This window comes from Noviherbaspirillum humi (assembly GCF_900188095.1).
Lineage (GTDB): Bacteria > Pseudomonadota > Gammaproteobacteria > Burkholderiales > Burkholderiaceae_D > Noviherbaspirillum > Noviherbaspirillum humi.
In genome coordinates, this window is sequence record NZ_FZOT01000001.1 from 336,330 (window position 1) to 391,985 (window position 55,656).

Consider the following 55,656-nt stretch of genomic DNA (forward strand, 5'->3'; position numbering starts at 1 on the left):
CCGCGGCGGTCGGCCTCGCCGCCCTGCGCCTGCTGCGGGACGAAGGCCTGGCCGAACGTGCCGAGGCGCAGGGCCGCCGGCTGATGGACGGTCTGCGCCGGATTCGCCATCCGGCCATCCGCGACATTCGCGGCCGAGGCTTGCTGATCGGCCTGGAGCTCGACCCCGCCATCGTTTCGGCGCGCGAATTCTGCGAGCGCCTGATGCGGCAAGGCGTGCTGTCGAAGGACACTCACCACACCGTGGTGCGCTTCGCGCCGCCGCTGATCATCAGCGCCCAGCAGGTCGATGAAGCCCTGGCCATCATCGAATCGGTGTTCGCCGCCCTGCCGGCGCCCATTCTTCCCGCCGGCGAAGCGAAGCGCCTCGCCGCTTGACCCCGCCCTTCACCACCTCTCACAGGAGAAGCCATCCATGACCGACCGCTACCTGATGTGCGCCCCCGATCATTTCACCGTCGCCTACGCCATCAATCCCTGGATGAAGGGCAATATCGCCAAGGACAACCGCGACATGGCGCTGCGCCAGTGGTCGGCCTTGCATGGCATGCTGACGCGGGCAGCGCAGGTGCAGGTGATGCCGTCGGCGCCCGGCGTGCCGGACATGGTCTTCACCGCCAATGCCGGCCTGGTGCTGGAAAGCCGGGTGGTGCTGTCACGCTTCCGGCATGTGGAGCGGCAGGCGGAGGAAGCGCATTTCGAGCGCTGGTTCCGGCAGCAGGGCATGGAAGTGCTGCGGCTGCCGCCCGAACTGCGCTTCGAGGGCGCCGGCGACGCACTGCTCGACCGCGGCCAGCCGCTGCTGTGGCTGGGCCACGGACATCGATCGGAGTCGGCTTGCGCGCCGCTGCTGCAGCAGATGCTGGATATCGAGGTAGAACCATTGCGCCTGGTCGACCCGCGCTTCTACCACCTCGACACCTGCTTCTGCCCCCTGGAAGGCGGCTATCTGATTTATTACCCGGCCGCCTTCGATGCGGCCTCGCGCGAACGCATCCACGCCCGCATTCCGGCCGAGCGGCGCATTGCGGTGATCTCGGCCGATGCCGCCGCCTTTGCCTGCAATGCCGTCAATACCGGCCATTACGTCTTCCTGAATCGCGCCTCGGCAATCCTGGTCAAGGAATTGCGCTCGCGCGGCTTCATCCCGCGCCAGACGCCGCTGGGCGAATTCATGAAGGCCGGCGGCGCTGCCAAGTGCCTGACGCTGAAGCTCAACGAGGCGCGCCTCGCCCCGGCTCGAAGCGTCGCCTGACGGCAGTCCGGGCGACGCGGACACGTCGCCCGGCGGCTTCGCCAAAGCTGGCTTTTCCAGAGCAAATCCTTGATTTGCCTTATAATTCCATTGCGCCGATTTGATTGAAAGGTCAAACCCAGCTTGCGGGCGCCAGGGTACCCAGTCCCGTTACAAATGCTGCTAAAGCGGACAAGCATCCAGACCCGGTCCGCTGCGCAGGCCGGGTTTTTTGCTTTTCAAGACAATCCCATCATCACCCACCACGAGTAAGCCATGAAGCGCGACGCCCTCTCCGCCACCGAATCGATCCTGCGCGATCTGCTGTCCCAACGCATCCTGATCCTGGATGGCGCCATGGGCACCATGATCCAGCAGTACAAGCTGACGGAGGAGGATTACCGCGGCGGGCCGAACGGCCGCTTCGCCGATTTCGCGGTGCCGGGCAAGGAACTGTTCGTCAAGGGCAACAACGAGCTGCTGTCGCTGACTCAGCCGCAGATCATCAGCCAGATCCATGAGCAGTACCTGGAAGCCGGCGCCGACCTGATCGAGACCAATACCTTCGGCGCCACCAGCGTCGCCCAGGACGACTACCACATGGCGCACCTGGTCTATGAGATGAACCTGCAGTCGGCCCGCCTGGCCCGCGCTGCCTGCGACAAGTACGCCACGCCGGACAAGCCGCGCTTCGTCGCCGGCGCCCTCGGCCCCACGCCGAAGACCGCCTCGATCTCGCCGGACGTCAACGACCCCGCCGCGCGCAACGTCACCTTCGACCAGCTGGTCGCCGCCTACCTGGAGCAGACCCGGGCGCTGGTGGAAGGCGGCGTCGACGTGCTGCTGGTGGAAACCATCTTCGACACGCTGAACTGCAAGGCGGCGCTGTTCGCGATCGATGCCTTCTTCGAAGAGACCGGCAAGCGCCTGCCGATCATGATTTCCGGCACCGTCACCGACGCCTCCGGCCGCATCCTGTCCGGCCAGACGGTCGCCGCCTTCTGGCATTCGGTGCGCCATGCCCGGCCGCTGACCGTGGGCTTGAACTGCGCGCTCGGCGCGGCGCTGATGCGCCCCTACGCCGAAGAGCTGTCCAAGATCGCCGATACCTTCGTCTGCATCTATCCGAACGCCGGCCTGCCCAATCCGATGTCCGACACCGGCTTCGACGAAACGCCGGATGTCACGTCTTCGCTGCTGAAGGATTTCGCCGAAAGCGGCTTCGTCAACATCGCCGGCGGCTGCTGCGGCACCACGCCGGCCCACATCAAGGCGATCGCCGAGACGGTGAAAACCATCGCGCCGCGCGAGGTGCCGACGGTGACGCCGTCGATGAAGTTGTCGGGGCTGGAGCCTTTCGTGATCGACGACCAGTCGCTGTTCGTCAACGTCGGCGAGCGCACCAATGTCACCGGCTCCAAGGCTTTCGCCCGCATGATCCTCAACGAGCAGTATGACGAGGCCTTGTCAGTGGCGCGGCAGCAGGTGGAGAACGGCGCCCAGATCATCGACATCAACATGGACGAGGCCATGCTCGATTCGGTGGCGGCCATGACGCGCTTCCTGAACCTGGTGGCGTCCGAGCCGGACATCGCCCGCGTGCCCATCATGATCGACTCGTCGAAATGGTCGGTGATCGAGGCCGGCCTGAAGTGCGTGCAGGGCAAATCGGTGGTCAACTCCATCTCGATGAAGGAAGGCGAGGAGGAGTTCCTGCGCCAGGCCAAGCTGTGCCGCCGCTACGGCGCGGCGGTGATCGTCATGGCCTTCGACGAGGTCGGCCAGGCCGATACCTTCGAGCGCAAGGTCGAGATCTGCGAGCGGGCCTACAAGCTGCTGACGGAGAAGCTGGGCTTCCCGCCGGAAGACATCATCTTCGACCCCAACATCTTCGCCATCGCCACCGGCATCGAGGAGCACAACAACTACGCGGTGGACTTCATCAACGCGACCCGCTGGATTCGCGAGCACCTGCCGCATGCCAAGATCAGCGGCGGCGTGTCCAACGTCAGCTTCTCCTTCCGCGGCAATGATCCGGCGCGCGAAGCCATCCATACCGTATTCCTGTATCACGCCATCAAGGCCGGGATGACCATGGGCATCGTCAATGCCGGCATGGTCGGCGTCTACGACGAGTTGAACCCGGAACTGCGTGAGCGGGTGGAAGACGTGGTGCTGAACCGCCGTCCCGACGCCACCGAGCGCATGATCGAGTTCGCCGCCACCCTGAAGGCCGGCGGAAAGCGGGAAGAGCAAAGCCTCGAGTGGCGCGGCGAGCCGGTGGAAAAGCGCCTCGCGCATGCACTGGTGCACGGTATCACCCAGTGGATCGTCGAGGATACCGAGGAGGCTCGGGTCAAGGTGGCGGAAGCCGGCGGCCGTCCGATCAACGTCATTGAAGGCCCGCTGATGGATGGGATGAACATCGTCGGCGACCTGTTCGGCCAGGGCAAGATGTTCCTGCCGCAGGTGGTGAAGTCGGCCCGCGTGATGAAGCAGGCGGTGGCGCACCTGATTCCCTTCATCGAGGAAGAGAAGCGGCAGGAGGAGGAAAGGACCGGCGTCGCCGCCAAGCCGAAGGGCAAGATCGTCATTGCCACCGTGAAGGGCGACGTGCACGACATCGGCAAAAACATCGTCTCGGTAGTCCTGCAGTGCAACAACTTCGAAGTGGTGAACATGGGCGTGATGGTGCCCTGCTCCGACATCCTGGCCAAGGCCAAGGCGGAGAACGCCGACATCATCGGCCTGTCCGGCCTGATCACGCCGTCGCTGGAGGAAATGGCTTACGTCGCCAAGGAAATGCAGCGCGACCCGCATTTCCGCATGATGAAGATTCCGCTGCTGATCGGCGGCGCCACCACCAGCCGCGCCCACACCGCCGTCAAGATCGCGCCCAATTACGAAGGTCCGGTGGTCTACGTGCCGGATGCCTCCCGCTCGGTGTCGGTGGCGCAGTCGCTGCTGACCCCGGAGCAGCGGGAGCAGTATGTGCGGGACATCACCGCGGATTACGAGCGCATCCGCGAGCAGCATGCGAACAAGCGGGCCGCGCCGATGGTGAGCATCGAGCAGGCGCGCGCCAACAAGACCAAGCTCGCCTTCGACGGCGCCGCCGCGCCGGTGAAGCCGAAGTTCATCGGCCGCCGCACGTTCAAGAACTACGACCTGGCGGCACTGGCGCAGTACATCGACTGGGGTCCCTTCTTCCAGACCTGGGACCTGGCCGGCCCCTTCCCTGCCATCCTGACCGACGAGGTGGTGGGCGAAGCCGCGAGCAGGGTCTACGCCGAAGGGCAGGCGATGCTGAAGAAGCTGGTGGAAGGCCGCTGGCTCACGGCCAACGGCGTGGTCGCGCTGCTGCCGGCCAACAGCGTCAACGACGACGATATCGAAATCTATACCGACGACACCCGCAGCGAAGTCGCGTTCACCTACTACGGCTTGCGCCAGCAGGGCGTGAAGCCGGTGATCGACGGCGTGGCGCGGCCGAATCGCTGCCTGGCGGATTTCATCGCCCCCAAGTCGTCCGGCGTGGCCGACTATATCGGCCTGTTCGCGGTGACGGCCGGCATCGGCATCGAGAAGCACGAGAAGCGCTTCGAGGATGCGCATGACGATTACAGCAGCATCATGCTCAAGTCGCTGGCGGACCGACTTGCGGAAGCCTTCGCCGAGCACCTGCATGAGCGTGTGCGCAAGGACCTGTGGGGCTACGCGCCGCAGGAGCACCTCTCCAACGAGCAGCTGATCAAGGAGCAGTACCGCGGCATCCGCCCGGCGCCGGGCTATCCGGCCTGTCCGGAGCATACGGTGAAGGCCGACATGTTCAAGCTGCTGCAGGCCGAAGAAATCGGCATGCAGGTGACCGAGTCCTTCGCCATGATTCCGGGCGCATCGGTATCGGGCTTCTACTTCGCCCATCCGGAATCGACGTACTTCGTGGTCGGGAAGATCGGGGAAGATCAGCTGAAGGACATGATGCTGCGGCGCGGCGTCAGCGAAGACGATCTGCGCCGCTGGCTGGCGCCGAATCTCTCCTGAGCCGGCGGCTGATCCGCGGCGGCGCTCAGCAAAGGGTGCGCCGGGACACGCTTTCGCTCCAGCCGAACGCATCCAGCTGGGCGCGATACAAGTCATCGACACGCAGCCGCAGCCGGCCAAGCAGCTCGCTCATGAGCGCGAGATCCGGGTGCGGCTGCTCGGTGCATTCCACCAGGCACAGCATGTCGCCGTACACGCCGTGCCGCTCCAGCAGGGCTTGTCCGACGGCGTCTGAAACCGGGATATTGCACAGCACCTCAACCATCGGCATGCCGAACAGCGCATCCATGAGGGACACCATGCCGATGGTGAAAGCGGTTTCCGCCATGGCGAGATCGCCCGGCTGGTGCTGCTGCGCCAGCAGCTCTAGCATGCGGGCGCGGGTCGTGGCCAATATCAGGAGCGGATCGCGGCGCTGCTTCTGGGGCGTTGCATCGGCATACAGCATGATCTGCAGCCAGCGCCTGAGCTGATCGCGGCCGAGCACGCGCAATGCCTGGGCGATCGAGTCGATGCATCCGCCGGTGCCGACGAAAGGCGTATTGGCCAGCCGAAGCAGGTTGATGCAGAGCGAGATGTCGCGCTTGATGGCCTTTTCGATGGCTGCGTCGTCGGCCTCGGCCACCACCAGCGTGAGCAAGTCCACCACGGCCAGCTGGGAGGGCGAGAGCTTCTTCCCTTTCAGCACGGTGGGATGGGCGAAGTAATAGCCCTGGAAGTAATCGAAGCCCAGTTCCATGCAGGCGTCGAACTGTTCGCGGCTCTCCACTTTTTCCGCCAGCAGCAGCTTGCCCTGCGCCTTGAAGCGGGCGGCCAGCACTTGCAGATCCCCATCCGGAACATCGCACAAGTCCAGCTTCACGATTTGCACCAGAGGCAGCAGCGCCTGCACCTGCGGTCCATCGGCGATGACGTCATCCAGGGCGAAGCGGAAACCCTGGCTGGCCAGTTCGGCAATCCGGTCGATGATGGCCGGCGTCACCGGCATGGTCTCGATGATCTCCAGGACCACTCTTTCCTGCGGCAGGAAGCGGAAGATGTCGCTGCGCAGCACGGCATCATCGACGTTCAGGAAGGCGATGGCGTTGCCGACCACCTGCTCGAGGCCGAGATGAGCGGTATGGGCGATGACTGCGGCGGTCGCTGCGAGGTCATTCTTGACGCAGGCCGGCCCGGTTTCGGTATTGCGAAACAGGGGCTCATAGCCGCACAGCTGCTGCGACCTGTCGAGTATGGATTGGCGCGCGAGGAAGAATTCCGCCACTTGGACGGCATGCATTTGCTTGGCTGCGATCGTGGTAGACATGTTTCCCGTTCTTGTTGTTGGCCATGGGCGATGTCATCACCTGCGGCTGCCGGAGCGGGATCGATGCGAACAGGTCGTATGGGTCGCAGTGGTGCCTGAGCGGACAACCAGCAAGCCTTTGGCAGACTTGCGACGCATACGGCCTGTTGACACCGTAAGGTGCGCAGGTAGGAAAAGTCTTATTCAATGTAAGCGGATTTTTTATTAATGCCGAGCATTTTTTGTTGTGCGATGCAGAGGATGTTGCAGCTTCTCCTCAGTTGCATTCGCGCTATGATGTGCCGCACCATTACCAAAGAATAAAGAGGAGAGAAGAATGCGAATCGCCATTCCGGACGACTATCAGAATGTCATACAAAAATTGGACTGCTTCTCCGTGCTGCAAGGGCATGAAGTGACTGTTTATCACGATACCGTGAGCGATATCGACCAGTTGGCGGCACGTTTCGCCGATGCGGAATGCCTGGTGCTCACGCGCGAGCGCACCCGCATCACGGCCGAACTGCTCGAGCGCCTGCCAAAACTGAAGCTGATCAGCCAGACTGGCAAGGCCGGCGAGCATATCGACTTGAAGGCCTGCACTGCACGGGGCGTGGCGGTGGTGGAAGGCTTCGGCTCGCCGGTCGCGCCGGCCGAACTGACCTGGGCGCTGATCATGGCCTCGCGCCGCCACCTCGTTCAGTCCGCGCAGGACATGAAGCAGGGCAAATGGCAAACCACCATCGGCACTGCCCTGCATGGGCAACGCCTTGGCATCTGGAGCTACGGGAAGATCGGCAAGATGATCGCCGGCTATGGCAAGGCTTTCGGCATGCGTGTCTGGGCCTGGGGCGGCGAGAAATCGCGTCAGGCGGCGATCGCCGACGGCTTCGAGGCGGCGCCTTCGCGCGAAGCCTTCTTTCGCGAGTCGGATGTGATTTCGCTGCATATCCGCCTGCTGGCCGCGACCCGCGGCATCGTGACGCTGCAGGACCTGCAGATGATGAAGCCGGATGCATTGATCACCAATACCAGTCGGGCCGAACTGATTGCCCCCGGCGCGCTGGAAGCCGCGCTCAGCAGCGGACGACCCGGGTTTGCCGCCATCGATGTGTACGAGCAGGAACCGATGCTGGACCCGGACCACCCCCTGCTGCAGATGCCGAACGTGCTGTGCACGCCGCACCTCGGCTACGTCGAGAAGAATGGCTACGAACTGTATTTCGGCACGGCCTTCCGCAACGTGCTGGATTTCGCCGCCGGCACGCCGAAGAACGTGGCCAACCCCGAGGTGCTGGGCAAAGCCTGATTACAACGGCGCGCCGTCGACGAACACCTTCAGCTCGCCCGGGAGGAAGCCGGTCCAGGTTTCGTTGGTGGTCAGCGGCGAAGTGACGATCACGGCCACCCGGTCCTTCGGGGTCGTCACCTCGGCGAAATCCACCAGCATGTCTTCGTCCGACAGCTTGGCGGTGGAGAAGGGATACTGGCGCACGATGTAATGCAGGCTGGTGGAGCAATGGACGAACAGCGCGGTGCCGTCCGACAGCATCATGTTGAAGGTGCCATGCCGGGCGATCTGGGCAGTCAGTTCCCGCAGCGCCTCTGTCAATGCCTCCAGGGCCGGCGGCGTGTCGCCGAAGCGGCGCCGCAGTTCCTGCAGCAGGTAGCAGAACGCCAGCTCGCTGTCGGTGGAGCCGACGCAGCGGAAGGCGCCGTTGAGTTCCGGCGAGAAATCCTTCAGGTCGCCATTGTGCGCGAATACCCAATAGCGTCCCCACAGCTCGCGCACGAACGGGTGGCAGTTTTCCAGCGCGATCTGCCCCTGAGTCGCCTTGCGGATGTGGGCGATGACATTGCGCGACTTGATCGGATAGCGCTTGATCAGGTCGGCGATCGGCGAATCGATCGCCGCCTGATAATCGACGAAGTGCCGCACGCCGGCGCCCTCGAAGAAGGCGATGCCCCAGCCGTCGCTATGATGGTCGGTGCGTCCGCCGCGGGTGGCGAACCCGGTGAAGCTGAAGATGATGTCGGTCGGGACATTGCAATTCATTCCGAGCAGCTGACACATGGACCCCTGTTCCCTTCTCGTTCGGTAGATATGAAGACTGGCTGACTGCCTTCACTTTGCCGAAACCGGCCGCTTCGCGCAACCTCTGTTCAACGCTGCGGCGCCAGCCAGGGATCGCTGTCGGGGTGGGGGAAGCGGGCAACCATGAAGTCGACGAAGCTGCGCACCTTGGCCGACAGCAGGCGGCGGCTGGGGTAGACCATGTCGATCGTCATCTGCCCCAGATTATGCTGAGGCAGGAGACGCACCAGGCGGCCGCTGCTGAGGTCGTCGCCCAGGCTGAAGGAAGACCGGATCATGATGCCCATGCCGGCCAGCGCGCATTGGCGCAGCAGGTCGGCATTGTTCGACACCATGCGCGCATGGATCGGGATGTTGACATGGCCGCCGCCATCTACCGCCAGCGGCCAGTGGTGGCGCAGCTGTTCATAAGAGAAATTCAGGCAGGCGTGGCGCGAGATGTCTTCGGGCTTCACCGGCGTGCCATGGCGCCGAAGGTAGTCTGGAGAGGCGCACAGCAGCACCTCGCAGCGCGCCAGCCGGCGCACGATCAGGCTGCCGTCCACTTTCTGCAGCGCGGTCAGGATGCCGATGTCGTATCCGTCCTCGACGAGGTCCACCGAGCGCTCCGACAGCGTCACGTCCAGCGTGACGTCGGGAAAACGCTGCGCATAATCGGGCAGCAGGGCGGCGAGCTGATACTGGCCGAAGCCGACATGCGAGAACAGGCGCAGCGTGCCGCCAGGCCGCGTTGCCTGGGAAGAGGCGACTGCCTCGGCATCGTCGATTTCCTGCAGGATCTGGGTCACCCGGTCGAGATAAGCCTGGCCGCTCTCGGTCAGAGAAAGCTTGCGCGTGGTGCGGTTGAGCAGCCGGGTGCCGAGATGATTTTCCAGATCCGCCACATGCCGTGTCACGACCGCGTTCGACATGCCCAGGACATGGCCGGCGCGGGAAAATCCGCCCTGTTCAACCACCTTGGCAAACACGCGCATCGATTGCAGACGATCCATGGATGACTGGCTCCGTTCAGGGGAAAGACTGGGTCAGCGGCTGTCCAGATCGGCCTGGCAGCGCCACAGCCCATGTCCCGAGGCAAGATACTTGCGCTCGAAAGGGGTGATGGTGTCTTGCGGCGCATAGGATTCGGTCGTCAGCGCCGTCACGCCCAGCTGCCGCAATGCCGCGGCGAATTCGTCGATGTAGATGCGCCAGTTGCTGCGGCATTCGAGCCTGCCGCCGAGGGCCACCATGGCGGGAAACACCGCATGGCCGTGCCAGCGCCGGCCGAGGTGGCCGATCTTGGGCCACGGGTTGGGATACAGCAGGAAATGCTTCGCCGGACGCACTTTGGCGGTAAGCATCAAGCGCCAGTAATCCACCGCGTCGGCGCGGATCAGAATCAGGTTCTGCGGCACCTCGTCTGGCCACAGGCGCTTTCTTTCCAGCCGGTCAAGGGATTGATCCAGACCGATCACGAAATGCTCCGGATGGCTGGCGGCAAGATGATAGGTCGACAGGCCGACCCCGCATCCGCTATCGAGGATCAGCGGCGCTTCGCCGGCCGCGCGCCACGCGGCCATGCTTTCGTCGAAGGCACGGCGGTTGTAGTCCGTGATGGGCTTCTGGAAAACATTGGCCGCGTGCCTGGCGACGGTGGCTTGCAGTCTTTCATGCACACCTGTCTGGCCGCTGCTGATCTGGCGGGAATTGCCGTACATATTTTGCCGGGGTCGGTAAATCTTGCGGCACCGTGAAAGCGGTGCGCGAATCGATGGCAGGCATGATGCCACATTGCATGGCCTTGCGCCGGATCAGGGGAGAGGGAGGCGCGCTACGCAGAAATTTGCCGAGTACGGCAAGTCACTGGCTAAGCGCTGATGAAGGGAAACCAGGGAAGGAAGCCGACGCCGGCAATTCGGTGCGCCGTTCGCGTCGCTTGGAAGGGCTCGTCAGCCCCTGTGCTGTGACAGGGGCTGCGTTTGCCGGTCAATGGAGGATCATTGGTTGACGCATCAGGGCGTCATACTTGCCAAGGTAGCTGTCGATTTCCTCGACGGTAGGCTCCGTGGCGATTAGGTTTTCCACTTCTTCCCTGAAGGACCGGGCCAACGTTCCGCCGATGAAGATTTCACGCTTGCCCGATTTGTCCATGATTTCATAACCACCGAAACGCAGCGCCTCCCGATCGTCGTCAGCACCGAATTCCACCACGCTGTACTGCTCGCTGTTGTAGATTAAGTTCATGTTGCACTCCTTGTGTTCCGGGTGATTTCTGAGGACCCATGCCCACTAATGCAAAAATGAGGCCACCTTGAACGATTTCAAGCCGGTCATGAACGGCGAACTTCCACCCCTGTTTTCGGCACTCGCCCTGTCGGGCTTTAGGGCGTGCCCTGCAGCATGATGTCTTCGGTCAAATCCAGCAACTGATCATAGGGCGGGGCAGTCAGAAACGCGCGTATCGAGGCCAAGTGCTCAGCGTTCGCAAGGCTGATGAAAAGCCGCCCGGGCTTGCGCCTCAACAGGCGATTAAGCGTGACCCGCATGGTCAGATTGCCGCTGCAGCAGATGCAGCCCGGGGCAATCCGTGCAATATATACATCCTCCCTGTCAGCTTTGCCATCCAATGCGCTGCTGCCATAAGGCAAGCCTTCGATCAGAATGGCGGTGTCGCTCTCCTGCGGAAGATGATCGGCAATCTTCTGCTCGCGCATCGAGGCATTGCCGCCAAGGACGAGCGTGGCCCGGATCACCCCTTGCGGCCGGCCTTGCCCGGCTCCACGCCCAATTGCTTGAGCTTGCGATACAGATGGGTGCGTTCCAGGCCCGTGCGCTCGGCCACGCGCGTCATGCTGCCACCTTCGCGGACCAGATGGTGTTCGAAATATGCCCGCTCGAAGGCATCGCGTGCTTCCCGAAGCGGCATGTCAAAGGAAACGCCGAACAGGCCATTCTCGGGCGGCTGCGGGGCGGCCGCTGCCACGGGCCCGTGACTGACTGGGGCGGGCGCGTGCGGAACATGGGATGCCGGCGCGTGCGGCACGGCCGCATGCTCATGCAGTGGCATGCGGTTCTGGTGGAGCGGCGGGCGCGGGAGATCGCCGGGCTGCGGCCGGGTCAAGCCTTGCTGCACCGCCTTCAGCAGCTTTTGCAGGGCGATCGGTTTTTCCAGGAAGTTGAGCGCACCGATGCGCGTTGCCTCCACCGCCGTGTCGATGGTGGCGTGGCCGGACATCATGATGACCGGCATGGTCAGCAGCCCGTCGCGCTGCCACTCCTTGAGCAGGGTGACGCCGTCCGTGTCCGGCATCCAGATGTCGAGCAGGACCAGGTCGGGGGCGCCCTTCGCGCGCTGCTCGCGAGCCTGCTGTGCATTTTCAGCGGTTGTCACGACATGGCCTTCATCGCCCAGAATTTCCGAGAGCAATTCCCGGATACCCATCTCGTCATCGACCACCAGAATATTTGCCATAGGGTTGCCTTGTTCGCTTCAATTATTGCTGATGTCTTGTGGGGCTATCGTCATCGACCGTCTTCAGGCTGCGGCTTTCCCGATTGAATCCGGCGCTAACTTTAGCAGCAAAATTGACACTTTTGCACCGTTGCCTTCAGGCCGGTTGTGAATGTCGATGCGGCCGCCATGCTCGTCCATGATCTTCTTCACCATCGCCAAACCAAGGCCGGTGCCGCGCGACTTGGAGGTCACATACGGCTCGAAGGCGCGCGCCAGGATCTTCGATGCAAATCCCGGACCATTGTCCGTGATGGAAAGACGGACCGCGGTACGGCGACTGCCATCGGAGGCCTGATAGCGAATCGCTTCAGTGACGACGTCGATGCGCGCGGCTCCTGCATCCTGGGCCTGTTCGGCCACGGCATCCTGCGCATTCTGCAGAAGGTTGTGAATCACCTGCCGCATCTGCGTCTCATCGCCCATTATGAGCGGAAGATCAGGCGCTAGGGAAGCGTGAATAATGTCATGGTCATCGCCGCTCACATAGAGGTGGAGCACTTCCTCGATCAGGGCATTCAGGTCCAGCGGCGAGAGCTGTGCCGGCGGCGTCTTGGCGTAATCGCGGAAGTCGTCGACCATGCGCTTCATCGCGGCGACCTGACTGACGATGGTGTTGGTGCCCTTGGCCAGCATGGCCGCATCGGGCGGCGCCAGCTTGTCTTCCAGCTTCATCTGCAGCCGCTCGGCCGACAGCTGGATCGGCGTGAGCGGATTCTTGATCTCGTGCGCCAGCCGCCGCGCCACTTCTCCCCAGGCAATCGAGCGCTGCGCCGAGATCACGTCGGAGATGTCGTCGAACACCACCACATAACCATCGCCGCTGGCCACGGGGAGATGGGAGCCGCGCGCCAGCAGCGTCAGCGTCTGCTCGCCGGCGCCCGAAGCATGACGCGGAACCTCGATCTGCTGCTGCCAGTGCATGCCGCTGCCGGCGTCGGCGGCCGACTGCGCGCTTTGTTCGGAGAAGGCCCTGACCACCGCATCGGCCAGCGGCTGCAGATCAGGCACCGAATGCAGGGGCTGGCCGATGTACTGGTCGAATTGATGCATCAGGATGCGTTCCACCGATTCGTTGCAGGTCAACAGCCGGAACTGGCTGTCGAACACCATCACGCCGGCCGACATGTTGGCCAGCACCGACTCGAGATAGGCCTTGGCGTTTTCCAGCGCGGTCCGGTTGCGCTCGACCGATGCGCGGGCATCGGACAGCTGCCGGGTCATGGTGTTGAACGACTGCGTCAGCGTGCCGAGTTCATCCGATGTGGCGACAATCGGCCGCGGCGACAAGTTCCCCTCCGCCACCGCCTTGGTGCCTTCCGCCAGCACCAGCAAGGGCTTGGCGAGGTCGCCGGCGATCAGGAAGGCAGCGGCGATGGCGCCGAAGATCGCCAGCAGCAGCGTCAGCGTGAGCGTGACGATATAGATCTTGCGCAGGCCGGAGCGCGCCAGGGAGCGTTCCTGGTATTCGCTGTAGGCGGCGCGCAGCGCTTCGGCATTGGTCGCAAGGTGAGGCGGCACCGGCTGCATCAGCTGCAGGAAGCGGGTCTCGCTCTGCAGCGAAAGATCGTTGCCAGCCGCCGGGATCATCACCACCGCCCGCAGTCGCAGCTCGGTGGGCACGAAGGGCACGCCGGATTTTTTCTGCTCGGCCGCCTCCTGCGAGGCGCTCTCGCTCATGTCCGGCGTTCCTTCGATTGCCGCGAAGCCGCGCGTCAGGCGCGCCTGGCGCAGCATGGCGGCGCTCGGCAGATCGGGCACGAGGCTGCCGATGCGGCCGCCCACGGTGGCGACGACCTGGCCGTTGGCGCCGACGATGGTCGCCTCTTCCATCTGCCCCGAGGCGCGCAGGCGCGTCAGCTGGGTCGCCTGCGCCGGCTCCGGCAGTTCGGACAATTCCAGCGCGATGCTGCGCGCCCGCGCGCTGAGGTCGGCGAGCGAGGAGTCGAGCGCTGTACGACCGAGATTGAGGCCCGCTTCCAGCGCCGATTCCACCCGGACGTCGAACCAGGACTCGATCGAGCGCGACACGAACTGCACCGACACCATGTAGATCACGCTGCCGGGCAGGATGCCGACCAGCGCGAACATCAGCACCAGCCGCGCCATCAGGCGCGAGCCGAACTCGCCGCGCTTGAAGCGCTTGTAGAGACGGGCCAGCAGCAGGACGACCAGGCCCAGCAGCGCGGTCGCCATCATCGCATTCAACGCCAGCAGCGACGGATAATGATTGTCGAACAGCGCCGAGTTCTCTGAGGCCGACGCCAGCAGGAACAACAGGATGCCGACCACGGGGCCAGCCACTACCAGGGAATAACGCAGCACTCGGGTCACGGCTACTCCGCCCGGAACAGGAACAGCTTCCAGTCCGACGAGAAGCGCCAGTCGCTGTTGTTGATGGCATTGACCTGAAATGGCTTGGGCAGCCGCGTGACATCCAGGCCCATGCGCACCGCCACGTTGTAGACATCGCCCGGCTTGAAAGTGCCTTTCTCGGCGATCAGCCAGCGCCCCGGGCGCCGCACCAGGGACAGGGCATCGTCGAGCGTGGAAAAGCTCTGCTGCAGGCGGCCGCCGATGGCGGCGTGATATTGATGAGTCAGCACGTTGTAGGAAATGCGCACGGTCTGCGTGGCGCTCAAGGTCTTTTCATCGAACCAGTACCAGCGCGGACGGGTGACTTCCACGTCGGTAGTGAAATACAGCGGGATGCCGCGGTTGACCGCATCCTCCAGACCGCGGTTGAGGTCGAAGGAAAAGCCGAGCGACAGCTTGTAACCCTCATCCGTGCTTTCCATCAGCGCGCGGGTGATCTCGATGCCGTCCGCCCTGGCAGGCGGGGCCGCGAGCGAGAGCGCGAGCAGGGCCGATGCAAACAGCCAGCAGATCAAGGAATGAAGTTTTTGCAGCGTCACTCGTCTATGGTCCAGAACCGGGGGCTGCCCGGCCGTCTCGCACTATCGGGATGGCTAGTTTATCAGAGGCTACTTTTGGAACAGGGCATAAAACAGGCCGTCGTGATCCTGTTCAAGTGCGGCGGTCGGCAGCATCTGCCCGGGCGCGTCGAGGCGGCGGGCGTCATGCCGGGCGGCGAAGGCGGCGGCCTGACGTTCCGACTCATGAGGCCAGATGGAACAGGTGGCGAACAGCAGCTTGCCGCCTGGCTCCAGCAGCTGCCACAGGTTGTCGAGAATGCGGCCCGACAGCGCGGCCAGCCGGACGGCATCGCTCTTGCGACGCAGCCAGCGGATATCCGGGTGGCGTCGCACGATGCCGGAAGCGGTGCATGGCACGTCGGCCAGGATGCGCTGGAAAGGCTTGCCATCCCACCAGTTGCGAGCCGCGGCATCGCCGCTGGCCAGCTTGGCGGAGAGTTCCAGCCGGCCGAGGTTCTGCCGGACCTTTTCCAGCCGCGCCGGGTCGCTGTCGAGCGCCGTGAGGTCGATGTCCGCCAGTTCCAGCAGGTGGCCGGTCTTGCCGCCCGGGGCGGCGCAGGCGTCGAGCACCCGCATGCCGTCCCGCACATCGAGCAAGGGCGCGGCCTGCTGGGCGGCGGCATCCTGCACCGATACCAGTCCGGCGTCGAAGCCGGGAAGCTGGCTGACCGGAAGCGCCTGCACCATGCGCACCGCGCTGGCGCCGATGCGCTCGCCTTGCAGGCCATGTTCCCGCAGGCGCTGCAGATAGGCGTCGACATCGGTGCGGCGCCGATTCACGCGCAGCGTCAGCGGCGGCATGCGGTTGCCGGCTTCCAGAATCGCCTGCCATCGATCGGGATAGGCCTGACGCGTCTCGGTAATCCACCAGTCCGGATAATTCCAGCGCGCCGACTCCTGCTTCAGCACGGCTTCCAGCAGCGCTTGCCGTTCGCGCAGGAAACGGCGCAGCACCGCATTCACCATGCCCTTGCCATGCGCGGTTTCCAGCGATGATGAGGCCGCCTCGACGGTCTGGTCGACGACGGTGAAGGCTTCGTAGGGAAAGCTGCCGTCCTCGTCTGGCTGGGCCAGCAAGGCAAGGGCGCAGCACAGCAGAACGTGCAAGAGAGGCGGCGAGGGCGCGCGGGTGGTCAGGCGATCCAGCAAAGCCTGCGACAACCCCAGGCGGCGCAGCGCCCGGTACGCAATGTCCTGGATCGCGCCGCGGGAAGGCGGCGGCGCGGCGGTGGCGGCGAACACGCCTGCCAGTGCCTGCGGCAGGGCGGCGCCTTCGCGTACCGAGGCAAGCGCGCGGGCGGCGCCTTGAAGGGCAAAGGCAAGCGAATCGTTCTTTAAGCGGGTTCTGGACAAAACGGGATCCGGTAACAGGCCCGAAGCGGGCGGGGCGGCATGATGGAAAAAGCAGGCAAGGAGACTCCGGGAATGGCGGGCGGTCTCAGCGGATAAGCGTGGACGCGATGCCTGCGCCGGCGCGATTGTAGCGGAATTCCGGGCGTCGGCTCAGGATAGGAGGCGCTTGCCATGCGGCATGCAGGCCAAGTCCCGGCGAACGAAGCCGGTGCGAAGCCGTCGCTACACGCCCCACATGACGTCTTTCCTGTCCTTGGCGGCGGCGCGCATCATTTCCAGCAAGGGATAGGCACGCGTGGCGAAGGTGACGACCTCCACCGGCTCGTGCTCGTTGTCGTCGCCGGCCTCCCCGTGGTGGGCGGTGATGTCATGACTGACTTCATCGGAAATCGGATGCATCCGGCTCTCCGCGATTTCCGCTTCGAGCTTGGCCACGGCTTGCGGCATTTCCTCCGCGGTAATGACGCCGCGTCCGAGGTCCTTGTGCAGGAGGTCGAGAATGCGCTTGGCATGCTCCTCGTACATCAGCACTTCCGCTGCCGCCTTGGATTTGAATCGAACCAGCATGATGCCCTCCACATTTCTTTTGAAGATTAGACCATCGCTCGCACAAGCGGTTTGCTGCAGGCCAGAATCAGGACGCCAAAGCGGCGATTCGGTTCCCTAAATCGGGCCGGAGCCATCGCTACAGCGTCTTGAAGGACGAGAAAAAAGTATCCGCCGCCTCCCGCGACACCGCCGGTTCCCTGCCCAGAATCACCAGCTGATAGACCCGCTTGTCCTTGGCGCCGAAGCGCGCCAGCAGCAGCCGCGGCTGGCCTTGCGTGTTCGAGCCGGGCGGACCGACCGCTTCGACCTCCCGGAACGACATGCCGGCCGCCGTCACCGTCCTTTCCTGGCGCGGCGCGGCGCCGACATTTCTCAACATCGCGGTCTGCATCGCGGCGAGTGCTTGCACGGTCTGGGCGGCATCCGACAATTCGGCGGTGCCGACGGCGTAGGTGACATCGTCCACCTCAGCGGCGGTCATGGTCATGGTGACGGGAATCTCGCCCAGACGGATCGGCCGGGAAAAGCTGGATGCCTTGCCGGGCAGCGTCACCATGAAGGGCGCGCCTTCGCCGCGCACATCGCGCCAGTCGAGCCGGGGCGAGCATGCCGTAAAGATCAGCAAGGCAAGCAGCGCCGCGCCGCGGCGCAGGGTTGGGAAGGATGGGGTCATGCCAGGATGGTAACAGGAGGGCGACCGGCATGCGCGCCGCCGGCGAACCGGGTCGACGGATTACTGTGCCTGCAGTCCGCGCCGGTACTGGATGGCTTCGGCCACATGAGCGCCCGATACCCGCTGTGCGCCGGCCAGATCGGCGATGGTGCGGGCCACTTTCAGCACCCGATGGTAGGCGCGCGGCGACCAGTTGAGCCGAGCCATGGCCTGCTTCAGCAATTGCACGCCGGACTCGTCGGGCGTGCACTCGGCATCGATCTCGGCGCCGCTCAGCGCCTGGTTCAGCTTGCCCTGGCGTTCTTGCTGCCGGCGCGCCGCCCGGGTCACCCGCGCCGCAACCGCCGCCGAGCTTTCGCTGGCAGCCTGTCCCATCAGCTCATCCTGCGACAGGTCGGCCACCAGCACCTGCATGTCGATGCGGTCGAGCAGCGGCCCGGAGATGCGGCCCTGGTAGCGCCGTATGCTGTCCGGCGAACAGCGGCATTCGCGCCGGCTGTGGCCGAAGTAGCCGCAGGGGCAGGGGTTCATCGCCGCCACCAGTTGGAACGCGGCCGGGAAGTCGGCCTGCCGGGCGGCGCGGGAAATCGTGATCTGGCCGGACTCGAGCGGCTCGCGCAGGGCTTCGAGCACCCGTCGATCGAATTCGGGCAATTCATCCAGAAAGAGCACGCCCCGGTGGGCCAGGGAAATCTCGCCCGGCCGCGGCGCATTGCCGCCGCCGACCAGCGCCACGCCCGACGCGGTATGGTGCGGCGCCCGGAAAGGCCGAACCTTCCAGCGGGCGCTGGAAAAGCCTCCCGTCAAGGAGTGCACCGCCGCCGATTCCAGCGCGTCGTCCTCGCTCATCGGCGGCAGGATGCCGGGGAAGCGGCTGGCCAGCATCGACTTGCCGGTGCCCGGCGGCCCGATCATCAACAGGTTGTGACCACCGCTGGCTGCCACCTCCAGCGCCCGGCGTGCCTGCGCCTGTCCTTTTACATCGCACAAGTCCGGATAAGCGGGCGCCGTCTCGACGGCATCCGATGTATACGCCGTCAGCCTCGAGGAGTCGTCTTTTGCCGCGAAGTGGGCGCAAACCTCGAGAAGCGTCTTGGCGGGAAGGATGGTGGCATCCCGCACCAGGCTGGCCTCGGCGGCATTGGACTGCGGAAGAATGAAGGCACGGCGCCTGCCGCAAGAATGGCTGGCGCGATGCATGGCGAACGTCATCGCCAGGGCGCCGCGTATCGGCCTCAGCTCCCCGGAGAGGGAGAGTTCGCCGGCGAATTCATAACGGTCGAGCGCGTCGCCGGGAATCTGCTCCGAAGCCGCCAGGATGCCGAGGGCGATCGGCAGGTCGAACCGGCCGGATTCCTTGGGCAGGTCGGCCGGCGCCAGATTGACGGTGATGCGGCGGGCAGGAAATTCGAAGCGCGCGTTCTGCAGCGCCGCCCGGACCCGGTCACGCGCTTCCTTGACCTCGGTTTCGGGCAGGCCGACGATGGTGAATGCCGGAAGACCATTCGCCAGATGGACTTCCACGGTGACTTCCGGCGCTTCCATGCCAGCCAGCGCCCGGCTTTTCAGCACTGCCAGGCTCATTGCCTACTTTTTGAGCTGCGCTTCCAGTTCGGCAACCCGCGCTTCCAGCACTTCCAGTTTGGCCCGCGTCTTGGCCAGCACCTGCGCCTGGATGTCGAATTCCTCACGAGTAACCAGATCGAGCTTGGAAAAGCCCTGGCTCAGCATCGCCTTCACATTTTTCTCCAGGTCCTTGGCGGGCGAGTTGTCGATGGCCTGGTTGATTTTCGATTGCAGATCGCTAAAGAAAGCATTCATGTTCATATAGTTAGCCTGTAGTGGAGCACCAATTCAGTGCGAGAGGAGAGGGCTGCCTTACCTTGGTGCGCCAGTTTTCGGTGCATTGCACCTTATCTAAGCTCGCCGTACCCGAAAGGCCGGGAAATCAAGAACTAAGTAGTCAAAATGTTAACGTATCCCGGGCGAAATAGGGTGGCATAAGTCCTGCTAAACAGGGAGAAAGTTTCAAGAAATTCCTGACTATTTGTCCCAGGCCAACACCAAAGAGGAAAACCCATGAAAAAACTCGTTCTCGCCACGGCCGTCGCGGCAGCTTTTGCCGGCAGTATCGCACACGCCGAAGACCCGAAGCCTGATCATGAGCTGAGCTTCAATGCCGCCGTGGTCAGCGACTACCGCTACCGGGGCATCTCCCAGACCCGCCGCGAGCCGGCTCTCCAGGGCGGCGCGGACTATACCCATAACCCCAGCGGCTTCTATGTCGGCACCTGGCTTTCCACGATCAAGTGGGCCAAGGACCTGGGCGGCGATGGCAACATCGAATGGGACATCTATGCCGGCAAGCGCGGCGAGATCATGCCCAGCGTCAGCTACGACGTCGGCGTGCTGACCTATATCTACCCGTCCAACAAGCTCGACCGCGTGCCCGGCTACACCAATGCCGACACCACCGAGCTCTATGGTCAGCTCGGCTACGGCCCGGCCTACGTCAAGTACTCCCATGCCGTCACCACCATCTTCGGCAACCCGGGCAGCAAGAACAGTGGCTATCTCGACATCGGCGCCAACGTCGAAGTGGGTGAAGGCCTCACCCTCAACCTGCATGCCGGCCATCAGAAGGTCAAGGGACTGTACTCCAACGTCGCCAGCTACACCGACTACAAGGTCGGCCTGACCAAGGACTTCGGCTTCGTCACCGGTTCCGTCGCCTACATCATGACCAACGCCAACAGCTCGTTCTACTACGGCCCGGCCCCCGAGCTGAAGTACCTGGGCAAGGACAACCTGGTGTTTTCCATCAGCAAGACCTTCTAAGCGAGGTTGCCATGAAAATGATCACTGCCATCATCAAGCCCTTCAAGCTTGACGAAGTCCGCGAGTCGCTTTCCGCCATCGGCGTGCAAGGCATCACCGTCACCGAGGTGAAGGGCTTCGGCCGCCAGAAGGGACACACCGAACTCTACCGCGGCGCCGAATACGTGGTCGACTTCCTGCCCAAGACCAAGATCGAAGCGGCGGTCGACGAAGCCATACTCGATCGCGCCATCGAAGCCATTGAAAGCGCGGCCCGCACCGGCAAGATCGGCGACGGCAAGATTTTCGTCTACGACCTGCAGCAGGTTGTCCGGATCCGCACCGGCGAGACCGGCCGCGAAGCACTCTGATACGGAGACAACAATGAAGAAAACCCTAGCAAGCCTCCTCGCCGCCGGCGTCATGCTGTTCGGCGCGGGAATGTCCTCGCCGGCACTGGCGATCGACGCGCCGTCCAGCTCCAAAGCCGAGGCCGCCGCCATCACCGGCGCGCCGCCCGCGGCCGCCCCGGCCGCACCGTCCCTCACCGCGCCGGCTGCCGCGGCACCCGCTGCGGCGGCCCCTGCAGCGGCAGCGGCGCCGGCTGCCGCAACGCCCGCAGCCGCTCCGGTCCCCAACAAGGGCGATACCGCCTGGATGCTGGTGGCCACCCTGCTCGTCATCATGATGAGCATTCCCGGCCTGGCGCTGTTCTACGGCGGCCTGGTCCGCTCCAAGAACATGCTGTCGATCCTGATGCAGGTCTTCATGGTGTTCTCGCTGATCACGGTGCTGTGGTTCATCTACGGCTACTCGCTGGCGTTCACCGAGGGCAATGCCTTCATCGGCTCGCTGGACCGGCTGTTCCTCAAGGGGATGACGCCTGACACCAACACCGGCACCTTCAGCAAGGGCGTGGTGATTCCGGAGTTTGCCTTCGTCGCCTTCCAGGCCACTTTCGCCGCCATCACCTCCGGCCTGATCATCGGCGCCTTTGCCGAGCGCGTGAAGTTCTCCGCCGTGCTGTTGTTCATGGTGCTGTGGTTCACCTTCTCCTACCTGCCGATCGCCCACATGGTCTGGTTCTGGCCCGGTCCCGATGCCTTCACCGACGCCGCCGCCGCGGAAAAGGCCACCGGCGTCTCCGGCTGGCTGTTCCAGAAGGGCGCGCTTGACTTCGCCGGCGGCACCGTGGTTCACATCAATGCCGCCGTTGCCGGCCTGGTCGGCGCCTTCGTGGTCGGCAAGCGCATTGGCTACGGCCGCGAATCCATGGCCCCGCACTCCCTGACCATGACCATGATCGGCGCCTCGCTGCTGTGGGTGGGCTGGTTCGGCTTCAACGCCGGTTCCGCCCTGGAAGCAGGCGGCTCCGCCGCGCTCGCCTTCGTCAACACGCTGCTGGCCACCGCGGCCGCCACCGTCGCCTGGACCTTCGGCGAGTGGATGGGCAAGGGCAAGCCCTCCATGCTGGGTGCGGCTTCCGGCGCCGTTGCCGGCCTGGTTGCCATCACCCCGGCCGCCGGCTTCGTCGGCGTCATGGGCGCCCTGGTGATCGGCCTGCTGGCCGGCATCGTCTGCCTGTGGGGCGTGAACGGCCTGAAGCGCATGCTCGGCGCCGATGATTCCCTGGATGTGTTCGGCGTGCATGGCGTCGGCGGCATCCTGGGATCGCTGCTGACCGGCGTGTTCGCCGCACCGTCCCTTGGCGGCACCGGCATCTTCGATTACGTCGCCAACAAGGCGTCCGCGGAGTATTCGATCGCCGGCCAGGTCTGGGTGCAACTGCAGGGGGTGATCACCACCGTGATCTGGTCCGCTGTGGTCGCCTTCATCGCCTTCAAGCTGGTCGACCTGATCGTCGGTCTGCGCGTGCCGGAAGAAGAGGAGCGCGAAGGCCTGGACATCACCAGCCACGGAGAATCCGCCTACCATATGTAATCGAGGTCTTCGCCGGCTGCCGGCGAAGCGCCCAGCGCCTCCCCCGCGGAGGCGTTTTTGCTTTTGGGCCTTTAAATTTAGGTCCTCGTCCCCATGTGCGAGACGTTGGAAACCCGCCCTCGGCGCGGGTTTTTCCTTTTTGGCGCGGACGGCGCGCGATCAGCCGGTTGATTCGGCGGTCTCAGCCGTATCCGGCGCAAGGCAACGATTCCCGATAGAATCGTCAAGCCGCGCATTACAGCTCATTCAGAAGGTTTATATGGTTCCGCATCTCGTTACTGCACTCAACGGCCCGCTACTCGACCTGGAAAAGAAGATTCTGGGCGCCACTCCGGCCATCGAACGCTGGTTCCGGCTCGAGTGGCAGGAACACACGCCGCCTTTCTATTGCTCGGTCGATTTGCGCAACGCCGGCTTCAAGCTGGCGCCGGTCGATACCAACCTGTTTCCGGGCGGCTTCAACAACCTGTCATCCGAAATGCTGCCGCTGGCGGTGCAGGCGGCCATGGCGGCGATCGAGAAATATTGTCCGGATGCCAAGAACCTGCTGCTGATTCCGGAAAAGCACACCCGCAATACCTTCTATCTGCAGAACGTGGCGCGGCTCACCCAGATCTTCCGCCAGACCGGCCTGAACGTGCGCCTCGGTTCCCTTTCCGACGATGTCAAGGAACCGACCCAGATCGATCTACCCGATGGCACCAGCATCATGCTGGAGCCGCTGGAGCGCTTCAACAACAACCGCCGCCTCGGCCTGAAGAACTTCGATCCCTGCACCGTCCTGCTGAACAATGACCTGTCTTCGGGCATTCCTTCCGTCCTGGAGAACCTGCACGAGCAGAACCTGCTGCCGCCGCTGCATGCCGGCTGGGCGGTGCGGCGCAAGACCAACCATTTCGCCGCCTATGACGAAGTGGTGAAGAAGTTCGCCAAGCTGATCGACGTCGATCAGTGGATGCTCAATCCGTATTTCGCCCGATGCGGCGAAATCAATTTCCAGGAGCGCACCGGCGAGGAGTGCCTGGCGTCCGCCGTCGATACTTTGCTGACCAAGATCCGCAAGAAGTACAAGGAGTACGGCATCAAGGAAACGCCCTTCGTCATCGTCAAGGCCGATGCCGGCACCTATGGCATGGGCATCATGTCGGTCAAGGACGCGAGCGAGGTGCGCGACCTGAACCGCAAGCAGCGCAACAAGATGTCGGTGGTGAAGGAAGGCCTGGAGGTGAGCGACGTCATCATCCAGGAAGGCGTGCATACCTTCGAGCGCATCAACGACGCGGTGGCCGAGCCGGTGGTGTACATGATCGACCGCTACGTGGTCGGCGGCTTCTACCGCGTCCATGCGGAGCGCGGCGTCGACGAGAACCTGAATTCCCCGGGCGCGCACTTCGTTCCGCTCGCCTTTGCCCAGCAGCATGCGCTGCCGGACCTGCAGGCCAAGCCGGGCACCGCGGCGCCGAACCGCTTCTACATGTATGGCGTGGTGGCGCGCCTGGCGCTGCTGGCGGCATCGATCGAACTCGAGAAGACCGATCCGAATCCGGAAATCTACTAAATGAAAATCGCCTTCTTCGCCGATCCGCTCGACAGCTTCAAGATTTACAAGGACAGCACTTACGCCATGATGGCGGAAGCGGCTTCCCGCGGCCACGAGATCCATGCCTTCGAGCAGCGCGACATGGCGCTGGACAACGGCGTGGTCACCGCGCTGGTGGCGCGCATCCACCTGACCGGCGAGCAGGATGCCTGGTACCGCGCCGAGTCGCCGGTCGCCACGCCGCTGTCGGCCTTCGACGCCATCGTGGTGCGCAAGGACCCGCCCTTCGACATGGAGTACATCTACGCCACCTACCTGCTGGAAACGGCGGAAAGCCAGGGCGCGAAGGTGTTCAACAAGCCGGAGGCCATCCGCAGCCACAACGAGAAGCTGTCCATCGCCCGGTTTGCCCAGTTCACCGCGCCCACGCTGGTCACCAGCGACAGCGTGCGCATCCGCGCCTTCCATGCGCTGCACGGCGATATCATCCTCAAGCCGCTCGACGGCATGGGCGGCGCCGGCATCTTCCATGTGCGCGAGGATGGCCGCAATCTCGGCTCCATCATCGAAACCCTGACCCACCATGGCCGCCGCACCATCATGGTCCAGCGCTACATTCCCGAGATCGTCGACGGCGACAAGCGGGTGCTGCTGATTGGCGGCCAGGTGGTGCCGTACTGCCTGGCGCGCATTCCACAGGGCGGGGAAGTGCGCGGCAATCTCGCTGCCGGCGGACGCGGCGAAGCCCGGCCGCTGACGGCGCGCGACCGCGAGATCGGCGAGACCCTGGCGCCGGTGCTTTCGGCGCGCGGCCTGCTGCTGGTAGGATTGGACGTGATCGGCAACCACCTCACCGAAGTCAATGTCACCAGTCCCACCTGTTTCCAGGAGATCCGCCAGCAGACCGGCTGCAACGTCGCCGGCCTGTTCATCGATGCGCTGGAAAAGGCGGCGGCCTGATGATGGCGCGCCTGGCGCATTTCGCCTTCGCGCCGGCGGCAGCCGCACTTCGGCGCAATCCTGAGTTCTTCTGACAGCATGGTCGGCATTCTTCTTCTTACCCACGCCCCGCTCGGCAACGCCTTTGTCGAGGCGGCATCCCATGTCTTTCGCGGCCGGCCGGAACGGCTGGAGGCGATCGACGTGCGTGCCGACCAGGACCTGGTCGAGGTCAACCGCCTGGCGCAGGATGCGATCAATCGCATCGACGATGGCAGCGGCGTGCTGGTGATCACCGACGTCATGGGCGGCACGCCGTCCAACTGCACCCTCAAGCTGTGCAGTCCCGGGCATATCGAGGTGATCGCCGGCATCAGCCTGCCGATGCTGCTGCGCGCGCTCACCTATCGCAACGACACCATCGACGTGGTGGTGGAAATGGCCTTGGCCGGCGGCCAGAACGGCGCAGTCCGGGTCGACAATCGCATTCGCCTCTCTCCCAACTGACGACAACAAGCATAAGAAAAATGGTCCAACAGGAAATCGAAATCATCAACAAGCTCGGCCTGCATGCGCGCGCATCGGCCAAGTTCACCCAACTGGCAGCCAAGTACAAGAGCGAGATCTGGATGACCCGCAACAAGCGGCGCGTCAATGCCAAGTCCATCATGGGCGTGATGATGCTCGCCGCCGGCAAGGGCGCCACCGTGCTGCTGGAAGTCGAGGGACCGGACGAGGCGGAGTGCTTCGCCGCGCTGAAGGAGCTGATCGCCAATCGTTTCGGCGAAGACGAGTAACGCAACGCGAATCCGGGACACCATGGCCTGCTTCACGCTACACGGCATTCCAGTATCGAGCGGCATCGCCATCGGCCGCGCCCATCTGCTCGCGCCGGCGGCGCTCGACGTCAAGCACTACCTGATTCCGGACGAGCAGGTGGAAGCCGAGGTGCAGCGCCTGCAGAACGCCTTCGCGGTGGTGCACCGGGAACTGCAGACCATCTGGAACGAGCTGCCCAAGGACTCGCCGGCGGAGCTGGGCGCCTTCATCGACGTCCATGTGCTGATCCTGTCCGACCCGATGATCGCTGAAGTGCCGCTCGACATCATCCGCTCGCGCCACTACAACGCCGAATGGGCGCTGGTGACCCAGATCGAGGAATTGTCGGCCCAGTTCGACGAGATCGAGGACGCCTATCTGCGCGCCCGCAAGGGCGACATCCAGCAGGTCGGCGAACGGGTGCTGAAGATCCTCACCGGCAGCGCCGACACCCTGGCCCGCGTCGGGAACTCGGAAGAGCCGATCGGCAGCCTGATCGTGGTGGCGCACGACATATCGCCCGCCGACATGCTGCAGTTCAAGGATCGCGCCTTCGGAGGCTTCATCACCGACCTCGGCGGACCCAACTCGCATACCGCCATCGTCGCCCGCAGCCTGGACATCCCGGCCGCGGTCGGCATGGACAATGCCTCCACCCTGATCGAGCAGGATGACGTGGTGATCATCGACGGCGACGTGGGCGTGGTCATCGTCGATCCGCCGCCCAAGGTGCTGGAGCAGTACCGCGAGCGCCAGGCGCGCCTGGTCCGCGACCGCAAGAAGCTGGGCAAGCTGCGCAAGATGCCGGCCGTCACCCGCGACGGCGTCGAGGTGGCGCTGCTGGCCAATATCGAGCTGCCGGAAGACTGCGGCCCGGCCATGGACGCCGGCGCCATCGGCGTCGGCCTGTTCCGCTCCGAATTCCTGTTCATGGGCCGTACCGGCCAGGTTAACCGGCTGCCGACCGAAGACGAGCAGTTCGAGTCTTACCGGGCGGCGGTGCTGGCGATGAAAGGGCGGCCGGTCACCATCCGCACGCTCGACATCGGCGCCGACAAGCCGCTCGACCATGCCGAGCAGACGGCGCTGAATCCGGCGCTCGGCCTGCGCGCCATCCGCTACTGCCTGACCGAGCCGCAGATGTTTCTGGCCCAGCTGCGGGCCATCCTGCGCGCATCCGCCTTCGGGCCGGTGAAGCTGCTGATTCCGATGCTGGCGCATGCCTTCGAGATCGACCAGTCGCTGGCCATGATCGAGCAGGCCAAGGCGCAGCTGCGCGAGGCCGACATCAAGTTCGACCCGCTGATCCAGGTCGGCGCCATGATCGAGATTCCGGCGGCGGCGCTGACGCTGCCGATGTTCGTCAAGCGCCTGGACTTCCTGTCCATCGGCACCAACGACCTGATTCAGTACACCCTCGCCATCGACCGCGCCGACCACGAGGTGGCGCACCTGTACGATCCGCTGCATCCGGCGGTGCTCTACCTGCTCTCGCATACCATCGCCGCCGCCGACAAGGCCGGCGTGCCGGTGGCGGTATGCGGCGAGATGGCGGGCGACACCAAGCTTACCCGCCTGCTGCTCGGCATGGGCCTGCGCGAATTCTCCATGCATCCGGCGCAGCTGCTGCCGGTGAAGCAGGAGGTGCTCAACAGCGACCTGTCGCTGATCGCGCCGGTGGCGCGCAAGATCCTGCGCGCCACCGAGCCGCAAGCGATCGTGGAAGCGGTGGAGCAGCTGCGCGCGCTGTGATCCCGGCACGGGTCCGTCCGGCTGCATTCCTCGGGTTTGACGCGGCGAAAGCCCTTGGTTTATCCTAGCCGCTTTGCAGTGGCGCCGATTTGAAGATCAGCTTGCGGGCGCATGACAAATACGGCTAAAGCGCTTGCACCAGGCCCGGAACAAGCTCGCTAGCCGACGCTTCCGGGCTTTTTGTTTTGCGTCTCCAGGCTGCCGCCGCCACGCCATCGTCGTCATACCCCGGCCGGTTTCGGCTTGTTTTTTCGGACTTCTATGCCATCCGTTGGAATCGTTTCGCCCCAGAGCATGCATTTCGCCGAGCCGCTGCCGCTGCGCAGCGGCGCAGCGCTGTCCGACTACACCCTGATGTACGAGACCTACGGCACGCTCAACGCCGACCGTTCCAACGCGGTGCTGATCTGCCACGCGCTGAATGCCTCGCACCATGTGGCCGGCGTGTATGCCGACAATCCGAAGAACGTCGGCTGGTGGGACAACATGGTCGGGCCCGGCAAGCCGGTCGATACCGACCGCTTCTTCGTCATCGGCATCAACAACATCGGTTCGTGCTTCGGGTCCACCGGGCCGATGCACGTCAATCCGGCCACCGGCAAGCCCTATGGCGCCGGCTTCCCGGTGGTGACGGTCGAAGACTGGGTCAGGGCGCAGGCGCGCCTGGCCGACGCCCTCGGCATCGGCCAGTTTGCGGCGGTGATGGGCGGCTCCCTCGGCGGCATGCAGGCGCTGGCCTGGAGCATCCTGTTCCCGGAGCGGCTGCGGCACAGCGTGGTCATCGCCTCCACGCCCAAGCTCTCGGCGCAGAACATCGCCTTCAACGACGTCGCCCGCCAGGCGATTCTGAGCGATCCCGATTTCCACGGCGGCGATTTCTACGCCCACGGCGTGGTGCCGAGGAACGGCCTGCGGGTGGCGCGCATGGTTGGCCACATCACCTACCTGTCGGACGACAGCATGGCGGAAAAATTCGGCCGCGGCCTGCGCAACGGCGATTTGCAGTTCGGCTTCGGTGTCGACTTCGAGATCGAATCCTACCTGCGCTACCAGGGCGACAAGTTCGCCGAGTATTTCGACGCCAACACCTATCTGCTGATCACCAAGGCGCTGGACTACTTCGACCCGGCGCGCGAGCACGGCGACGACCTCGCCAAGGCGCTCGCCGTCACGCGCGCCAAGTTCCTGCTGGTGTCCTTCACCACCGACTGGCGCTTCTCGCCGGAGCGCAGCCGCGAGATCGTGCAGGCGCTGGTGAGCAACCGGCGCGAGGTCAGCTACGCCGAGATCGCCGCGCCGCACGGCCACGACGCCTTCCTGCTGGAAGATCCGCGCTACATGAACACGGTGCGCGCCTACTACGAGCGCATTTGGAACGAACTGGACCAGCGGGAGGCGGCATGAATTTCCAGGAATTGAGCGTTCTGCGCCCCGACCTCGCCTTCATCGCGCACTGGGTGGCGCCGCAATCGCAGGTGCTCGACCTCGGCTGCGGCAATGGCGTGATGATGGATTACCTGCAGACGGAAAAGCGCTGCTTCGGCTACGGCATCGAGATCAGCGACGAGCAGATCCCGGCATGCATCCAGCGCGGCGTGTCGGTGATCCAGCGCGACCTGGAGGCGGGGCTGTCGATCTTCGCCGACGACTCCTTCGACACCGTGCTATGCCTGTCGGCGCTGCAGATGATGAAGAACGTGGAAGGCACGCTGCGCGACATCGCCCGCGTCGGCCGCGAAGCCATCGTCTCGTTTCCCAATTTCGCCTATTGGCCGCACCGCTTCGCCCTGATGCGCGGCCGCATGCCGGTATCCAAGACCCTGCCTTACGAGTGGTATGACACGCCCAATCTGCGCTGCGCCACCATCCGCGATTTCGAGGAACTCGCCAGCGAGGTCGGCCTCGAAGTGCTCGAGCGCGTCGCGTTGCAGGATGGCAAACCGGTATCGTTTCTTCCGAACTGGCGTGGTAGTCTAGCCGTGTTTCGTTTCAGGAAGAGCGCATAATTTTTTGCCAAGGCGCCACGCTGCCAAGCTGCCATTGCGCCGGCGCGAACGCTCGCCGCCGAAACACCGCACCGCCCACTTCCGGCACGACGCCATCCCACTGGCCGACATGACAATCCCGGCATGCAGGCGGGCGGCCCCGATCCCTCTGCACTGCGAGTCCGTATGACCCTTTCCGCACAAGCCGAGCAAGCCGCCAAGCCCGGCTGGCGCCATTATTTCAACCGCCAGATGCTGATCTGCGTGTCGCTCGGATTTTCCTCCGGGCTGCCGCTGTTCATTCTCTACAACCTGTTGTCGGCCTGGCTCAAGGTCGAAGGCGTGGACCTGAAGGCGATCGGCCTGTTCGCGCTGGTCGGCTTTCCCTACACCTGGAAATTCGTCTGGTCGCCGCTGATGGACCGTTTCCAGTTTCCGCTGCTGGGCCGGCGTCGCGGCTGGATGCTGGTGACGCAAGCGGCGCTGCTGGCCGCCGTGGCCGGGCTGGGCTTCCTCTCGCCCAAAACGGAGCTGACCGCCATCGTCTTCCTGTGCGGCGTGGTGGCTTTCCTGTCGGCCAGCCAGGATATCGTGATCGATGCCTACCGGCGCGAGCTGCTGTCGGACCAGCAACAGGGTTCCGGCACGGCGGTCTTCGTCAATGCCTACAAGTTCTCCACGCTGGTGCCGGGTTCGCTGTCGCTGATCCTGTCGGATTTCCTGAGCTGGCAGCTGGTGTTCATCATCACCGCCCTGTTCATGCTTCCCGGCATCCTTACGACGCTGCTCATCAGCGAACCGCGGATCTACGGCGTCCCGCCAAAGAACCTGCGCGAGGCGGTGGTGCTGCCGTTCAAGGAATTCATCACCCGGCGCGGATGGTCGCATGCCTTGCTGATCCTGGCCTTCATCTTCCTCTACAAGCTGGGCGATTCCATGGCCACGTCACTGGCCACGCCGTTCTACATCGACCTTGGATTTTCTCGCACGCAGATTGGTCTAATTGCCAAGAATGCGGGTCTGTGGGCCAGCCTGGCCGGCGGCATCCTCGGCGCGGTCTGGCTGGAGAAGACCGGCGTCAACCGCGGCCTGTGGATCTTCGGCGTGCTGCAGGCGCTGGCGATCCTCGGCTTCGCCATCCTGGCCAAGACCGGGATGAGCACCTGGATGCTGGGCGCGGTGATCGGCATGGAAGCGTTTTCCGTCGGCCTCGGCACGGCAGCCTTCACCGGCTACATCGCCACCACGACCGACCCGCGCTACACCGCCACCCAGTTCGCGCTGTTCACCAGCCTGGCGGCGGTGCCGCGCACATTCTTCAATGCCGCCACCGGCTACATCGTGGCGCAGACGGGATGGTTCACGTTTTTCATCCTATGTTTCGTGCTCGCTTTGCCCGGCATGATGCTGCTGCCGAAGATCGCGCCCTGGCGCGAGAAGTAAGGCTCAGGCAGCCGGCCTCCTGCCCCAACTGGATGGAGGTGTCATGAAGAAAAAATTAGCCGCCGCATGGCTGGGATTGCTGCTATGCGCCACGCCGCCGGCGCTGCTGGCCAAGGACAATGCCCGCGGTGCCGAAGACGGCGTGCGGGTCGATGAAATGTCCCCGCTGCGGAACATGGTGCCCGAAGAGGAACTCGAGGCCGCCGCCGCCCAGCAATACAACGAACTCAAGCAGGAAGCCGCCAAGGCGCAGGCCTTGGCGCCGCCCGATCATCCGCAAACCCAACGCCTGCGCGCCATCGCTCAGCGCCTGATCGCCCAGGCGCCGCGCTGGAACCAGCGCGCGGCGCAGTGGAACTGGGAAATCAGCTTGATCGGCTCCAAGCAGGTGAATGCCTTCTGCATGCCGGGCGGCAAAATCGCCTTCTTCAGCGGCCTGATCAATAATCTGAAACTCACCGACGACGAGGTGGCGGTGGTGATGGGTCACGAGATGGCGCACGCGCTGCGCGAGCACAGCCGCGAGCGGGTGGCGAAGTCGGGCCTCGCCGACGCCGGCGCCAAGATCGCCGGACTGGGCCTGTCGGCCATCTTCGGCATCGACCCGAATCTGACCAGCGCCGCCACCGGCGGCGTGGCCAATCTGGCCATGCTGAAGTTTTCCCGCAACGACGAAACCGAGGCCGATCTGGTCGGCCTCGACATCATGGCCCGCGCCGGCTTCGATCCGCGCGCCGGCATTGCGCTGTGGCAGAAGATGGGCATGCTGGAAAAAAGCGCGCCGCCGCAATGGCTCTCCACCCACCCGGCGGGACCGGCGCGGCTGGCGGAGATCGACAAGCACCTGCCATCGGTGATGCCGCTCTATGCCAAGGCCAAGGGCGTGGCGATCACTTCGCTGCCGCCCTACCAGACCAACGTCAGCGGGATTCCACCAGTGCGCTGATCGCATCGGGCGACTTCAGCGCCACGTCGGCCGGCTCGAGGAACACCGAGGCGCCGTGGTATTCGATGGTGAGCGGCGCATGGTCGGAGAAGCGCTGCTCCTTGTAGATCGCCACCGCCTTGGCGAGATCCGCCAGGCCGGGCGTGGTGATGTGGTAATCGATGCGCCAGCCGACGTTCTTGGCCCACGCCTGGCCGCGGTTGCTCCACCAGGTGTAGTGCTCCGCGCCGGTCTCGACGCGCCGGAAGGCATCCACCAGCCCGACTTCATCGAACACCCGCGACAGCCAGGCCCGCTCCTCCGGCAGAAAGCCGGAGTTCTTCAGGTTGCCTTTCCAGTTCTTCAGGTCGATTTCCTTGTGGGCGATGTTCCAGTCGCCACAGATCACCACCTCGCGGCCGGCTGCCTTCAGCTGCTGCAGATGCGGCAGGAACACTTCCATGAAGCGGAACTTGGCCTGCTGCCGCTCTTCGCTGGATGAGCCGGACGGGCAATACACCGAGATCACCGACAGGCGGCCGAAGTCGCATTGCACGTAGCGGCCCTCGGCATCGAATTCCGGACAGCCGAAGCCGATCTTCACCGCATCCGGCTGGTGGCGGGAGTAGATGCCGGCGCCGGAGTAGCCCTTCTTCTCGGCGTAATGGAAGGCGCCGTGATAGCCGCCGGGGGCCAGGAAATCCGGCGTCATGTCGGCGGCCTGGGCCTTGAGTTCCTGTACGCAGACGAAGTCGGCGGATTGCTGCAGCATCCAGTCGAAGAAGCCTTTCCGGGAGGCGGAGCGTATGCCATTGAGGTTGGCGGAAATGATCTTGAGCATGATGGACCGTAAAAAATCGACGCGGCAAGCATAACCGATCCCGCATCCATGATGGTGGCTGCGGCGCGAATCCGGACGTTGCGGAACGACGCTGGCATCGCCGTCCGCGCGCCATTACAATGCGGCTCACATTCATCCAGCGGCGGGCGCCAGGTCTTGCCGTTTCACCATCCCAGAGGTCACCTTGAGCAATCTCCGTCAGGAATTCATCGCCTTTTCCGTCGAAGCCGGCGTGCTGCGCTTCGGCGAATTCATCACCAAGGCGGGACGCAAGTCGCCCTATTTCTTCAATGCCGGCCTGTTCAGCGATGGCGCCAATCTCGGCCGCCTGGCGCAGTTCTATGCCCGCACCCTGATCGATTCCGGCATCGCGTTCGACATGCTGTTCGGCCCGGCCTACAAGGGCATCACCCTGGCGTCGGCCACCGCCGTGGCGCTGGCCGGCATGGGCCGCAACGTGCCGTTCGCCTTCAACCGCAAGGAAGCCAAGGATCATGGCGAGGGCGGCACCATGATCGGCGCGCCGCTCAAGGGCCGGGTGGTGATCATCGACGACGTGATTTCCGCCGGCACTTCGGTGCGCGAGTCGGTGGATTTGATCCGTGCCGCGGGCGCCACGCCGGCGGCGGTGCTGATCGCGCTCGACCGCATGGAGCGTTCCGGCAAGGACGAGGCGCTGTCGGCCCATTCGGCGGTGCAGGAAGTGAGCCATGCTTATGGCATGCCGGTACTGTCCATCGGCAATCTCGACGATCTGCTGGCCTATCTCACCCAGGCCGGCGCCGGCGCAGATCTGGCTCGGCACAAGGATGCGGTGGCCGCCTATCGCAGCCGCTATGGGGTTTGATCAGCTCGCCATCTGCTGCGGCAGGCTGAGCACTTCTCCCCGCGGCTGATCGATGCAGTAGCGGTTGCGGCCGGCATGCTTGGCCTTGTAGAGCTGCGCATCGGCCTCGCGCAGCAGCGCATGCCAGTCGCGCTGCGCCGCCTCCGGCAGCGTCACGGCCAAGCCGATGCTGGCGGTGACTGGACGCCCCAGCCGGAAATCGTGCATGCGCACCGTCTGCACCAGTCGCGAGGCGACGGCGACGGCGCCGTCGCGGTCGATGCCAGGAAACACGAAGCAGAATTCCTCGCCGCCGTAGCGGCCTACCAGGTCGACGTTGCGGCAAGTCTGGCGGAAGATGTTCGCCACTTCCACCAATACGCGGTCGCCGGCCTCATGGCCGAAGCTGTCGTTGATGTCCTTGAAATGATCGATGTCGATGAAGGCCACCGTCAGCGGGGCATGAAGTCGCTGCGCGAGGCTGAGCGCGCGCTCGCCGTCGATGGTCAGCGCTCGCCGGTTGAGCAGGCCGGTGAGCTCGTCGTGCGTTGCCTGGTGCTGATGGGTGCCGACGATACGCTCGAAATACAACAGCAGCAGACCGCTCCACAGCAGCAGCGAGCTGAAGGTGGGAATGATGTACAGCATGGCAAGGCCGGGCAGGGCGGTGCTGGTGGACAGGCCGGACGAGGAGCCGCTGAGCAGCGCGCCCAAGCGGAAGGTATAGCTTGCGCATAGCAGGACGCAGCCGCCGAGAGCGATCGTTCGTGCCGTGCCGCCGGTCCGGGGCTGCGACCGCCAGAGTTCGATGCCGCTCATCGTCAGCAGCAGAAGGATGGTGGCGGAGCTCAGCACCGAGCGCTGCATCACGCCGGCACCCTGCAGCACCAGCAGGCCGAAAAGGAGGAAGAAGGCGCCGCCGATGGCCCAGCCGGCAATCATTTTCGTCTTGCGGAAGAAGACGCGTATGCCGCACCACTGCAGCACGACGCCGCAGATCAGAAAGTTGTTGCCGAGGACCAGGATGGCGGGCCGGTAGGCGCCGTTGTTGAGCATGATCAGCAGCACGCCGATGCCTGCCAGCGCCGCTGATGCCGCCCAATAGCGCGTGCATCTTTCATGGGGAGCTGCCCGCATGAGGCCGAACATGACGACCATGCCGGACAGCTGCACTGCGATCAGGCTGGCGGCGGCGACGAGAGTTTCCATGGCAAAAGCGACAATACGGTCAGAAAACGGCACGGGCCGGAAAACCCCGGCCCGTGGAAGGATTATGACCGAGGTTGGCCTCAGCCCATCAATTTTTTCTTGAGCAGCTCGGTCAGCTGCGCCGGGTTGGCCTTGCCGCGCGTGGCTTTCATTGCCTGTCCGATAAGGGCGTTGAAGGCTTTTTCCTTGCCGGCCCGGTACTCTTCCACCGACTTGGCATTCGCCGCCAGCACCTCGTCGACGATCTTCTCCAGCGCGCCGCTGTCGGAAATCTGCTTCAGGCCCTTGGCCTCGATGATGTCGTCGGCGAGGCCGGGCTTGTCGGACGGCGCTTCCCACATCGCCGCGAAGACTTCCTTGGCGATCTTGTTGGAGATGGTGCCGTCGGCGATGCGCTGCAGCAGCAGCGCCAGCTGCTCCGCCTTCACCGGCGATTCGGCAACGTCCACGCCTTCGCGGTTCAGCGTCGAAGCGACATCGCCCATGAGCCAGTTGGCCGCCGGCTTGGCCTGCTCGCGGCCGGCCTTCGCCACCACGCCTTCGAAATAGGCAGCCATGGCCTTGGACTGCGTCAGCACCGCCGCATCGTACTCGGGCAGGCCGTAGTCCTTGATGAAGCGTTCCCGCATGGCGCCAGGCAGCTCCGGCATGGACGCCTTGACGCGCTCGATCCACTCGGCGGCGATCGTCAGCGGCGGCAGGTCGGGGTCGGGGAAATAGCGGTAATCCTGCGCATCTTCCTTGCTGCGCATGGAGCGGGTTTCCTTGCGGTCCGGATCGTAGAGCCGGGTTTCCTGCACCACCCTGCCGCCATCCTCGATCAGTTCGGTCTGGCGCCGCACTTCAAAGTTGATCGCTTCTTCCAGGAAGCGGAAGGAATTGAGGTTCTTGATCTCGCAGCGGGTGCCGAATTCCTTCTGGCCCAGCGGGCGCACCGAGACGTTGGCGTCGCAGCGGAAGGAACCTTCCTGCATGTTGCCGTCGCAGATGCCGAGCCACACCACCAGCGAATGCAGCGCCTTGGCATAGGCCACCGCCTCGGCGGCGCTGCGCATGTCCGGTTCGGTGACGATCTCCAGCAGCGGCGTGCCGGCGCGGTTCAGGTCGATGCCCGACATGCCGTGGTAATCCTCGTGCAGCGACTTGCCGGCATCTTCCTCCAGGTGGGCGCGGGTCAGCTGCACGGAGCGCAGTTCCGGCTTGCCATCCTTTTCCAGGATGAAGGACACCTTGCCGCCCTGGACCACCGGAATCTCGTACTGGCTGATCTGGTAGCCCTTCGGCAGGTCGGGATAAAAATAATTCTTGCGCGCGAAGATGGAGCGCGGCGCGATGGTGGCGCCGATCGCCAGCCCGAACTGGATGGCGCGCTCGACCGCACCCTTGTTCATCACCGGCAGCACGCCCGGCAGGGCCAGGTCGACCGGGCAGGCCTGGGTATTCGGCTCGGCGCCGAATCGGGTCGATGCGCCGCTGAAGATCTTCGATTCGGTGGAGAGCTGCGCGTGCGTCTCCAGGCCAATCACCACTTCCCACTGCATAGCTTACCTCGTCTGTGTATGGGCGCCGACCTTGGCCGGCGCGGGCATTCGTTACTCGTCGTAGCGGCAGTCGCCTGTTTTCAGGTTCACCGCCAGCGATGAAAAATTGGTTCGCGATCCGCACAGCGCCGGGCAGCTCGGCTGCAGCTGCAGCCAGTCGCCTTGCAGGCGCAGGCGTATCGTGCAGTTCAGGCCGCGGCTGAAATCATAGCCGCGCGCCGCGCGCGCCTTTCCGGCGTCATGCAGGCGGATGCGCCACGCGTGGTTCGATTCGTCCGCTTCGGCTTGCAGGCCGTCGTCCTGGTCGATGCTGCAATCGAAGCCATGGGTGCTTCGGTACAGCGCCGATTCCCAGCGCAGGGCATCGATGCGCTCGCCGGCGATGCGGATTTCGCCATGGTCGGCCAGGATGATTCTCTCGCCGCCATCGTCGCGGCTGGCGCTGCAGGAGAAGCGCGTGGTCAGTTCCTGCGCCTGCGCCGCCCCGGCCGTCAGCAGCAGGGCGCCGAGCATCCGCTGCGCGCCCCGCGTCATCTCAGCAACCCTCGGGCTGGCGTGCGTGCCAGTCGGTGGCCAGCTGGTACTGGTGGGCCACGTTCAGCAGCTTCGCCTCGCTGAAGTAATTGCCGATGATCTGCAGGCCGACTGGGCGCTTGCCATTCTTCTCGCCCTGGCCGAAGCCGCAGGGAATCGACATGCCGGGCAGTCCGGCCAGGCTGGTCGACAGCGTGAAGATGTCGGCCAGGTAGTTGGCCACCGGATCGTCGGCCTTGTCGCCTAGGTCCCAGGCCACCGTCGGCGCCACCGGCCCCATGATCACGTCGCACTGCTTGAAGGCTTCCTGGAAGTCCTGCGCGATCAGGCGCCGGATCTTCTGCGCCTGCAGGTAGTAGGCGTCGTAGTAGCCGTGCGACAGCACATAGGCGCCGACCAAAATGCGCCGCTTGACCTCGTCGCCGAAGCCCTCGGCGCGCGACTTGCGGTACATGTCCCCGAGGTCCTTGTACTCCTTGGCGCGGTGGCCGTAGCGCACGCCGTCGAAGCGGCTCAGGTTGGACGAGGCTTCCGCCGGCGCGATCACGTAGTACACCGGAATCGAGAGCTCGGTCTTGGGCAGCGAGATGTCGATCAGGGTGGCGCCCAGCTTCTCGTACTGCGCCAGCGCGGCGCGCACCGCCGCTTCGACATCGGCAGCCAGACCCTCGCCGAAGTACTCGCGCGGCACGCCGATGCGCAAGCCCTGCAAACTCTTGTCCAGGTCGCGGCCGAAGTCTTCCTTCGCCATGTCGAGGCTGGTGGAGTCGCGCGGATCGAAGCCGGCCATCGCCGACAGCAGCATGGCGCAGTCTTCCGCCGTCTGCGCCATCGGCCCACCCTGGTCGAGCGAGGAAGCGAAGGCGATCATGCCGAAGCGCGAGACCCGGCCGTACGTCGGCTTGATGCCGGTGACACCGCAGAAGGAAGCCGGCTGGCGGATCGAGCCGCCGGTGTCGGTGGCGGTGGCGGCCGGCGTCAGGCGGGCGGCGATGGCCGCCGCCGAGCCGCCGGAGGAGCCGCCCGGCACCGCCTGCCTGTCCCACGGATTCCGGGTCGCGCCGAATGCCGAATTCTCGTTGGAGGAACCCATGGCAAATTCGTCACAATTCAGCTTCCCGAGATGGACCATGCCGGCCGCGCGGAACTGTTCGACCACGGTCGCATCGAAGGGGCTGCCGTAGCCCGCGAGCATTTTCGAGCCGGCGGTGGAATGCCAGCCGCGGGTAACGAAGATGTCCTTGTGGGCAATCGGGATGCCGGTGAGCGCGGTGGCATCGCCGGCGGCCAGGCGCGCATCGGCTTGCGCCGCTTGCTCCAGCGTCAATGCTTCATCGACATGAATGAAGGCATTCAGGTCGCTCTGCCGGATGCGGGCCAGGTAGGCCTGCGCCAGTTCGGCGGCGGAAACCTGGCGCGATTGCAGCAGGGCGGAAAGTTGTTTCAGTGTCTTGGTGTGCATAAGCGTGTATGACCGTGGCGCAGCCGGATTATTCGATGACCTTGGGAACGAGGTAGAGGCCATCCTGGGTGGCCGGAGCGACCGACTGGTATTCCTCGCGGCGGTTCGGTTCGGTAACGGCATCTTCGCGCAAGCGCAGCGCGAGGTCGTGCTGGAATGCTTCGATGGGATGGTTCAGCGGCTCGATGCCGGCAGTGTCGACGGCGCGCATCTGTTCCACCAGGTCAAAGATGCCGTTCAGCTTGGCCAGGGTTTTTTCGGCTTGGGCATCGTCGAGGTCGAGCTGCGCGAGCCGGGCGAGACGTTTGACGTCGGAGAGGTCGAGGGACATGGTGTGAGGCGGCGACCGCGGGAGTGGTGCCAGCAAATAAATTCAAAAGAGTAAAACTGTTCCAACTATGGCAAAAACCTTGTCAAATCGAGGCTTTCTTCTCGGATTTATGGGATTTCTGCCGGCAAATTTCGATGGAATTATAAGGTAGAATGTCGGGTTAATGCCTTGCCGTCGCAGAGAGCGGAAACCGCGCTCGAACGGTTGTGAACCTTTACAGTTTGCGCATTGCTTTGCGCATCAGGACGATACATGTTTGGATTTGTACGCAGCTATTTATCAAACGACCTGGCGATCGATCTCGGTACGGCCAACACGCTGATCTACGTGCGCGGCAGAGGCATCGTGCTCGACGAGCCGTCGGTCGTCGCCATCCGCCAGCAGGGCGGACCGAATGGCAAGAAAACCATCCAGGCCGTCGGCAAGGAAGCGAAGCAGATGCTGGGCAAGGTGCCTGGCAACATCGAGGCCATCCGCCCGATGAAGGACGGCGTGATCGCCGACTTCACCGTCACCGAGCAGATGCTCAAGCAGTTCATCCGCATGGTGCATGACTCCAAGCTGTTCAAGCCGTCGCCGCGCATCATCATCTGCGTGCCCTGCGGTTCCACCCAGGTCGAGCGGCGCGCCATCCGCGAATCCGCGCTCGGCGCCGGCGCCTCCCAGGTCTACCTGATCGAAGAACCCATGGCCGCCGCCATCGGCGCCGGCCTGCCGGTGTCGGACGCCACCGGCTCCATGGTGGTCGACATCGGCGGCGGCACCACCGAGGTCGGCATCATCTCCCTCGGCGGCATGGTGTACAAAGGCTCCGTGCGCGTCGGCGGCGACAAGTTCGACGAAGCCATCGTCAACTACATCCGCCGCAATTACGGCATGCTGATCGGCGAACAGACCGCCGAAGCCATCAAGAAGGAAATCGGCTCCGCCTTCCCGGGCTCCGAAGTCAAGGAAATGGAAGTCAAGGGCCGCAACCTGTCGGAAGGCATTCCGCGCTCCTTCACCATCTCCAGCAACGAAATCCTGGAAGCGCTCACCGACCCGCTCAACAACATCGTTTCCGCCGTCAAGAACGCGCTGGAGCAGACCCCGCCGGAGCTCGGCGCCGACATCGCCGAGAAGGGCATGATGCTCACCGGCGGCGGCGCGCTGCTGCGCGACCTGGATCGCCTGTTGATGGAAGAGACGGGCCTGCCGGTCATCGTCGCCGAGGATCCGCTGACTTGCGTGGTGCGCGGCTCCGGCATGGCGCTGGAACGCATGGACAAGCTTGGCTCCATCTTCTCCTACGAGTAATCTGCAATCTTCCCGCGTCCGCCGCTTCCGGCGGACGCTGGTGGAGAGAAGTCTTCTCCACACCAGGACAGCATAATGGAATACAGTCCGCCGCCACTCTTCAAGCAAGGCGCTTCCGCGCGTGCCAAGGTGGTGATCTTCGCGGTGATCGCGATCTTCCTGCTCATCGCCGATTCGAGACTGCACTCGCTGGGCCGCATCCGCCTGGTGCTCGGCACCGCGCTCTATCCCCTGCAGGTGGTGGCCATGTTCCCGCGCGACGCCGCCATGGCGGTGGGCGGCTACTTCACGTCGGTTTCGGATCTCAAGCTGGAAAACCAGCGCCTCAAGCAGCAGCAGATCGGCAATGCCCAGCATCTGCAGCAGCTTGCGCAGCTGAACGCCGAAAACGTCCAGCTGCGCAAGCTGCTGGCGGCCAACGAGCGGCTGCAGGGCAAGTCCATCATGAGCGAGATCCTGTACGACGCCCGGGATCCCTTCACCCGCAAGGTGGTGCTGGACCGCGGCAGCCGCCATGGCGTGGCGCCGGGCCAGCCGGTGATCGACGATGTCGGCGTGGTCGGCCAGGTCACGCGCGTCTTTCCCTTCACCTCCGAAGTCACGCTGCTGACCGACAAGGACCAGGCCATCCCAGTGCAGGTGGTGCGCAGCGGCCTGCGCAGCATTGCTTACGGCAAGGGCAATTCCGGTTCGCTCGATCTGCGCTTCATGCCGACCAATGCGGACATCCAGGCTGGCGATACGCTGGTCACGTCGGGCATCGACGGCGTGTATCCGCCCGGCCTGGCCGTCGCCAAGGTCAGCCAGGTGGATACCAAGTCGTCCGACGCCTTCGCCAAGATCGTCTGCCAGCCGGTGGCCGGCATCGACAAGAATCGCCAGCTGCTGATCCTGCTGACCGAGCTGAACCTGCCGCCGCGGCCGGAACCGGAAGAGCGCAAGGACAAGCGCGAAAAATTCTCCAAGCGCCGCAATCTCGAGCCGGCCAAGGAAAACCCGCGTGAGGCGCCTGCCGCGCCGGCCGACGGCGCACGCCGCGCCGAACCGGTCGCCGCCAAGCCGGCCGAGCAGAATGGAGCGCCGCGATGAACCACCGTCCGCATTACATCCTCCTGCCCGCCAATCCGCTGTTCATCGCGCTCAGTCTGGTCGCGGCTTTCGTGCTCAACCTGCTGCCCTGGGGGCATATGGTCGGCGTGCCGGATTTCGTGGCGCTGGTGCTGGTGTTCTGGAGCATCCATCAGCCGCGCAAGGTCGGCATCGGCATTGCCTTCGTGATGGGCCTGATGATGGACGTGCATGAGGCCACGCTGCTGGGCGAGAATGCCCTGTGCTACACCCTGCTGTCCTATTTCGCGATCATGATCCACCGGCGCGTGCTGTGGTTCCAGATCCCGGCGCAAACACTGCACGTGCTGCCCCTGCTGCTGCTGATGCAAAGCGTGGACCTGGTGATCCGCCTGATGGTGACCGGAAAATTTCCGGGCTGGCTGTATTTCCTGGAAAGCGTGATCACGGCAGCCCTGTGGCCGGTGGCCAGCTGGATACTGCTGGCGCCGCAGCGCCGCGCGGTGGACCGCGACGAGACCCGGCCGATCTGAGGAGGCCTTGCTGCCCATACCGCGGGCGGCGCGGCCTGTGCGCCCGCGCCGCTCCGACAGCGTTGATTGAGACGAATGACCGAATTCAAGAACACCGAACAAGAACTGCACCATTTCCGGGTCCGCCTATCGGTGGCGGCGGTGTTCGTGCTCGTCTGCTTCGGCCTGCTGGCAGCCCGTTTCGTCTGGCTGCAGATATACCGCCACAACGACTATGCCAGCCAGGCCGAGGACAACCGGATTTCGGTGGTGCCGGTGGTGCCCAACCGCGGACTCATCCTGGACCGCAACGGCGTGGTCCTGGCGCGGAATTTTTCCGCCTACACGCTGGAGATCACGCCGTCGAAGATCAACCAGCCGCTGGATGCGCTGATCGAGGAACTGGCCACGCTGGTCGAGATCCAGCCCAAGGACAAGCGCCGCTTCCGCCGCTTGCTGGATGAGGCGAAAAACTTTGAAAGCGTGCCCATCCGCACCAAGCTTTCCGATGATGAAGTGGCGCGCTTCACCGCGCAGCGCTTCCGCTTTCCCGGCGTCGAGATCCAGGCGCGGCTGTTTCGCCAGTATCCGCTGGGCGAAGTGGCGTCGCATGTGATCGGCTACATCGGCCGCATCAGCGCCCGCGATGCCGAGCGCATCGAGAACATGGAAAATTCGGCCAACTACGCCGGCACCGATTACATCGGCAAGGAAGGCCTGGAAAAGAAATACGAAGATCTCCTGCACGGCACCACCGGCTACGAAGAGGTCGAGGTGTCCGCCGGCGGCCGCGCCGTGCGCACGCTGTCGCGCACGCCCGCCATCCCGGGCCACAACCTGATCCTGTCGATCGACATCGAGCTGCAGAAAGTGGTGGAGGAAGCCTTCGGCGACCGCCGCGGGGCGCTGGTGGCGATCGAGCCGTCGACCGGCGACGTGCTGGCCTATGTCTCCAAGCCCACCTTCGATCCCAACTTGTTCGTCGAAGGCATCGATCCGAAAAGCTGGGAAGAGCTCAATACCTCCATCGACCGGCCGCTGCTGAACCGCCCCCTGATCGGCACCTATCCGCCCGGCTCCACCTACAAGCCCTTCATGGCGCTGGCGGCGCTCGAACTCGGCAAGCGCACCCCGGCCAGCGCGGTGTCGGACCCGGGCTATTTCTGGTTCGGCAACCACAAATTCCGCGACGACAAGGAAGGCGGCCATGGTCTGGTCGACATGTACCGGTCCATCGTCCAGTCCTGCGACACCTACTACTACATGCTGGCCAACGACCTCGGCGTCGACACCATTCATGATTTCATGAAGCCCTTCGGCTTCGGCCAGGTCACCGGCATCGACCTCGACAACGAGCGCACCGGCATCCTGCCGTCCACCACCTGGAAGCGCAATGCCTACAAGCGGCCGGAGCAGAAGAAGTGGTATGCCGGCGAAACCATTTCCATCGGCATCGGCCAGGGCTACAACTCCTTCACGCCGCTGCAGCTGGCGCATGCCACGGCCGTGCTGGCCAACAACGGCGTGGTGATGAAGCCGCACCTGGTGAAGATTCTGGAGAACGGCGCCACCAAGGAGCGCACGCTGACGGTGCCGAAGGAAAGCTACCGCATTCCGCTCAAGCCGGAGAACATCGAGGTGATCAAGCGCGCCATGGTCGGCGTGGTGCGGGAAGGCACGTCGTCCAAGGCCTTCGCCGGCGCCACCTATGTTTCCGCCGGCAAGACCGGAACTGCCCAGGTGATCGCCATCAAGAAGAACGAGAAGTACGACGCCAGCAAGATCGACGAGCGCCACCGCGACCACTCGCTCTACACCGCCTTCGCGCCGGCCGACAATCCGCGCATCGCCATCGCCATCATCGTCGAGAACGGCGGCTTCGGCGCGATGGCGGCGGCGCCGATCGTGCGCAAGGCCATGGATTACTACCTGATGGGCAAGAAATCCGAAGACAAGGACAAGCCGGTTGCAGAGAAGACCGACGTTGCCAGCACCCGCCCGGCGGCGGAGCTGAAGGCGGAGGAAGAATCCGCCGGCGGCCCGCGCCCCGGCGCCGAAACACGAGGAAACAACGACTGATGGCAACCGCCCAACTCGCCGGCCGCCGGCCGCTGTGGCCGCTGATCCGCCAATACATGACCGTGTTCGACGGCCCGCTCGCGATCATCGTGTTCCTGATCTTTGCCGTGAGCACGATAACGATGTACTCGGCCGGCCTCGACTTCCCCGGCCGGGTGGAAGACCACCTGCGCAACATCATCGTTTCCTTCGTCATCATGTGGATCGCCGCCGTCGTGCCGCCGCAGACCCTGATGCGCTTCGCTCTGCCGATCTACACCGTCGGTGTGGCACTGCTGGTCGCAGTCGCGATGTTCGGCCTGATCAAGAAGGGCGCGCGGCGCTGGCTGAATGTCGGCGTGGTGATCCAACCATCCGAAATCCTGAAGATCGCCGCGCCGCTGATGCTGGCCTGGTTCTTCCAGAAGCGCGAAGGCATGATCCGCTGGCAGGATTTCATCATCGCCGCCCTCCTGCTGCTGATTCCCTTCGGCCTGATCGCCAAGCAGCCCGATCTCGGCACCGCCATCCTGGTCGGCGCCGCCGGCTTCTACGTGATCTTCCTCGCCGGCCTGTCGTGGAAGGTGATGTTCGGCCTCGTCCTGGCAGGCGGCGCCAGCCTGCCGGTGGTGTGGTCCATGCTGCACGACTACCAGCGCGCCCGGGTGATGACGCTGATCGATCCCACCACCGATCCGCTCGGCAAGGGCTTTCACATCATCCAGTCGATGATCGCCATCGGTTCCGGCGGAGTGGCGGGCAAGGGCTGGATGTCCGGCACCCAGGCGCACCTCGAGTTCATCCCGGAACGCACCACCGACTTCATCTTCGCCGTGTATTCAGAGGAGTTCGGGCTGATCGGCAATTGCGTGCTGCTCGTGCTCTACCTGCTGCTGATCGGGCGCGGGCTGCTGATTTCGGCCAATGCCCCCAGCCTGTTCAGCCGCCTGATGGGGGGCGCCATCACCATGATCTTTTTCACCTATGCCTTCGTCAATATGGGCATGGTGAGCGGCATCCTGCCGGTGGTCGGCGTGCCCCTGCCCTTCATGAGCTATGGCGGCACCGCATTCGTCACGCTCGGGCTGGGCATCGGCATCCTGATGAGCATCCAGCGCCACCGCAAGCTGGTGCAGACCTGAGCCGTCCTCAATGCCGGCGCCGCAAAACCTTTGCAACCCGGCAATCCTGTTGCAACTTTCCTGTTGGAAGCGAGTTGGCTCCTCGTTAAAATTGGCGCGAAGTAATGATCGGTGCGACGCTTGCATCGGTCATCCGCCCCGATTCCAGCAGGAGAACCGATGCCGTTGCGCATTCAACACCGGAACAGCCATGTTCTCGCCATCAGCCTGAGCGCCGCGCTGCTAGCCGCCTGCGGTACGCCGCCGCAGGCGCCCACCCAGAGCGCCGATGCCGCCGGCGCCATCAAGGGCGGCAAGCCGTCCAGCCCGATACCCAGCCTGCCGCGCGCCGGCTCCGGCCGCGGCGGCTACTACCAGGACGACGGTCCCGGCGACGTCATTCCCGACGGCTTGATGGATGTGCCCGACGCCGAACCGAAGGTCGAACCCTATTCCCGCGCCGCCCTGCGCCCCTACAACGTCTTCGGCGTCAATTACACGCCGATCAGCGACGACCGTCCGTTCAAGCAGCGCGGCATCGGCAGCTGGTATGGCAAAAAATTCCACGGCCAGAAAACCTCGTCCGGCGAACCGTACGACATGTACAAGATGACCGCCGCCCATCCGACGCTGCCGATTCCGTCGTATGCGCGGGTGACCAATCTCAGCAACGGCAGGCAGGTGATCGTCCGGGTCAACGACCGCGGCCCCTTCCATTCTTCGCGCATCATCGACCTTTCCTTCACCGCCGCGCTCAAGCTCGGCTATCTCGGTTCCGGCAGCGGTCAGCTGGAAGTCGAGCGCATCCTGCCGGAGGAAATCCGCCGGATGGAGGCGGCGCGCGCCAATGGCATCAAGCTGGCCGCCAGCCAGCCGGTGCCGCCTAACTCTCCAGCTGCCGCCGTCGCCACCGCCTCGAACGGGCCGGTGACGGTATTCAGCGTTGAGCCGGCGGCGGTCGGCGGCATCACCACCACGCCGCTACCGGTAGCCTATGGCGGCAGCCTCGGCGCCAACGCGGGCGATGCCGCCCAGCCGGCGCAGGTGGCGGTGAAGGCAGACGGACCGGAGCCTGAGAAGACCAGCGGCTTCTACCTGCAGATGGGCGCGTTTTCCCAGCCGGCGAATGCGGAAGCGGCGCGCACGCGCCTGGAGCCGGCCTGGGCCGGCCGCCTGCCGCCGATGCAGGTAGTGCAGAAGGATGGCATGCATCGCGTGTACGCCGGTCCGTTCGCCTCGCGCGACGAGGCGCAGGCAGCGGCACGGCGGGTGCTGGAGGCGGGCGCGGGCCGGCCAATGGTGGTTCAGCGCTGAGCGATCAGCCTGTCTTTGGTCAATCCTGCTTCAATTTCAGCGCCCTCTCGTAGAGGGCGTTTTTCTTGCGGCCGGTGATCTGCGCCGCCAGGCTGGCGGCCTGCTTCACCGAACATTCCTGCAGCAGAATGGTCAGCACCCGGTCCGCTTCGGCATCGCCGGCATCCCTCTCCTCCGCTGCGCCTTCCAGCAGGAGCACGAATTCGCCCTTCTGGCGGTGCGCGTCTTGCGCCAGCCAGCCCGGCGCCTCGGCCACCGGGCAGCGATGGATTTCCTCGAACAGCTTGGTCAATTCGCGCGCCAGCACCAGCTGGCGCGTCGGCTCGAAGGCCTGCGCCAGCGCATTGACGGTATCGACGATGCGGTGCGGCGCCTCGTAGAACACCAGGGTGGACGACGCGGCGCGCAGCGCTTCGAGCTGCGCCATGCGCTGTGCCGGCTTGGCCGGCAGGAAGCCGATGAAGTGGAAGCGGTCATTCACCAGGCCGCTCGCCGAGAGCGCCGCCACCGCCGCCGACGCGCCGGGCAGAGGGATCACGCGCAGGCCGGCCGCGCGCACCGCATCGACGATGCGCGCGCCGGGATCGGATACGGCGGGCGTGCCGGCATCCGACACCAGCGCGATGCGCTGACCGGCCTGCAGCCGCGCGATCAGGCGCTGCGCCACCTCGCGCTCGTTGTGCTCATGGGCAGCGACGAGTTCCTTGGCCAAGCCATAACGGGCCAGGAGATGCCCGGTATTGCGCGTATCTTCGCAGGCGACGGCATCGGCCAATTGCAGAACATGCAGCGCGCGCAAGGTGACGTCGCTCACGTTACCGATGGGGGTAGCCACCACATATAATGCCGAGGCGGGGTAATTCTGCTGTGACACATCCTGCAGGATGGGCAGGCTGGCGACTGAACTGGCGTGAGGCTGAGTCATGAAGACAGAGATGCGAAAGCGGTGGTGGACCGGCGCGGCGAAGCGGATGCTGGCGCTGGCGTTGTGCGGATTGTGCCTGCCGGCGCAGGCAAACACAACCTTGGCTCAGGCCAATGTCGAACCCGGCGTGGAATCGGCCGCGCCGATCCAGTTGACGCCGGCGCCAGCCCTGGGGCAGGCGCCTGCCGTCCCGCGGGCTCGCCTGAGCGTCCAGCTGCCGGGGCGCTCCGACGCATTCCGCAGCGCCGCCGAAGCGGTCCAGGCCGGCTTGCGCGCGGCCCATGAACGGGATCCCGGCGACATCCGCCTGGACATCGCCGCCACCGGCGACAATCAGCAGGAAATCGTCTCCAGCTACCGCGCCGCCACCGCCGATTCCGACATCATCATCGGCCCGCTGCCGCGTTCCGGCGTGACTGCCGTCAGCAAGAGCGGCGCCGTCAACCGCCCTACCATTGCCCTGAGCCAGACCGATGCCGCTTCGGCCGATCTCCCTTGGCAGCTGCTCGCCATCGGCTTGTCGGTGGAAGACGAGGCGCGCCAGGCCGCGCGTTGGGCCGCCGCCGAGCAGAAGGAGCGCAAGGCGATCGTCATTGCCACCGGCGCCGCGCGCAGCCAGCGTGCCGCCCGCGCCTTCGCCAGCCAGTGGCAGGCCGAGGGCCGCAGCGCCGAGGTGGTGGAACTGCCGGCCTCCGGCGGCGTGTTTTCGGCGCAGGAAGTGACGCAGATGAAGCGGGCGATCGGCAACGGACGCGACAGCCTGCTGTTCGCGCCCTTGACCCTGGCGCAGGCGCGCCAGGCACGGGCGGTCCTCGGCAACGGCCTGCCGATGTATGCCACCTCGCAAATGAATGAAGGCGGTGCGGCCGACAGCGATCCGCAGGCAGCTGCCGTGCTGAATGGCGTGCGGCTGCTCGACATTCCCTGGCTGCTGCAGCGCGATCATCCGGCGGTGATGATCTATCCGCGTCGCGCGGTGCCGGTCGATACCCAGCCCGATGCCGATATGGAGCGTCTGTATGCGCTTGGCATCGATGCCTATCGCATCGCCTATGAAATGGCGAAGCGGCGCAGCGAGTTCGAGCTCGATGGCGTCACCGGGCGCCTGACGGTGCGCTACGAAGCGGCGACGCGGCGCTTCGAGCGCACGCTGCAGCCGGCGGTCTGGCGCGACGGCACGGTGGTGCCGCTGCAGGAAAACCGGTGAGCCTGCTCAACGGCCTGATCGGCCGCCGTACCGGGCGGCAGGAGATCGGCCAGGCGGGCGAGGACAGGGCGCTCGGCTATCTTGAGGCAAAAGGGCTGCGCTTGGTGCAACGCAATTTCCGCTGCAAGGGCGGCGAGATCGATCTCGTCATGCAGGATGGCGACGCGCTGGTGTTCGTCGAAGTGCGCAAGCGCGCCAGCGGCAGCCATGGCGGCGCCGCCTCCAGCGTCACGCCGCGCAAGCAGGCGCGGCTGATCCTGGCTGCGCAAGTGTTCCTGCAGCGCCACCGGGAGCCGCCGCCCTGCCGCTTCGACGTCGTCGCCATCGATGGCGATCGGCTGCAATGGCTGCGCAACGCCATCGAAGCTTGATCTTCTGCCAATCTTCCCGGTCCGCTTTTCCAAACCATCGGTTACAGATGGCCACCGCCCGCGTGCTCTATAATCGCGGACACTATGAACAATCAACGCATCCTGTCCCACTTCCAAGAAAGTGCGGAACTCAAGATCAAGGCCGCCACGGCCCTGGCCCAACCGATCGAGCAGGCCGTCGAACTGATGTTTACTGCTTTATCGAATGGCAACAAGATCCTTGCCTGCGGCAACGGCGGCTCGGCCGCTGACTGCCAGCATTTCGCCGCCGAACTGGTCGGCCGCTTCGAGCGCGAACGGCTGCCGTTGCCGGCGCTGGCGCTCACCACCGACACTTCCATCCTGACCGCGGTCGGCAACGACTACAGCTACCAGGACGTATTCAGCAAGCAGGTGCAGGCCTTCGGCCAGGCCGGCGACATTCTGCTGGCGCTGTCTACCTCGGGCAATTCCGCCAACGTGCTGGCGGCGGTGGACGCGGCGCTGGAGCGCGACATGCGCGTCATCGCCCTCACCGGCAAGGGCGGCGGCACCATCGGCGAGCGACTGAGCGAAGCCGACGTGCATATCTGCGTGCCGCACACCCGCACCGCCCGCATTCAGGAAGTGCATCTTCTGGTGATCCATTGCCTGTGCGACGGCATCGACGTTGCCTTGTTCGGAGAAGAATCGAATGACTAGACATACCGTGCTCCGTCCGCTGGCCGCCATCGCGCTGTGCGGCGCACTCGTCACCGGCCTGCAGGGGTGCATCGGCCTGGCCGTCGGCACCGCGGTGGTGGGCACCCTGGCCGCTTCCGATCGCCGCACCCTGGGTGCCCAGACCGAGGACAAGACCATCACGGTGAAGGGCGAGGCGCGGGTCGCCAGCCTGGTCGGCGGCGCCGGCCATGTCAATGTCACCAGCTACAACCGCAAGGTGCTGCTGACCGGCGAGGTGCGCGACGAGCAGATGAAGGCGGCGGTGGAGCGTGAGGTGAGCGCCATCGAAGGCGTGCAGGCGGTGGTGAACGAGCTTGCCGCGATGCCGTCGTCGAGCTTCGCGGCCCGCTCCAACGACACGCTCATCACCAGCAAGGTGACCGCCTCCTTCGTCGATTCCAAGGAAATCTTCGCCAATTCCTTCAAGGTCGTCACCGAGCGCGGCACCGTCTACCTGATGGGCCGCGTCACCCAGCGCGAAGGCAATATCGCCACCGACATCGCGCGCGGCATCGGCGGCGTGCAGAAAGTGGTGAAGGTGTTCGACTACATCACCGAGGAAGAGCTGCGCCAGATGACGACCGTGCCGCAGAAGCGCACCTCGGGCTCGTCCGACGCCGAGGCCGCGCCGCGCTCGCCGAGCTGACCCGCTGCGCCGGATGCTGGCGCCGCGCCGGCATCCGGTCCGTTTGCCTGATCCGATTCCATCATGATGAATGACACCGTGTTCCGCCCCTGGCGCCTTCTGCTTCAAGCACTGCTGATCCTCGGCCTGCTCGCCGGACGGCCGGCTGCGGCACAGGAGCAGGTCAAGGTGGTCTACCACTTCGTCGACGGCATCGACCAGGCATCGCGCGGTTTGGCCAATATTCGCAACCATCTGCGCGCCGAGCCCGGCACCCGCATCGTGGTGGTGGCGCTGGGCGACGGCATACGCTTCCTGCTCAACGGCACCCGGGAACGCAACGGCCGTCCTTTCGACGCCGCGGTAACCGCTCTGGCATCGCAGGGCGTCGAGTTCCGCATCTGCGGCAACACCCTCTCCGCGCATGACGTGCCGCTGTCGCAGGTGCTGCCGGAAGCGAAGGTGGTGCCGTCCGGGGTGGCGGAGATCGCCCGGCTGCAGGCGCGCGAGGGCTTCGTTTACCTGCGTCCTTGACCTGGATGCGGTCACGCCCGCAAAAGCAGCGCCTATAATGAAGCTTGTTTTGATTTGAATCGAACGCATCATGCAATCTTCCCAATCTCCCTCCCGCAAGCCGCTCTGGATCAAACTGCTGATTCTGGCGGCCGTGCTCGCCATCGGCGTGACCAGCTATCTGTCGCTTTCCCATAAGAAAACCGCGCCCGATGTGGTTTTCACCAACCTCAGCGGCCAGAAGGTGTCGATGCAGGATTTGCGCGGCAAGGTGGTGATGGTGAATTTCTGGGCAACCAGCTGCACCACCTGCGTCCACGAAATGCCGCAGATGGTCGAGACCTACAACAAGTTCAAGGACAAGGGCCTGGATTTCGTCGCGGTGGCGATGAGCTACGATCCGCCGAATTACGTCCTGAACTACACCCAGACCCGCAGCCTGCCGTTCACCGTGGCGCTGGACGTCAAGGGCGACCTCGCCAGGTCCTTCGGCGACGTCAAGCTGACGCCGACCACCTTCGTCATCGACAAGCAGGGCAACATCATCAAGCGCTATGTCGGCGAGCCGGAATTCGCCTCGCTGCACCAGTTGCTGGAGAAAGCGCTGGCAGCCTAACCGTAGGTAGCGTGGCTTCAAAAACAAAAGGCGCCTGAGGGCGCCTTTTGTTTTTGAGCCTTTTGTTTTTGACAGCGAAGAAGCCGGATCAGGAATTGCGCTGCAGTGTGCCGAGGCGGCGGAATTCACCGCTGGCGATGCGGACATACGGCGTATCGTGGCCCGAAATGTAGAGCGACGCCCTGGTCAGCCAGCTCTGCGTCGGCGCCGGCTCGGCGGAAGCGGCGGTGAAGGCCAGGAGGAAGCCGAGCGCCAGATGGCCCCGGGTCAGCAGGCATTTCTGCAGCATGCCGGTCATGCGGATGAAGGTGATGCTGATCGCCAGGCCGAGCAGCCAGCCGGTGACCACCTCAGACGGCGAATGCGCATGCACCACGATCCGCGAATAACTGATCAGGGTGCCGAAAGCGAAGCCGGCCGCCATGGCGGTGAAGCGGGCCGTCGGCGACATCCGCTGGCAGAACAGGTAGAGCAGTACCGGAAACACCGCCATGGCCCGCGCGGCGTGGCCGCTGAAGCCGGTGAAGTCGAGGGCGGCGATGCCCAGTCCCCAGCCGATGAAGGCCATCTTGGAAGCGGTGATGAGAAACAGGCCGATGCCGTTGAGGATAACCCACCAGACGGTGAGGCGGCGTTCGCCGGAAAGGAGCAGCCAGGCGGTGATGGCGATGAGGGCAAGCCCGGTTACGGTCATGTCGCCGAAACCGGTAATGGTGTGCCATGGAATCATAAAGAGGCGTTTTCCTGCTGGACAAAAGGGAACAAAAAATGCGCCGGCCCACCGCGGCCTGCTTGCATGAGGAGCAAGTTTCAGGCCATGCCTGCGGGCATGTGGCTGTCCGGCGCCTTGTTCCTATTCTGAATCAGCGAGGGGGTCACCCCTTTTAACTGGATCAATCTGTCCGGCATCGCCATGCTCAGACCACGCCGGCGCCATGGGCCTGCTGGTCCGCATGGTAGGAGCTGCGCACCATGGCGCCGACGGCGGCATGCACGAAGCCCATCTTGTACGCCTCGTCCTCGAACATCTTGAAGGTATCCGGATGCACATAGCGGCGCACCGGCAGGTGGTCGCCCGACGGCATGAGGTACTGGCCGATGGTGAGCATGTCGACATCATGGGCGCGCAAATCGCGCATGACTTGTAAGATTTCCTCGTCGGTCTCCCCCAGGCCCACCATGATGCCGGACTTGGTCGGCGTGTCCGGATGCAGCGCCTTGAAGCGCTTGAGCAGATTCAGCGAGTAGGCGTAGTCCGAACCGGGGCGCGCTTCCTTGTACAGGCGCGGCACGGTTTCGAGATTGTGGTTCATCACATCGGGCGGCGCAGCCTTCAGGATTTCCAGCGCCCGGTCCATGCGGCCGCGGAAGTCGGGGGTGAGGATCTCGATGCGGGTCTGCGGCGACTGTTCGCGCACACGGCGGATGCATTCGACGAAATGGCCGGCGCCGCCGTCGCGCAGGTCGTCGCGGTCGACCGAGGTGATCACCACGTAGCTCAGCTTGAGCTGGGCGATGGTGCGGGCCAGATTCTCCGGTTCGTTCGGGTCGAGCGGATCGGGGCGGCCATGGCCGACGTCGCAGAAGGGGCAGCGGCGGGTGCACTTGTCGCCCATGATCATGAAGGTGGCGGTGCCCTTGCCGAAGCATTCGCCGATGTTCGGGCAGGACGCTTCCTCGCACACCGTCACCAGCTTGTTGGCGCGCAGGATGTCCTTGATCTCGTAGAAGCGGGTGGTCGGCGAAGCGGCCTTGACGCGGATCCAGTCCGGCTTGGCGAGCTTTTCCGCCGGCACGATCTTGATCGGGATGCGGGCGGTCTTGCCGGCACCCTTCTGCTTTTCGCTCGGATTGTAGGCGGCGGTGTCGAGGATCTTGTTCTCGGTGCTCATGTCGGGATTCGCTTCATCAGGTGCCGGCGCAATGGACTGGCCGGCCTCAGTCGGGTTCGGGTGTCAGTTGGCGGATCAGCTGGCTGGCCAATGCGTCTTGCACATCGGTCAAGGCGGCATGCGCGCCCAGCGTCTGCATGTCGACGGTGGCGAGACCTTCGTAACCGCAGGGATTGATCCAGGAAAAAGGCGCGAGATCCATGGCCACGTTCAGCGACACGCCATGATAGGTGCAGCCGTTGCCGCGCACCTTCAAGCCCAGCGCGGCGATCTTTGCGCCCCGCCAGGGGCCGGGAACCTTGCCGGAAACATAAATGCCCGGCGCGCCCTGCTTGCGCTCGCCATCGAGATTATACGCCGCCAGCGTATCGATCACCGCCTGCTCGATGCGATGCACGAACTCGCGGGCGAACAGGCGCGCTTCCCGGTTGCGCCGCAGGTCCATCAGCAGGTAGATAATCGCCTGGCCCGGGCCGTGGAAGGTGACTTCGCCGCCGCGGTCGGTCTGCACCACCGGGATGCCGTGCGCATCCAGCACATGCGATGGGTCGGCGCCGAGGCCCAATGTGTAGACCGGCGGATGCTCGACGATCCATAATTCGTCGGGCGTGTCGCGGGTGCGGGCATCGGTGAAGGCGCGCATGGCGGCGAAGGTGGTGTCGTAGTCTTCGCGGCCGCGCCGGATGATCGTGATGTCGCTCATGGCCGCCAGTTTACCGAATCGTCCGGGCATCGGCTGCCAGCATGCGACGGCTTTCTGCGAGAATGGTCCCATGACGAACAAGCACATCCTGCTGATCCATGCCGGCGGCACCGTCGGCATGGCGCGCACCGCCCACGGTTATGCGCCCGCCACCGATTTCCCGGCGCACCTGGCGCGCCTGTTGTCGAGCGCCGGCGCGGCGCTGCCGCGCTACACGCCACATGTGATGCCGGACCCGATCGACAGCAGCAATGCCATCCCGGCCGACTGGCAGCGCATCGCGCAGGACATCGCGCGGCACTACGGCGCCTGCGACGGCGTGGTGGTCCTGCACGGCACCGACACCATGACCCATGCCGCGTCGGCGCTGTCCTTCATGCTGCAGGGCCTGCGCAAGCCGGTGATCGTCACCGGATCGCAGATTCCGCTCGGCGAAGCGCGGTCCGACGCGCTGCAGAACATCGTCACCGCGCTGCAGCTGGCAGCACGCGACGACATCCGGGAGGTGGCGGTGTATTTCGGCCAGCGCCTGCTGCGCGGCAACCGCGCCACCAAGGTGAGTAATACCCGGTTGACTGCCTTCGACAGCCCCAATCATCCGCCGCTGGGCGAGGTCGGCATCGATATTCACCTGGATGCGTCGGCGTTGTGGCAGCCGCGAGCAGCGGAGCGCTTTGACCTGCCGCCTTACGAGGCCGGGCGCATCCTGCCGCTGCGTTTCGCCCCGGGCCTGCCGGCGCGCCTGCTGGACGCCATGCTCGCGCTCATGCCGCGCGCATTGATTTTGGAAGGCTATGGCGCGGGCAATCTGCCGGACAACGATCCCGATCTGCACCGCCTGCTGCGCCAGGCGCATGACGCCGGCGTGCTGCTGGTGGCCCGCAGCCAGTGCCTGCACGGCGGCGTGGCGCTCGATGCCTACGCCACCGGATCGGCGCTGGCGCAGGCCGGGGTCATCGGCGCGGCCGACATGACCTTCGAAGCGCTCTACGCCAAGCTGCATCACTTGTTTGCATTGGGGTTGCCTGCGGATGAGGTCAGACAGGCATTGCTAAGCAATCTCGCCGGCGAGCTGACAGACCCGCACTGAGAGCACCTAGCCACGCCATTCAAGAAAGGCTCAGACGCTGCCTTCCTTCTCGATCACCAGGATGCGCGCTTCGCCCTGCGGATGGGCGACATGCTCGCAGCCGGCGCTAGCGAAGAAGATGTCGCCGGCACGCAGCAGCGCCGACTTTTCCGTGCCGTCTTCGCGGTAGCGCATCTCTACTGTGCCGTCCAACACGACGAACACCTCCTCGCCATCATTCACATGCCATCGATAGGGCTGATCCGTCCAGTGCAGGCGGGTCGTGATGCCATTCATGCTGGCGACGGGCAGGGCGCCCCAGGCGCGGTCGGCGGTGAAGTCACCGCTGCGGATGATCTTCTGCATGCCGAATGCCGCTTAGCCGGCCACTTAGAGCACCACCTTGACCATCGGGTGCGAGGATAGGGCGCGGTAGAGATTGTCGAGCTGCTCGCGGCTGGTGGCGCGCACCGTGACGGTCAGGGACAGGTAATTGCCCTTGGACGAAGGCCGCATCTCCATCTTGCCGGCATGGAAAGTGGGATCGTGCTGCACCACCACGTCGACGATAGTCTGGGCGAAGGCATCCTGCATCACGCCCATCACCTTGATGGGAAAGTCGCTGGGATACTCGATGAGGGAATCTTTGGGTTCGGACATGGTGCAACCTGGAAATAGTCTGATACGTCCGGAAAGCGCATCAGCAAAAATGTCATTTTACGCCAAGAGGGACAAGCGTCCTGCGCCCTAAGGGCGAACCGCTGATGTGAAGAGTTGCTGGTTATGTTTCGAACGCAACTCCAGTGCCCGCCCAATCGATAACCCCAACTTAGCGATGCAAAACAACCAAAACGTCAAGTTTTGATATGAGGTCGGTCATTTCCGACCTGTACCTTTTAATGACAAAAATATAACTTGGAAACATTGCAGCAGGTCTTAAAGGCGTGGCTTCAACAAGGCAAGTGAATATCTTTCAGCATCTGTTGATCAATCGGCTGAGGCGGCAAAAATCCGCAATTTAAGGGGATTACCATGGGTGGGAAAATCAGGCAACGCATGAAAAATGGCGGCTATACCATGCTTGAGTTGACGGTGGTA

Annotated in this window: 57 protein-coding genes (2 of these 57 running past the window's edge); 31 read left to right on the top strand and 26 right to left on the bottom strand. The window is 64.4% G+C overall.

Translation table 11 applies throughout. The annotated features are described in order from the left end of the window. The 3 genes from rocD to metH all read left to right on the top strand — a co-directional run. Window positions 1-377 carry the 3' end of an ornithine--oxo-acid transaminase gene (rocD, locus tag CHB88_RS01610; RefSeq protein WP_089397532.1) on the top strand. 865 nt of this gene lie to the left of the window's left edge, so 377 of the gene's 1,242 nt are visible here — the last part of the coding sequence; its start codon lies beyond the left edge, outside the window; its stop codon occupies window positions 375-377. Window positions 378-414: 37 nt separating this feature from the next. After that, entirely contained in the window at window positions 415-1,254 is an 840-nt protein-coding gene (locus CHB88_RS01615; protein ID WP_089397533.1) for a dimethylarginine dimethylaminohydrolase family protein, read from the top strand. A gap of 255 nt (window positions 1,255-1,509) precedes the next feature. Continuing rightward, the gene (gene metH, locus CHB88_RS01620) at window positions 1,510-5,277 is read left to right on the top strand and encodes a methionine synthase (RefSeq protein ID WP_089397534.1); all 3,768 of its coding nucleotides are present in this window, start codon (window positions 1,510-1,512) and stop codon (window positions 5,275-5,277) included. A gap of 25 nt (window positions 5,278-5,302) precedes the next feature. On the opposite strand, the gene CHB88_RS01625 is transcribed toward metH, so the two are convergent. After that, window positions 5,303-6,583: an EAL and HDOD domain-containing protein gene (locus CHB88_RS01625; protein WP_089397535.1), complete on the bottom strand. Its 1,281-nt coding sequence runs from the start codon at window positions 6,581-6,583 to the stop codon at window positions 5,303-5,305. A gap of 316 nt (window positions 6,584-6,899) precedes the next feature. On the opposite strand from CHB88_RS01625, the gene CHB88_RS01630 reads away from it, so the two are divergent. Further along, window positions 6,900-7,871 carry a D-2-hydroxyacid dehydrogenase family protein gene (locus tag CHB88_RS01630; RefSeq protein ID WP_089397536.1) on the top strand — a complete coding sequence of 324 codons (972 nt, stop codon included), beginning with the start codon at window positions 6,900-6,902 and terminating at the stop codon, window positions 7,869-7,871. On the opposite strand, the gene CHB88_RS01635 is transcribed toward CHB88_RS01630, so the two are convergent. The 13 genes from CHB88_RS01635 to CHB88_RS01695 form a co-directional block, all read right to left on the bottom strand. Next, window positions 7,872-8,636, bottom strand: coding sequence for a class II glutamine amidotransferase (locus CHB88_RS01635; RefSeq protein ID WP_089397537.1), 765 nt, complete (start codon window positions 8,634-8,636; stop codon window positions 7,872-7,874). Window positions 8,637-8,725: 89 nt separating this feature from the next. Then, complete coding sequence (locus CHB88_RS01640) at window positions 8,726-9,649, bottom strand: LysR family transcriptional regulator (RefSeq protein WP_089397538.1); 924 nt, start codon at window positions 9,647-9,649, stop codon at window positions 8,726-8,728. 33 nt (window positions 9,650-9,682) lie between these two features. After that, window positions 9,683-10,357, bottom strand: coding sequence for a tRNA (guanine(46)-N(7))-methyltransferase TrmB (trmB, locus tag CHB88_RS01645; protein WP_089397539.1), 675 nt, complete (start codon window positions 10,355-10,357; stop codon window positions 9,683-9,685). Between the two features lie 268 nt (window positions 10,358-10,625). Next, window positions 10,626-10,883 (bottom strand): BTH_I0359 family protein, encoded by a 258-nt coding sequence (locus CHB88_RS01650; protein WP_089397540.1) that lies wholly within the window; start codon window positions 10,881-10,883, stop codon window positions 10,626-10,628. A gap of 137 nt (window positions 10,884-11,020) precedes the next feature. After that, a complete protein-coding gene (locus CHB88_RS01655) occupies window positions 11,021-11,353 on the bottom strand; it encodes a GTPase (protein WP_245844642.1) in 333 nt (110 codons plus the stop codon). A gap of 35 nt (window positions 11,354-11,388) precedes the next feature. Then, window positions 11,389-12,111: a response regulator gene (locus tag CHB88_RS01660; RefSeq protein ID WP_089397542.1), complete on the bottom strand. Its 723-nt coding sequence runs from the start codon at window positions 12,109-12,111 to the stop codon at window positions 11,389-11,391. A 63-nt stretch (window positions 12,112-12,174) separates the two neighbouring features. Then, window positions 12,175-14,484, bottom strand: a complete 2,310-nt coding sequence (locus tag CHB88_RS01665; protein WP_089397543.1) for a sensor histidine kinase — start codon at window positions 14,482-14,484, stop codon at window positions 12,175-12,177. Window positions 14,485-14,486: 2 nt separating this feature from the next. After that, complete coding sequence (locus tag CHB88_RS01670; protein WP_089397544.1) at window positions 14,487-15,065, bottom strand: DUF4390 domain-containing protein; 579 nt, start codon at window positions 15,063-15,065, stop codon at window positions 14,487-14,489. A gap of 69 nt (window positions 15,066-15,134) precedes the next feature. After that, a complete protein-coding gene (gene rsmB, locus CHB88_RS01675; RefSeq protein WP_089397545.1) occupies window positions 15,135-16,439 on the bottom strand; it encodes a 16S rRNA (cytosine(967)-C(5))-methyltransferase RsmB in 1,305 nt (434 codons plus the stop codon). 222 nt (window positions 16,440-16,661) lie between these two features. Continuing rightward, the gene (locus tag CHB88_RS01680) at window positions 16,662-17,006 is read right to left on the bottom strand and encodes a DUF1840 domain-containing protein (protein ID WP_089397861.1); all 345 of its coding nucleotides are present in this window, start codon (window positions 17,004-17,006) and stop codon (window positions 16,662-16,664) included. A gap of 118 nt (window positions 17,007-17,124) precedes the next feature. Continuing rightward, a complete protein-coding gene (locus CHB88_RS01685; protein WP_089397546.1) occupies window positions 17,125-17,661 on the bottom strand; it encodes a hypothetical protein in 537 nt (178 codons plus the stop codon). A gap of 60 nt (window positions 17,662-17,721) precedes the next feature. Next, window positions 17,722-19,245: a YifB family Mg chelatase-like AAA ATPase gene (locus tag CHB88_RS01690; protein WP_089397547.1), complete on the bottom strand. Its 1,524-nt coding sequence runs from the start codon at window positions 19,243-19,245 to the stop codon at window positions 17,722-17,724. Window positions 19,246-19,248: 3 nt separating this feature from the next. Further along, window positions 19,249-19,488, bottom strand: a complete 240-nt coding sequence (locus CHB88_RS01695; RefSeq protein ID WP_089397548.1) for an accessory factor UbiK family protein — start codon at window positions 19,486-19,488, stop codon at window positions 19,249-19,251. 252 nt (window positions 19,489-19,740) lie between these two features. Here CHB88_RS01695 and CHB88_RS01700 point away from each other — a divergent pair, with 252 nt between their 5' ends. The 12 genes from CHB88_RS01700 to CHB88_RS01755 all read left to right on the top strand — a co-directional run bounded on the left by CHB88_RS01700 (window position 19,741) and on the right by CHB88_RS01755 (window position 31,843). After that, window positions 19,741-20,499, top strand: coding sequence for a TorF family putative porin (locus tag CHB88_RS01700; RefSeq protein ID WP_089397549.1), 759 nt, complete (start codon window positions 19,741-19,743; stop codon window positions 20,497-20,499). An 11-nt stretch (window positions 20,500-20,510) separates the two neighbouring features. Then, on the top strand, window positions 20,511-20,849 hold the full coding sequence (locus CHB88_RS01705; RefSeq protein ID WP_089397550.1) for a P-II family nitrogen regulator: 339 nt from the start codon (window positions 20,511-20,513) through the stop codon (window positions 20,847-20,849). A 13-nt stretch (window positions 20,850-20,862) separates the two neighbouring features. Next, a complete protein-coding gene (locus CHB88_RS01710) occupies window positions 20,863-22,419 on the top strand; it encodes an ammonium transporter (protein WP_089397551.1) in 1,557 nt (518 codons plus the stop codon). Between the two features lie 259 nt (window positions 22,420-22,678). Further along, entirely contained in the window at window positions 22,679-23,977 is a 1,299-nt protein-coding gene (gene gshA, locus CHB88_RS01715; RefSeq protein WP_089397552.1) for a glutamate--cysteine ligase, read from the top strand. Beyond that, window positions 23,978-24,919, top strand: coding sequence for a glutathione synthase (gshB, locus tag CHB88_RS01720; protein ID WP_089397553.1), 942 nt, complete (start codon window positions 23,978-23,980; stop codon window positions 24,917-24,919). Window positions 24,920-24,997: 78 nt separating this feature from the next. Next, the gene (locus CHB88_RS01725) at window positions 24,998-25,405 is read left to right on the top strand and encodes a PTS sugar transporter subunit IIA (protein WP_089397554.1); all 408 of its coding nucleotides are present in this window, start codon (window positions 24,998-25,000) and stop codon (window positions 25,403-25,405) included. A 20-nt stretch (window positions 25,406-25,425) separates the two neighbouring features. Next, the gene (locus CHB88_RS01730; RefSeq protein WP_089397555.1) at window positions 25,426-25,695 is read left to right on the top strand and encodes an HPr family phosphocarrier protein; all 270 of its coding nucleotides are present in this window, start codon (window positions 25,426-25,428) and stop codon (window positions 25,693-25,695) included. Between the two features lie 22 nt (window positions 25,696-25,717). Further along, window positions 25,718-27,469, top strand: coding sequence for a phosphoenolpyruvate--protein phosphotransferase (gene ptsP / locus CHB88_RS01735; protein ID WP_089397556.1), 1,752 nt, complete (start codon window positions 25,718-25,720; stop codon window positions 27,467-27,469). A gap of 261 nt (window positions 27,470-27,730) precedes the next feature. Further along, window positions 27,731-28,873 (top strand): homoserine O-succinyltransferase MetX, encoded by a 1,143-nt coding sequence (gene metX / locus CHB88_RS01740; RefSeq protein WP_089397557.1) that lies wholly within the window; start codon window positions 27,731-27,733, stop codon window positions 28,871-28,873. Further along, the gene (gene metW, locus CHB88_RS01745) at window positions 28,870-29,475 is read left to right on the top strand and encodes a methionine biosynthesis protein MetW (protein WP_089397558.1); all 606 of its coding nucleotides are present in this window, start codon (window positions 28,870-28,872) and stop codon (window positions 29,473-29,475) included. The genes metX and metW overlap by 4 nt, the downstream gene beginning before the upstream one ends. Before the next feature lie 165 nt (window positions 29,476-29,640). Beyond that, complete coding sequence (locus CHB88_RS01750) at window positions 29,641-30,897, top strand: AmpG family muropeptide MFS transporter (RefSeq protein ID WP_089397559.1); 1,257 nt, start codon at window positions 29,641-29,643, stop codon at window positions 30,895-30,897. A gap of 43 nt (window positions 30,898-30,940) precedes the next feature. Beyond that, window positions 30,941-31,843: a M48 family metallopeptidase gene (locus tag CHB88_RS01755; protein ID WP_089397560.1), complete on the top strand. Its 903-nt coding sequence runs from the start codon at window positions 30,941-30,943 to the stop codon at window positions 31,841-31,843. On the opposite strand, the gene CHB88_RS01760 is transcribed toward CHB88_RS01755, so the two are convergent. Then, window positions 31,818-32,663, bottom strand: coding sequence for an exodeoxyribonuclease III (locus CHB88_RS01760; protein WP_089397561.1), 846 nt, complete (start codon window positions 32,661-32,663; stop codon window positions 31,818-31,820). The two genes, CHB88_RS01755 and CHB88_RS01760, sit on opposite strands and share 26 nt — an antisense overlap. A gap of 184 nt (window positions 32,664-32,847) precedes the next feature. Between CHB88_RS01760 and pyrE the strand changes: the two genes are divergently transcribed. After that, the gene (pyrE, locus tag CHB88_RS01765; RefSeq protein WP_089397562.1) at window positions 32,848-33,510 is read left to right on the top strand and encodes an orotate phosphoribosyltransferase; all 663 of its coding nucleotides are present in this window, start codon (window positions 32,848-32,850) and stop codon (window positions 33,508-33,510) included. Here the strand turns inward: pyrE and CHB88_RS01770 are convergent, their stop codons facing one another. From CHB88_RS01770 to gatC, 5 genes are all read right to left on the bottom strand, one after another. Next, window positions 33,511-34,698 carry a GGDEF domain-containing protein gene (locus CHB88_RS01770; RefSeq protein WP_089397563.1) on the bottom strand — a complete coding sequence of 396 codons (1,188 nt, stop codon included), beginning with the start codon at window positions 34,696-34,698 and terminating at the stop codon, window positions 33,511-33,513. A gap of 80 nt (window positions 34,699-34,778) precedes the next feature. Continuing rightward, window positions 34,779-36,239, bottom strand: a complete 1,461-nt coding sequence (gatB, locus tag CHB88_RS01775) for an Asp-tRNA(Asn)/Glu-tRNA(Gln) amidotransferase subunit GatB (protein ID WP_089397564.1) — start codon at window positions 36,237-36,239, stop codon at window positions 34,779-34,781. A 51-nt stretch (window positions 36,240-36,290) separates the two neighbouring features. Continuing rightward, window positions 36,291-36,773: a hypothetical protein gene (locus CHB88_RS01780; protein WP_089397565.1), complete on the bottom strand. Its 483-nt coding sequence runs from the start codon at window positions 36,771-36,773 to the stop codon at window positions 36,291-36,293. Window position 36,774: 1 nt separating this feature from the next. Next, complete coding sequence (gene gatA, locus CHB88_RS01785; RefSeq protein WP_089397566.1) at window positions 36,775-38,235, bottom strand: Asp-tRNA(Asn)/Glu-tRNA(Gln) amidotransferase subunit GatA; 1,461 nt, start codon at window positions 38,233-38,235, stop codon at window positions 36,775-36,777. A 28-nt stretch (window positions 38,236-38,263) separates the two neighbouring features. After that, the gene (gene gatC / locus CHB88_RS01790; RefSeq protein WP_089397567.1) at window positions 38,264-38,566 is read right to left on the bottom strand and encodes an Asp-tRNA(Asn)/Glu-tRNA(Gln) amidotransferase subunit GatC; all 303 of its coding nucleotides are present in this window, start codon (window positions 38,564-38,566) and stop codon (window positions 38,264-38,266) included. A 252-nt stretch (window positions 38,567-38,818) separates the two neighbouring features. Here gatC and CHB88_RS01795 point away from each other — a divergent pair, with 252 nt between their 5' ends. From CHB88_RS01795 to CHB88_RS01820, 6 genes are all read left to right on the top strand, one after another. Next, a complete protein-coding gene (locus CHB88_RS01795; RefSeq protein WP_089397568.1) occupies window positions 38,819-39,862 on the top strand; it encodes a rod shape-determining protein in 1,044 nt (347 codons plus the stop codon). A 75-nt stretch (window positions 39,863-39,937) separates the two neighbouring features. Continuing rightward, window positions 39,938-40,951: a rod shape-determining protein MreC gene (gene mreC / locus CHB88_RS01800; protein ID WP_089397569.1), complete on the top strand. Its 1,014-nt coding sequence runs from the start codon at window positions 39,938-39,940 to the stop codon at window positions 40,949-40,951. After that, entirely contained in the window at window positions 40,948-41,463 is a 516-nt protein-coding gene (gene mreD, locus CHB88_RS01805) for a rod shape-determining protein MreD (protein ID WP_089397570.1), read from the top strand. Before mreC ends, mreD begins: the two co-directional genes overlap by 4 nt. A gap of 75 nt (window positions 41,464-41,538) precedes the next feature. Further along, complete coding sequence (gene mrdA, locus CHB88_RS01810) at window positions 41,539-43,521, top strand: penicillin-binding protein 2 (RefSeq protein ID WP_089397571.1); 1,983 nt, start codon at window positions 41,539-41,541, stop codon at window positions 43,519-43,521. After that, window positions 43,521-44,642, top strand: a complete 1,122-nt coding sequence (gene rodA / locus CHB88_RS01815) for a rod shape-determining protein RodA (RefSeq protein ID WP_089397572.1) — start codon at window positions 43,521-43,523, stop codon at window positions 44,640-44,642. The genes mrdA and rodA overlap by 1 nt, the downstream gene beginning before the upstream one ends. 159 nt (window positions 44,643-44,801) lie before the next feature. Then, entirely contained in the window at window positions 44,802-45,935 is a 1,134-nt protein-coding gene (locus CHB88_RS01820) for a septal ring lytic transglycosylase RlpA family protein (RefSeq protein ID WP_089397573.1), read from the top strand. Between the two features lie 19 nt (window positions 45,936-45,954). Here CHB88_RS01820 and rsmI read toward each other — a convergent pair whose 3' ends face one another. Next, window positions 45,955-46,860, bottom strand: a complete 906-nt coding sequence (gene rsmI, locus CHB88_RS01825) for a 16S rRNA (cytidine(1402)-2'-O)-methyltransferase (RefSeq protein WP_089397574.1) — start codon at window positions 46,858-46,860, stop codon at window positions 45,955-45,957. Between rsmI and CHB88_RS01830 the strand changes: the two genes are divergently transcribed. From CHB88_RS01830 to CHB88_RS01855, 6 genes are all read left to right on the top strand, one after another. Continuing rightward, window positions 46,859-48,067, top strand: a complete 1,209-nt coding sequence (locus CHB88_RS01830) for a penicillin-binding protein activator (protein ID WP_089397575.1) — start codon at window positions 46,859-46,861, stop codon at window positions 48,065-48,067. The two genes, rsmI and CHB88_RS01830, sit on opposite strands and share 2 nt — an antisense overlap. Next, a complete protein-coding gene (locus tag CHB88_RS01835; RefSeq protein WP_245844645.1) occupies window positions 48,064-48,438 on the top strand; it encodes a YraN family protein in 375 nt (124 codons plus the stop codon). Before CHB88_RS01830 ends, CHB88_RS01835 begins: the two co-directional genes overlap by 4 nt. 84 nt (window positions 48,439-48,522) lie before the next feature. Further along, a complete protein-coding gene (locus CHB88_RS01840; protein ID WP_089397576.1) occupies window positions 48,523-49,119 on the top strand; it encodes a phosphoheptose isomerase in 597 nt (198 codons plus the stop codon). Further along, entirely contained in the window at window positions 49,112-49,786 is a 675-nt protein-coding gene (locus CHB88_RS01845; protein WP_089397577.1) for a BON domain-containing protein, read from the top strand. Before CHB88_RS01840 ends, CHB88_RS01845 begins: the two co-directional genes overlap by 8 nt. A gap of 66 nt (window positions 49,787-49,852) precedes the next feature. Beyond that, a complete protein-coding gene (locus tag CHB88_RS01850; protein ID WP_089397863.1) occupies window positions 49,853-50,299 on the top strand; it encodes a DsrE family protein in 447 nt (148 codons plus the stop codon). A gap of 70 nt (window positions 50,300-50,369) precedes the next feature. Beyond that, a complete protein-coding gene (locus CHB88_RS01855; RefSeq protein WP_089397578.1) occupies window positions 50,370-50,894 on the top strand; it encodes a peroxiredoxin family protein in 525 nt (174 codons plus the stop codon). 88 nt (window positions 50,895-50,982) lie between these two features. On the opposite strand, the gene CHB88_RS01860 is transcribed toward CHB88_RS01855, so the two are convergent. The 3 genes from CHB88_RS01860 to lipB all read right to left on the bottom strand — a co-directional run bounded on the left by CHB88_RS01860 (window position 50,983) and on the right by lipB (window position 53,519). Continuing rightward, window positions 50,983-51,624, bottom strand: coding sequence for a phosphatase PAP2 family protein (locus tag CHB88_RS01860; protein ID WP_089397579.1), 642 nt, complete (start codon window positions 51,622-51,624; stop codon window positions 50,983-50,985). A gap of 187 nt (window positions 51,625-51,811) precedes the next feature. Then, a complete protein-coding gene (gene lipA, locus CHB88_RS01865; protein ID WP_089397580.1) occupies window positions 51,812-52,786 on the bottom strand; it encodes a lipoyl synthase in 975 nt (324 codons plus the stop codon). A gap of 46 nt (window positions 52,787-52,832) precedes the next feature. Next, window positions 52,833-53,519, bottom strand: a complete 687-nt coding sequence (lipB, locus tag CHB88_RS01870; protein ID WP_089397864.1) for a lipoyl(octanoyl) transferase LipB — start codon at window positions 53,517-53,519, stop codon at window positions 52,833-52,835. Between the two features lie 40 nt (window positions 53,520-53,559). Between lipB and CHB88_RS01875 the strand changes: the two genes are divergently transcribed. After that, window positions 53,560-54,579, top strand: a complete 1,020-nt coding sequence (locus tag CHB88_RS01875; protein ID WP_089397581.1) for an asparaginase domain-containing protein — start codon at window positions 53,560-53,562, stop codon at window positions 54,577-54,579. 30 nt (window positions 54,580-54,609) lie between these two features. Here the strand turns inward: CHB88_RS01875 and CHB88_RS01880 are convergent, their stop codons facing one another. Together CHB88_RS01880 and CHB88_RS01885 are read right to left on the bottom strand one after the other, a co-directional pair. Beyond that, window positions 54,610-54,924, bottom strand: a complete 315-nt coding sequence (locus CHB88_RS01880; protein ID WP_089397582.1) for a cupin domain-containing protein — start codon at window positions 54,922-54,924, stop codon at window positions 54,610-54,612. A gap of 24 nt (window positions 54,925-54,948) precedes the next feature. Beyond that, entirely contained in the window at window positions 54,949-55,218 is a 270-nt protein-coding gene (locus tag CHB88_RS01885) for an HP0495 family protein (RefSeq protein WP_089397583.1), read from the bottom strand. Between the two features lie 372 nt (window positions 55,219-55,590). Here CHB88_RS01885 and CHB88_RS01890 point away from each other — a divergent pair, with 372 nt between their 5' ends. Then, a protein-coding gene (locus CHB88_RS01890; RefSeq protein ID WP_217900113.1) for a type II secretion system protein crosses the window boundary here: on the top strand, window positions 55,591-55,656 show its 5' end (the start). 1,482 nt of this gene lie beyond the right edge of the window; only the first 66 of its 1,548 coding nucleotides appear in the window; it begins with the start codon at window positions 55,591-55,593; its stop codon lies off the right edge, out of view.

What these genes read in the sequence shown, in the direction of transcription:
- CHB88_RS01615 (WP_089397533.1), top strand. Translation starts at nt 415, where the DNA reads ATGACCGACCGCTACCTGATGTGCGCCCCCGATCATTTCACCGTCGCC.
- metH (WP_089397534.1), top strand. Translation starts at nt 1,510, where the DNA reads ATGAAGCGCGACGCCCTCTCCGCCACCGAATCGATCCTGCGCGATCTG.
- CHB88_RS01625 (WP_089397535.1), bottom strand. Translation starts at nt 6,583, where the DNA reads ATGTCTACCACGATCGCAGCCAAGCAAATGCATGCCGTCCAAGTGGCG.
- CHB88_RS01630 (WP_089397536.1), top strand. Translation starts at nt 6,900, where the DNA reads ATGCGAATCGCCATTCCGGACGACTATCAGAATGTCATACAAAAATTG.
- CHB88_RS01635 (WP_089397537.1), bottom strand. Translation starts at nt 8,636, where the DNA reads ATGTGTCAGCTGCTCGGAATGAATTGCAATGTCCCGACCGACATCATC.
- CHB88_RS01640 (WP_089397538.1), bottom strand. Translation starts at nt 9,649, where the DNA reads ATGGATCGTCTGCAATCGATGCGCGTGTTTGCCAAGGTGGTTGAACAG.
- trmB (WP_089397539.1), bottom strand. Translation starts at nt 10,357, where the DNA reads ATGTACGGCAATTCCCGCCAGATCAGCAGCGGCCAGACAGGTGTGCAT.
- CHB88_RS01650 (WP_089397540.1), bottom strand. Translation starts at nt 10,883, where the DNA reads ATGAACTTAATCTACAACAGCGAGCAGTACAGCGTGGTGGAATTCGGT.
- CHB88_RS01655 (WP_245844642.1), bottom strand. Translation starts at nt 11,353, where the DNA reads ATGCGCGAGCAGAAGATTGCCGATCATCTTCCGCAGGAGAGCGACACC.
- CHB88_RS01660 (WP_089397542.1), bottom strand. Translation starts at nt 12,111, where the DNA reads ATGGCAAATATTCTGGTGGTCGATGACGAGATGGGTATCCGGGAATTG.
- CHB88_RS01680 (WP_089397861.1), bottom strand. Translation starts at nt 17,006, where the DNA reads ATGCTGGTTCGATTCAAATCCAAGGCGGCAGCGGAAGTGCTGATGTAC.
- CHB88_RS01685 (WP_089397546.1), bottom strand. Translation starts at nt 17,661, where the DNA reads ATGACCCCATCCTTCCCAACCCTGCGCCGCGGCGCGGCGCTGCTTGCC.
- CHB88_RS01690 (WP_089397547.1), bottom strand. Translation starts at nt 19,245, where the DNA reads ATGAGCCTGGCAGTGCTGAAAAGCCGGGCGCTGGCTGGCATGGAAGCG.
- CHB88_RS01695 (WP_089397548.1), bottom strand. Translation starts at nt 19,488, where the DNA reads ATGAACATGAATGCTTTCTTTAGCGATCTGCAATCGAAAATCAACCAG.
- CHB88_RS01700 (WP_089397549.1), top strand. Translation starts at nt 19,741, where the DNA reads ATGAAAAAACTCGTTCTCGCCACGGCCGTCGCGGCAGCTTTTGCCGGC.
- CHB88_RS01705 (WP_089397550.1), top strand. Translation starts at nt 20,511, where the DNA reads ATGAAAATGATCACTGCCATCATCAAGCCCTTCAAGCTTGACGAAGTC.
- CHB88_RS01710 (WP_089397551.1), top strand. Translation starts at nt 20,863, where the DNA reads ATGAAGAAAACCCTAGCAAGCCTCCTCGCCGCCGGCGTCATGCTGTTC.
- gshA (WP_089397552.1), top strand. Translation starts at nt 22,679, where the DNA reads ATGGTTCCGCATCTCGTTACTGCACTCAACGGCCCGCTACTCGACCTG.
- gshB (WP_089397553.1), top strand. Translation starts at nt 23,978, where the DNA reads ATGAAAATCGCCTTCTTCGCCGATCCGCTCGACAGCTTCAAGATTTAC.
- CHB88_RS01725 (WP_089397554.1), top strand. Translation starts at nt 24,998, where the DNA reads ATGGTCGGCATTCTTCTTCTTACCCACGCCCCGCTCGGCAACGCCTTT.
- CHB88_RS01730 (WP_089397555.1), top strand. Translation starts at nt 25,426, where the DNA reads ATGGTCCAACAGGAAATCGAAATCATCAACAAGCTCGGCCTGCATGCG.
- ptsP (WP_089397556.1), top strand. Translation starts at nt 25,718, where the DNA reads ATGGCCTGCTTCACGCTACACGGCATTCCAGTATCGAGCGGCATCGCC.
- metX (WP_089397557.1), top strand. Translation starts at nt 27,731, where the DNA reads ATGCCATCCGTTGGAATCGTTTCGCCCCAGAGCATGCATTTCGCCGAG.
- metW (WP_089397558.1), top strand. Translation starts at nt 28,870, where the DNA reads ATGAATTTCCAGGAATTGAGCGTTCTGCGCCCCGACCTCGCCTTCATC.
- CHB88_RS01750 (WP_089397559.1), top strand. Translation starts at nt 29,641, where the DNA reads ATGACCCTTTCCGCACAAGCCGAGCAAGCCGCCAAGCCCGGCTGGCGC.
- CHB88_RS01755 (WP_089397560.1), top strand. Translation starts at nt 30,941, where the DNA reads ATGAAGAAAAAATTAGCCGCCGCATGGCTGGGATTGCTGCTATGCGCC.
- CHB88_RS01760 (WP_089397561.1), bottom strand. Translation starts at nt 32,663, where the DNA reads ATGCTCAAGATCATTTCCGCCAACCTCAATGGCATACGCTCCGCCTCC.
- CHB88_RS01770 (WP_089397563.1), bottom strand. Translation starts at nt 34,698, where the DNA reads ATGGAAACTCTCGTCGCCGCCGCCAGCCTGATCGCAGTGCAGCTGTCC.
- gatB (WP_089397564.1), bottom strand. Translation starts at nt 36,239, where the DNA reads ATGCAGTGGGAAGTGGTGATTGGCCTGGAGACGCACGCGCAGCTCTCC.
- CHB88_RS01780 (WP_089397565.1), bottom strand. Translation starts at nt 36,773, where the DNA reads ATGACGCGGGGCGCGCAGCGGATGCTCGGCGCCCTGCTGCTGACGGCC.
- gatA (WP_089397566.1), bottom strand. Translation starts at nt 38,235, where the DNA reads ATGCACACCAAGACACTGAAACAACTTTCCGCCCTGCTGCAATCGCGC.
- gatC (WP_089397567.1), bottom strand. Translation starts at nt 38,566, where the DNA reads ATGTCCCTCGACCTCTCCGACGTCAAACGTCTCGCCCGGCTCGCGCAG.
- CHB88_RS01795 (WP_089397568.1), top strand. Translation starts at nt 38,819, where the DNA reads ATGTTTGGATTTGTACGCAGCTATTTATCAAACGACCTGGCGATCGAT.
- mreC (WP_089397569.1), top strand. Translation starts at nt 39,938, where the DNA reads ATGGAATACAGTCCGCCGCCACTCTTCAAGCAAGGCGCTTCCGCGCGT.
- mreD (WP_089397570.1), top strand. Translation starts at nt 40,948, where the DNA reads ATGAACCACCGTCCGCATTACATCCTCCTGCCCGCCAATCCGCTGTTC.
- mrdA (WP_089397571.1), top strand. Translation starts at nt 41,539, where the DNA reads ATGACCGAATTCAAGAACACCGAACAAGAACTGCACCATTTCCGGGTC.
- rodA (WP_089397572.1), top strand. Translation starts at nt 43,521, where the DNA reads ATGGCAACCGCCCAACTCGCCGGCCGCCGGCCGCTGTGGCCGCTGATC.
- CHB88_RS01820 (WP_089397573.1), top strand. Translation starts at nt 44,802, where the DNA reads ATGCCGTTGCGCATTCAACACCGGAACAGCCATGTTCTCGCCATCAGC.
- CHB88_RS01830 (WP_089397575.1), top strand. Translation starts at nt 46,859, where the DNA reads ATGAAGACAGAGATGCGAAAGCGGTGGTGGACCGGCGCGGCGAAGCGG.
- rsmI (WP_089397574.1), bottom strand. Translation starts at nt 46,860, where the DNA reads ATGACTCAGCCTCACGCCAGTTCAGTCGCCAGCCTGCCCATCCTGCAG.
- CHB88_RS01840 (WP_089397576.1), top strand. Translation starts at nt 48,523, where the DNA reads ATGAACAATCAACGCATCCTGTCCCACTTCCAAGAAAGTGCGGAACTC.
- CHB88_RS01845 (WP_089397577.1), top strand. Translation starts at nt 49,112, where the DNA reads ATGACTAGACATACCGTGCTCCGTCCGCTGGCCGCCATCGCGCTGTGC.
- CHB88_RS01850 (WP_089397863.1), top strand. Translation starts at nt 49,853, where the DNA reads ATGAATGACACCGTGTTCCGCCCCTGGCGCCTTCTGCTTCAAGCACTG.
- CHB88_RS01855 (WP_089397578.1), top strand. Translation starts at nt 50,370, where the DNA reads ATGCAATCTTCCCAATCTCCCTCCCGCAAGCCGCTCTGGATCAAACTG.
- CHB88_RS01860 (WP_089397579.1), bottom strand. Translation starts at nt 51,624, where the DNA reads ATGATTCCATGGCACACCATTACCGGTTTCGGCGACATGACCGTAACC.
- lipA (WP_089397580.1), bottom strand. Translation starts at nt 52,786, where the DNA reads ATGAGCACCGAGAACAAGATCCTCGACACCGCCGCCTACAATCCGAGC.
- lipB (WP_089397864.1), bottom strand. Translation starts at nt 53,519, where the DNA reads ATGCCCGGACGATTCGGTAAACTGGCGGCCATGAGCGACATCACGATC.
- CHB88_RS01875 (WP_089397581.1), top strand. Translation starts at nt 53,560, where the DNA reads ATGACGAACAAGCACATCCTGCTGATCCATGCCGGCGGCACCGTCGGC.
- CHB88_RS01880 (WP_089397582.1), bottom strand. Translation starts at nt 54,924, where the DNA reads ATGCAGAAGATCATCCGCAGCGGTGACTTCACCGCCGACCGCGCCTGG.
- CHB88_RS01885 (WP_089397583.1), bottom strand. Translation starts at nt 55,218, where the DNA reads ATGTCCGAACCCAAAGATTCCCTCATCGAGTATCCCAGCGACTTTCCC.